Source organism: Methylomonas sp. EFPC3, assembly GCF_029643245.1.
Classification (GTDB): domain Bacteria; phylum Pseudomonadota; class Gammaproteobacteria; order Methylococcales; family Methylomonadaceae; genus Methylomonas; species Methylomonas koyamae_B.
This window is the reverse complement of record NZ_CP116398.1, coordinates 4,372,893-4,430,563: the sequence shown is the minus strand read 5'-3', so window position 1 is coordinate 4,430,563 and position 57,671 is coordinate 4,372,893. Positions and strand designations below refer to the sequence as shown.

At 50.4% G+C, this 57,671-nt stretch carries 50 protein-coding genes (2 of these 50 cut by a window edge); 28 read left to right on the top strand and 22 right to left on the bottom strand.

All coding sequences use genetic code 11. The features are described from left to right. Together PL263_RS20295 and traF are read right to left on the bottom strand one after the other, a co-directional pair. On the bottom strand, nucleotides 1-1,052 hold the 5' portion of the coding sequence (locus tag PL263_RS20295; protein WP_278211076.1) for a conjugal transfer protein TraH. 388 nt of this gene lie to the left of the window's left edge; the window shows 1,052 of its 1,440 coding nt (coding positions 1-1,052); the start codon lies at nucleotides 1,050-1,052; its stop codon lies beyond the left edge, outside the window. Further along, entirely contained in the window at nucleotides 1,049-2,041 is a 993-nt protein-coding gene (traF, locus tag PL263_RS20290; RefSeq protein WP_278211075.1) for a conjugal transfer protein TraF, read from the bottom strand. Before traF ends, PL263_RS20295 begins: the two co-directional genes overlap by 4 nt. 491 nt (nucleotides 2,042-2,532) lie before the next feature. On the opposite strand from traF, the gene mobI reads away from it, so the two are divergent. After that, a complete protein-coding gene (gene mobI / locus PL263_RS20285) occupies nucleotides 2,533-3,003 on the top strand; it encodes a conjugative transfer protein MobI(A/C) (RefSeq protein WP_278211074.1) in 471 nt (156 codons plus the stop codon). Between the two features lie 408 nt (nucleotides 3,004-3,411). On the opposite strand, the gene trfA is transcribed toward mobI, so the two are convergent. Together trfA and PL263_RS20275 are read right to left on the bottom strand one after the other, a co-directional pair. Then, complete coding sequence (gene trfA / locus PL263_RS20280) at nucleotides 3,412-4,278, bottom strand: plasmid replication initiator TrfA (RefSeq protein ID WP_278211073.1); 867 nt, start codon at nucleotides 4,276-4,278, stop codon at nucleotides 3,412-3,414. 8 nt (nucleotides 4,279-4,286) lie between these two features. Beyond that, a complete protein-coding gene (locus PL263_RS20275; RefSeq protein WP_278211072.1) occupies nucleotides 4,287-4,745 on the bottom strand; it encodes a hypothetical protein in 459 nt (152 codons plus the stop codon). 130 nt (nucleotides 4,746-4,875) lie between these two features. Here PL263_RS20275 and mobH point away from each other — a divergent pair, with 130 nt between their 5' ends. From mobH to PL263_RS20260, 3 genes are read left to right on the top strand one after another with little or no spacing between them, the layout of a single operon-like run. Further along, nucleotides 4,876-7,134 (top strand): MobH family relaxase, encoded by a 2,259-nt coding sequence (mobH, locus tag PL263_RS20270; RefSeq protein WP_278211070.1) that lies wholly within the window; start codon nucleotides 4,876-4,878, stop codon nucleotides 7,132-7,134. Next, complete coding sequence (gene traD / locus PL263_RS20265) at nucleotides 7,131-8,957, top strand: conjugative transfer system coupling protein TraD (RefSeq protein WP_278211069.1); 1,827 nt, start codon at nucleotides 7,131-7,133, stop codon at nucleotides 8,955-8,957. Before mobH ends, traD begins: the two co-directional genes overlap by 4 nt. A 2-nt stretch (nucleotides 8,958-8,959) precedes the next feature. Next, complete coding sequence (locus tag PL263_RS20260; RefSeq protein WP_278211068.1) at nucleotides 8,960-9,592, top strand: DUF4400 domain-containing protein; 633 nt, start codon at nucleotides 8,960-8,962, stop codon at nucleotides 9,590-9,592. Between the two features lie 103 nt (nucleotides 9,593-9,695). Here the strand turns inward: PL263_RS20260 and PL263_RS20255 are convergent, their stop codons facing one another. From PL263_RS20255 to cadR, 4 genes are all read right to left on the bottom strand, one after another. Then, on the bottom strand, nucleotides 9,696-10,145 hold the full coding sequence (locus PL263_RS20255; RefSeq protein WP_278211067.1) for a hypothetical protein: 450 nt from the start codon (nucleotides 10,143-10,145) through the stop codon (nucleotides 9,696-9,698). A 17-nt stretch (nucleotides 10,146-10,162) separates the two neighbouring features. After that, nucleotides 10,163-10,870 (bottom strand): MerT/CopZ fusion-like heavy metal transport selenoprotein, encoded by a 708-nt coding sequence (locus PL263_RS20375; protein WP_331725264.1) that lies wholly within the window; start codon nucleotides 10,868-10,870, stop codon nucleotides 10,163-10,165. A gap of 97 nt (nucleotides 10,871-10,967) precedes the next feature. After that, nucleotides 10,968-11,516 (bottom strand): MerR family DNA-binding protein, encoded by a 549-nt coding sequence (locus PL263_RS20240; RefSeq protein WP_278211064.1) that lies wholly within the window; start codon nucleotides 11,514-11,516, stop codon nucleotides 10,968-10,970. Between the two features lie 39 nt (nucleotides 11,517-11,555). Then, the gene (gene cadR / locus PL263_RS20235; RefSeq protein WP_278211063.1) at nucleotides 11,556-11,981 is read right to left on the bottom strand and encodes a Cd(II)/Pb(II)-responsive transcriptional regulator; all 426 of its coding nucleotides are present in this window, start codon (nucleotides 11,979-11,981) and stop codon (nucleotides 11,556-11,558) included. Between the two features lie 158 nt (nucleotides 11,982-12,139). On the opposite strand from cadR, the gene PL263_RS20230 reads away from it, so the two are divergent. Beyond that, on the top strand, nucleotides 12,140-12,721 hold the full coding sequence (locus tag PL263_RS20230) for a cation diffusion facilitator family transporter (protein ID WP_278211062.1): 582 nt from the start codon (nucleotides 12,140-12,142) through the stop codon (nucleotides 12,719-12,721). Nucleotides 12,722-12,936: 215 nt separating this feature from the next. On the opposite strand, the gene PL263_RS20225 is transcribed toward PL263_RS20230, so the two are convergent. The 6 genes from PL263_RS20225 to mgtA form a co-directional block, all read right to left on the bottom strand. Continuing rightward, a complete protein-coding gene (locus PL263_RS20225; protein WP_278211061.1) occupies nucleotides 12,937-14,151 on the bottom strand; it encodes an MFS transporter in 1,215 nt (404 codons plus the stop codon). 23 nt (nucleotides 14,152-14,174) lie between these two features. After that, complete coding sequence (locus tag PL263_RS20220) at nucleotides 14,175-15,164, bottom strand: magnesium and cobalt transport protein CorA (RefSeq protein WP_278211060.1); 990 nt, start codon at nucleotides 15,162-15,164, stop codon at nucleotides 14,175-14,177. Between the two features lie 384 nt (nucleotides 15,165-15,548). Beyond that, nucleotides 15,549-18,665, bottom strand: a complete 3,117-nt coding sequence (locus PL263_RS20215) for a CusA/CzcA family heavy metal efflux RND transporter (protein WP_278211059.1) — start codon at nucleotides 18,663-18,665, stop codon at nucleotides 15,549-15,551. Next, entirely contained in the window at nucleotides 18,662-19,834 is a 1,173-nt protein-coding gene (locus PL263_RS20210; RefSeq protein WP_278211057.1) for an efflux RND transporter periplasmic adaptor subunit, read from the bottom strand. Before PL263_RS20210 ends, PL263_RS20215 begins: the two co-directional genes overlap by 4 nt. Continuing rightward, nucleotides 19,831-21,339 (bottom strand): TolC family protein, encoded by a 1,509-nt coding sequence (locus PL263_RS20205; protein WP_278211056.1) that lies wholly within the window; start codon nucleotides 21,337-21,339, stop codon nucleotides 19,831-19,833. The genes PL263_RS20210 and PL263_RS20205 overlap by 4 nt, the downstream gene beginning before the upstream one ends. Further along, nucleotides 21,339-24,107: a magnesium-translocating P-type ATPase gene (mgtA, locus tag PL263_RS20200; RefSeq protein ID WP_278211055.1), complete on the bottom strand. Its 2,769-nt coding sequence runs from the start codon at nucleotides 24,105-24,107 to the stop codon at nucleotides 21,339-21,341. The genes PL263_RS20205 and mgtA overlap by 1 nt, the downstream gene beginning before the upstream one ends. 195 nt (nucleotides 24,108-24,302) lie before the next feature. Between mgtA and PL263_RS20195 the strand changes: the two genes are divergently transcribed. The 5 genes from PL263_RS20195 to PL263_RS20175 are packed head-to-tail and all read left to right on the top strand — an operon-like array spanning nucleotide 24,303 to nucleotide 29,781. Then, on the top strand, nucleotides 24,303-24,989 hold the full coding sequence (locus PL263_RS20195; RefSeq protein ID WP_278211054.1) for a response regulator transcription factor: 687 nt from the start codon (nucleotides 24,303-24,305) through the stop codon (nucleotides 24,987-24,989). Beyond that, complete coding sequence (locus PL263_RS20190; protein WP_278211053.1) at nucleotides 24,973-26,400, top strand: ATP-binding protein; 1,428 nt, start codon at nucleotides 24,973-24,975, stop codon at nucleotides 26,398-26,400. The genes PL263_RS20195 and PL263_RS20190 overlap by 17 nt, the downstream gene beginning before the upstream one ends. A 6-nt stretch (nucleotides 26,401-26,406) precedes the next feature. Next, complete coding sequence (locus PL263_RS20185) at nucleotides 26,407-27,492, top strand: sodium:calcium antiporter (protein ID WP_278211052.1); 1,086 nt, start codon at nucleotides 26,407-26,409, stop codon at nucleotides 27,490-27,492. A 2-nt stretch (nucleotides 27,493-27,494) separates the two neighbouring features. Next, entirely contained in the window at nucleotides 27,495-28,535 is a 1,041-nt protein-coding gene (locus PL263_RS20180) for a DMT family transporter (protein ID WP_278211051.1), read from the top strand. Further along, on the top strand, nucleotides 28,456-29,781 hold the full coding sequence (locus PL263_RS20175; RefSeq protein ID WP_278211050.1) for a hypothetical protein: 1,326 nt from the start codon (nucleotides 28,456-28,458) through the stop codon (nucleotides 29,779-29,781). The genes PL263_RS20180 and PL263_RS20175 overlap by 80 nt, the downstream gene beginning before the upstream one ends. 329 nt (nucleotides 29,782-30,110) lie before the next feature. On the opposite strand, the gene PL263_RS20170 is transcribed toward PL263_RS20175, so the two are convergent. Continuing rightward, a complete protein-coding gene (locus PL263_RS20170; protein ID WP_278211049.1) occupies nucleotides 30,111-30,458 on the bottom strand; it encodes a hypothetical protein in 348 nt (115 codons plus the stop codon). Nucleotides 30,459-30,547: 89 nt separating this feature from the next. Between PL263_RS20170 and traL the strand changes: the two genes are divergently transcribed. The 14 genes from traL (at nucleotide 30,548) to traN (ending at nucleotide 44,091) form a co-directional block, all read left to right on the top strand. Next, the gene (gene traL, locus PL263_RS20165; RefSeq protein WP_278211048.1) at nucleotides 30,548-30,829 is read left to right on the top strand and encodes a type IV conjugative transfer system protein TraL; all 282 of its coding nucleotides are present in this window, start codon (nucleotides 30,548-30,550) and stop codon (nucleotides 30,827-30,829) included. Next, a complete protein-coding gene (locus tag PL263_RS20160; RefSeq protein ID WP_278211047.1) occupies nucleotides 30,826-31,437 on the top strand; it encodes a TraE/TraK family type IV conjugative transfer system protein in 612 nt (203 codons plus the stop codon). The genes traL and PL263_RS20160 overlap by 4 nt, the downstream gene beginning before the upstream one ends. A 259-nt stretch (nucleotides 31,438-31,696) precedes the next feature. Next, nucleotides 31,697-32,386: a type-F conjugative transfer system secretin TraK gene (locus PL263_RS20155; RefSeq protein ID WP_278211046.1), complete on the top strand. Its 690-nt coding sequence runs from the start codon at nucleotides 31,697-31,699 to the stop codon at nucleotides 32,384-32,386. Beyond that, the gene (locus tag PL263_RS20150) at nucleotides 32,386-33,741 is read left to right on the top strand and encodes a TrbI/VirB10 family protein (RefSeq protein WP_278211045.1); all 1,356 of its coding nucleotides are present in this window, start codon (nucleotides 32,386-32,388) and stop codon (nucleotides 33,739-33,741) included. Before PL263_RS20155 ends, PL263_RS20150 begins: the two co-directional genes overlap by 1 nt. Nucleotides 33,742-33,769: 28 nt before the next feature. Beyond that, nucleotides 33,770-34,576, top strand: a complete 807-nt coding sequence (locus tag PL263_RS20145; RefSeq protein WP_278211044.1) for a DsbC family protein — start codon at nucleotides 33,770-33,772, stop codon at nucleotides 34,574-34,576. Then, a complete protein-coding gene (locus PL263_RS20140) occupies nucleotides 34,573-35,100 on the top strand; it encodes a TraV family lipoprotein (RefSeq protein WP_278211043.1) in 528 nt (175 codons plus the stop codon). Before PL263_RS20145 ends, PL263_RS20140 begins: the two co-directional genes overlap by 4 nt. A 126-nt stretch (nucleotides 35,101-35,226) precedes the next feature. After that, nucleotides 35,227-35,526 (top strand): TraA family conjugative transfer protein, encoded by a 300-nt coding sequence (gene traA, locus PL263_RS20135; RefSeq protein WP_278211042.1) that lies wholly within the window; start codon nucleotides 35,227-35,229, stop codon nucleotides 35,524-35,526. Nucleotides 35,527-35,533: 7 nt separating this feature from the next. Continuing rightward, nucleotides 35,534-35,797 (top strand): RRXRR domain-containing protein, encoded by a 264-nt coding sequence (locus PL263_RS20130; RefSeq protein WP_278211041.1) that lies wholly within the window; start codon nucleotides 35,534-35,536, stop codon nucleotides 35,795-35,797. Then, nucleotides 35,794-38,208: a type IV secretion system protein TraC gene (gene traC / locus PL263_RS20125; RefSeq protein WP_278211040.1), complete on the top strand. Its 2,415-nt coding sequence runs from the start codon at nucleotides 35,794-35,796 to the stop codon at nucleotides 38,206-38,208. The genes PL263_RS20130 and traC overlap by 4 nt, the downstream gene beginning before the upstream one ends. Then, nucleotides 38,198-38,515 (top strand): hypothetical protein, encoded by a 318-nt coding sequence (locus tag PL263_RS20120; protein ID WP_278211039.1) that lies wholly within the window; start codon nucleotides 38,198-38,200, stop codon nucleotides 38,513-38,515. Before traC ends, PL263_RS20120 begins: the two co-directional genes overlap by 11 nt. A gap of 87 nt (nucleotides 38,516-38,602) precedes the next feature. Further along, nucleotides 38,603-39,082: a signal peptidase I gene (gene lepB, locus PL263_RS20115; RefSeq protein WP_278211038.1), complete on the top strand. Its 480-nt coding sequence runs from the start codon at nucleotides 38,603-38,605 to the stop codon at nucleotides 39,080-39,082. A gap of 52 nt (nucleotides 39,083-39,134) precedes the next feature. Next, nucleotides 39,135-40,280, top strand: coding sequence for a TrbC family F-type conjugative pilus assembly protein (locus PL263_RS20110; protein WP_278211037.1), 1,146 nt, complete (start codon nucleotides 39,135-39,137; stop codon nucleotides 40,278-40,280). Beyond that, on the top strand, nucleotides 40,277-41,308 hold the full coding sequence (locus PL263_RS20105; RefSeq protein WP_278211036.1) for a TraU family protein: 1,032 nt from the start codon (nucleotides 40,277-40,279) through the stop codon (nucleotides 41,306-41,308). Before PL263_RS20110 ends, PL263_RS20105 begins: the two co-directional genes overlap by 4 nt. 65 nt (nucleotides 41,309-41,373) lie before the next feature. Then, entirely contained in the window at nucleotides 41,374-44,091 is a 2,718-nt protein-coding gene (gene traN / locus PL263_RS20100; RefSeq protein WP_278211035.1) for a conjugal transfer mating pair stabilization protein TraN, read from the top strand. A 13-nt stretch (nucleotides 44,092-44,104) separates the two neighbouring features. On the opposite strand, the gene PL263_RS20095 is transcribed toward traN, so the two are convergent. The 7 genes from PL263_RS20095 to PL263_RS20065 all read right to left on the bottom strand — a co-directional run bounded on the left by PL263_RS20095 (nucleotide 44,105) and on the right by PL263_RS20065 (nucleotide 53,987). Then, nucleotides 44,105-44,377, bottom strand: coding sequence for an HU family DNA-binding protein (locus PL263_RS20095; RefSeq protein WP_278211034.1), 273 nt, complete (start codon nucleotides 44,375-44,377; stop codon nucleotides 44,105-44,107). 67 nt (nucleotides 44,378-44,444) lie between these two features. Continuing rightward, the gene (locus PL263_RS20090; RefSeq protein ID WP_278211033.1) at nucleotides 44,445-47,471 is read right to left on the bottom strand and encodes a type I restriction endonuclease subunit R; all 3,027 of its coding nucleotides are present in this window, start codon (nucleotides 47,469-47,471) and stop codon (nucleotides 44,445-44,447) included. Between the two features lie 6 nt (nucleotides 47,472-47,477). Further along, complete coding sequence (locus tag PL263_RS20085) at nucleotides 47,478-48,233, bottom strand: Fic family protein (protein WP_278211032.1); 756 nt, start codon at nucleotides 48,231-48,233, stop codon at nucleotides 47,478-47,480. Next, nucleotides 48,230-49,519, bottom strand: coding sequence for a restriction endonuclease subunit S (locus PL263_RS20080; RefSeq protein WP_278211031.1), 1,290 nt, complete (start codon nucleotides 49,517-49,519; stop codon nucleotides 48,230-48,232). The genes PL263_RS20085 and PL263_RS20080 overlap by 4 nt, the downstream gene beginning before the upstream one ends. After that, on the bottom strand, nucleotides 49,512-50,477 hold the full coding sequence (locus PL263_RS20075; protein WP_278212900.1) for a PDDEXK nuclease domain-containing protein: 966 nt from the start codon (nucleotides 50,475-50,477) through the stop codon (nucleotides 49,512-49,514). The genes PL263_RS20080 and PL263_RS20075 overlap by 8 nt, the downstream gene beginning before the upstream one ends. 144 nt (nucleotides 50,478-50,621) lie before the next feature. Next, nucleotides 50,622-53,003, bottom strand: coding sequence for a class I SAM-dependent DNA methyltransferase (locus PL263_RS20070; protein ID WP_278211030.1), 2,382 nt, complete (start codon nucleotides 53,001-53,003; stop codon nucleotides 50,622-50,624). A gap of 78 nt (nucleotides 53,004-53,081) precedes the next feature. Next, the gene (locus PL263_RS20065; protein WP_278211029.1) at nucleotides 53,082-53,987 is read right to left on the bottom strand and encodes a WYL domain-containing protein; all 906 of its coding nucleotides are present in this window, start codon (nucleotides 53,985-53,987) and stop codon (nucleotides 53,082-53,084) included. A gap of 116 nt (nucleotides 53,988-54,103) precedes the next feature. Between PL263_RS20065 and PL263_RS20060 the strand changes: the two genes are divergently transcribed. The 4 genes from PL263_RS20060 to PL263_RS20045 form a co-directional block, all read left to right on the top strand. Next, nucleotides 54,104-54,274, top strand: a complete 171-nt coding sequence (locus tag PL263_RS20060; protein WP_197484904.1) for a hypothetical protein — start codon at nucleotides 54,104-54,106, stop codon at nucleotides 54,272-54,274. A gap of 71 nt (nucleotides 54,275-54,345) precedes the next feature. After that, nucleotides 54,346-54,642 carry a hypothetical protein gene (locus tag PL263_RS20055; RefSeq protein WP_278211028.1) on the top strand — a complete coding sequence of 99 codons (297 nt, stop codon included), beginning with the start codon at nucleotides 54,346-54,348 and terminating at the stop codon, nucleotides 54,640-54,642. Between the two features lie 161 nt (nucleotides 54,643-54,803). Continuing rightward, a complete protein-coding gene (locus PL263_RS20050; RefSeq protein WP_064025901.1) occupies nucleotides 54,804-55,964 on the top strand; it encodes a hypothetical protein in 1,161 nt (386 codons plus the stop codon). Then, on the top strand, nucleotides 55,964-57,671 hold the 5' portion of the coding sequence (locus PL263_RS20045; RefSeq protein ID WP_278211027.1) for a ThiF family adenylyltransferase. It continues 545 nt past the right edge of the window; only the first 1,708 of its 2,253 coding nucleotides appear in the window; the start codon lies at nucleotides 55,964-55,966; its stop codon lies off the right edge, out of view. Before PL263_RS20050 ends, PL263_RS20045 begins: the two co-directional genes overlap by 1 nt.

Here is a 57,671-nt window from a genome sequence, read left to right as displayed (position 1 = left end):
TCAGCGGCGGTAATTTGGCCGCTGTTGGTAGCGAATTTGTAAATCAGGCCATTTCCGTTATTGGCCGAGCCAAGCAGCATTTCCATCACCCGCTGTTTGAGTCCCACCAGATTGACGTTGCGGACGATAGGCTTTAAACACTGATCAGCGCCGGTGCCGTCTGAGCAAACATACAAATTCACCGTTTGATAGCTGTTACCGGCATCATTGCCGTACATCAAATCTTTGATGCGTAAAATCGGTGGTGGTGCGCTGATGGCGTTGTTTTCGCCTTTGCCGTCGGCGGCGACTTGCGGCGCGTCAACGATCACCGTGCCGGAAATACTCATCGCTGCCTGCAACAAGTCATTACCGCCAAAGCGAAACCAGGCACCGGCGTTTTGATTGACCAAGGCCCGCCACACCAAGTTGCCCTGGATTTTCTGCGTCATATCATTGGGGGCGTTTTGCTTCACTTGCTGCATGGGATCGCCCAAGGTGCTGGTGTTGGTCCAGCTGGAGAAGACATCGCTGATGCCTTGGGTAAACGAGGCGTTGGATAAATTGACCTTGCTCTGTAAATCGAAGGCTTTGACGGTATCGTTAACCAGGCCTTGCGATAACCGACAGGAGTTGCTGAACATCTGGTTCATTTCCTGGATCTTCTTCTGCAGGTCGGTCATAACTGAAGCACACCAGGGACACATCGCGCCAACAGCCAGTTGAAACGCATAGCCTGCGGCATTACCGGCGACATTACGCAGTAACTGCACGAACTGGTTAAAGTTGATAAAGCTGAAACTGCCGCCGAACAAATCGATGCCACCGCAACCGGCACTGAACGAGGGTGGCACAAACGACACCAGATTGGTGTTGGTAATGCCATTGCGGGCGACCAGACTGCCGCCAGTAATCACGCCACGGCGTTGGCCTAAATGGGCGGTCGGCGCGGTAAAGTTGGTCATGGTGCCAAACATGCCGTCCATCTCCTGCTGCAAGTCGGCATAGGCCGGCACGCTGGTCTCGATCAGTAACAGCAACACGACGAATCGCCGCAAGGGTAACGAAGTCATGGAGCACTCCCAATTTGCGCACCGGTTTGCAGTGCTTGAATCAGCGATAGCGGATTTTGAGCGGTTGATGGACTAATACTGCCCGCTGCCGGTAACAACATCGGCGTTGAGCGTATGCCCTGGGTGGTTTGATATTGCGAGGATTCCAGCCAACCGGCTTCCTTGGCCGCCAACAAGATGCGGCTGGACGCTTCTTCCAACGACAACACCCCTTGGGACAACGGCATAATTTGTTTCGGTGGTTTCATCAAAAACAGCGCTGGGGTTTGCTCAACCCCCAACAATGCGGCTTGACCCTGATCGATTTTGAACGGACTGAACAAGCCATTGGGCATCGGTAAACCATCCAGTGACACCGAATAAATTTTGAAACCATAACTGCGTTCCAACATCGCCAAGATCGGTGCCTGTACATGGCAATAGCGGCAATCGGAGCGAAAGAAAAACAAAATACCGGCTTTGGCGGCGATGGTTTTCAGGGCGTGATCGGCGGCGACACTGGCTTGGTGATTGGCTTCGTTGACCGCAAAGGTTGAAATCGGACGGCGGACGGATTCATCGAGTTGTGGATCTGACATCACCACATAACGGGCGGCATTGGTAAAGCGCTCGGCTTTATCCATCATCACCCGTTGCAGGTAGTAAAACGCCGCCACATTCTCCTGACTGGGCTCGTCGATGGCCTTGTTGAGATACTTTTCCAGGTTTTGTTTGAGCCACGCTGACGACAGCGGTTCAGGCTGATCAGGAACAGGTACAACCACCGACGCTTCTACCTTGGCCGTATCGGGCTGAGGATCGGGTTTGGGTGGTTCGATTTTGGGCTCGGGCTTAATCGGCTCCGGCAACACTTCATACCAAAACCAGCCGCGTTGCTTGTCTTCGAAATACGACGCCGCAGGTAACTCGCCCGTGTTCTCTGCCTTGACAGCAAAGACCGGCCAATAAAAACTCAACAGTATCAGGGATAGACGGACGATTCGGTTCATAACCGCATTGTCTATCTAACCCCATCCTCATCATCGTGCAGCAAATGTCGAATTTGGCATTTGCTGCAAGATCGACCTGTTTTTCATTTTCGAAATCATCCTACAGCTAGTGCCGTTTTCGGCATTTGCTGCAATCAACGCGTTGCGATCTGCTGCCTACAATGTTTTGCGCCGTGGCGTGGCTCGCTTGATTGTCTGGACAGGGTGAAGAGGGTCAGTATCCCTGACTATTCAGGGAAATTGGCGTGCTCGTTTTTGAAAATCTGGTCACTAAAAACGCTGAACAGGTAAACGAACAATGAGATTGCTCAGGGATTTTCAATCGACATCACACCAAAAATTCAACTTAAAATCCCTGATAGTACAGGGATAAGGCAAACAGCATTCCTGTTCAGACATAGGCTTCACGCCATGGCACACACCCCATTTTTAGCCCCTTTCCCATCAGGGATTTACACCCAAAATCCCTGAAGATAAGTAACAGGAATTTTATGCACACTGAACCATCAGACAATCAGCCTACTTCCACATTGGAAAACGTCATACCAATTTGGCTAGAAACACAATTCGAGCAACTCCATGACCAGGCCCGCATGCTGGTCGATGATTACTGGCGACAATTGCAAAACCGGCATAAACAAGGGGCAAGAAACGAACGCGGCCGAATTGGGGTTCGTATCCGGCGCCGGGACAGCAGTTTGTCATTCAGCATCGAATGGTACCGCATGGCTTCATTGCGTCAAAACGGCGCAACCAAACCGATTTGCCAATACCTCAAAAAAGGCCTGGGCTATCGCTATCCCTTACAGAAGATTTTGAAAGGTGAGCCGGATTGGGAACAAACCTTGGTGGAAGAACTGGAAAATGAATTTGTCGATATTCGTAAGCAACTGGCGTTACTGGGCAAGATCCGCGATGGCTACCACCAATTTCAACAGGCTACGCAAGAAGGCAATCGTTGATCATTGGCTCTTAGCAACGATCACTGAGAAATGAATTTGGAGTTTTGCATTGCGAAAAGGCTTAAAAGTTATCCACAGCTAGGCCTTGCCTATATTTAGATTAAATAAAGATTATAAATAGATTAGCAGCCTGTTTTTGGGTGGTTGAAGAATCGCTGCAGGTCATATCCTGCAGCGCCTGCAGCGATTTCTCCCATTCGGCCTAGCGTCGGTCGAATGCCGTGTCAAACGTCGGCCTAATGCCGTGCTTTTCGTCGGTCGAATGCCGTACCTGTCGGTCGAATGCCGTTACCCCGTCGGTCGAATGCCGTGCCACTGTCGGTCGAATGCCGTATCCGCGTCGGCCTAATGCCGTATCGAGAACAACAATCAGGCCAAAAACAGCGTCGGTCGAATGCCGTGCTTTTTTCAATGCGATTGCCCCGCCAAATAGCGCTGCTGACTGGGTGTCGGGCACTTTTTGATCTTGACAGCATCATTGCCAAGTTCATAATTTTCCAAGGCTCCAATGTCTATCAAGGCATTGAGGGCTTTACGCAAACGGTATTTAAAATCGCGTAAGGTGTGGGCGCCACTACCGCTCAAGCGATGAATGGTAGTGATTTTCAAGGGATACGGTGCCGCGTGCGAGGCCAAAAAGCCATGTAGCCACAGTGCCAAGGGTTGCTTACGCAATTTTTGCCGTTGTTCAAATTCGATGTAGGTGTAGCCTTCTTCAAACAGCCTTAACATCGATTCTGTCAGTTCCACCACATACCGCTGAGTCACTTCATCACGGTAATAACGCAAAAAGCCTTTCTCACCGAAGGTATCGCGGCCTTGAAAAGTGATCTCGACAAAAGCCCCGCCCAGCCGGGCCATCGACTCTTTGAGCCATTCGTGCTGACTTTTGCCACTGCTGCGGCCCAAGGCCGTCAACAGCCCATAGGCGGAAAAAGTGACGCTAAAACCCGGTAATTGCTGCCTGGACAAGTGAATGATTTGCATCCAGACATCAAGATCCGATTGATTGAGCTGCACGCCCAAGTAGCGGACTTCAATACCGTCTACCGACGCTAACAATGTCCGTTTTTTGTAAGCAATGCGTTCGTTGCCTTGCACACCGGCAAACAAGGCACTGCGTAAACAGGCATTGGGGGTGCCGCGAATGGTCGATGGCCACGTTGGAAGGGATTTCAGCGGTGCAACGATTTTCAGCTTTTCGGATTTATGGTCGATCAGTTTTTGGAAACGATCGCTGAGATTGTTCAGACTGTCATGATTATTCTTGCTCATAGCCTGGCCTACTTCTTAAGGCTATACGGCGTGCAGCCATGACTCAGTATTTGGCGTGGAATTTTAGTCACCAGAATTAAGGCGCGCTCTTCCGGCGTCATATCCAGCTGATGATGACAATATTTGCGCCAAGCTCGCTCGAGGAGTTCGGGATCTTCAATGTTTGTTTGGCTACTGACTTCGCCAACGGTCTGAACCACACTTTCCGTGTTCGGTTCAGTCGGTGTTAACGCGTGATCAACCTGCCTGACGACATGCTCCAGCGATGAGGCACGATAAACGGCACCACCAAGCGCACTAGCTTGCCAGGCACTATCAAGTCGCCAAGGTTGGTCTGGTTGAGACAACGGCAAAAGAGATTCGATGATCGTTTGACTAGTTGACGGGTCTGGCTGTACCAACGATTGACATGCGGTGCTGATCAGCAACGTCAGCAGGCAATATGCGGTTAGTGGATTGCGTTTCATGGAAGCTCCATAAGGTTTTGGGGAGCTCGTTACACTAAGCACTCTTTTTTCAAGCCTTCTTGCAGCAAATGCCGAATTTGAAATTAGCTGCAAGGTGGACCCCTGCGGTTTTCTGTCAGCATGGTTTGCTATGGAAAATCTGTATACCCACCTCATTCAACGCATCGGCAAACGGCTTTTCGGCGAAACGCCGGCTGTAACGATTGAGGTGCCAAAACACACTGAAGAAGAGATACCCCGTTATCCGCCGTTCATGAAGGGGCTGCCTGCCGCACCGGTGGAACGGATTTTGGTTAGCCAAGCGGAATTGATCCAAGCCATCGAACAGGCTTTAGCGTTACCCGATGAGTTATACCAATCGGTCGTACTTCCCGTGATTGCACGCTATGCGGCATTCAGCCATTTATTGCCGGCGTCCGAATCGCATCACCATCGCGGGGCGGGTGGCTTGTTCCGTCATGGCTTGGAAGTCGCCCATTGGGCTACCTTATCCTCACAAGGCTGCTTGTTTGCCACCCACGCCACGCCACGCGAGCGTAAAACCCTTGAGTTACGTTGGCGACTGGCCGTGTGTTTTGCGGGCCTATTACATGACATTGGCAAACCAGTATCGGATATTGCGGTCATCGACAGACAAGGCCAATACACCTGGAATCCCTGCGATGAAAACCTGACTGACTGGGCCGAGCGCTATCAAATCGACCGCTATTTTTTACGTTGGCGGGAGAATCGTCACAAGCGCCACGAACAGTTTTCGGCGCTGGTGATTGAACGAGTGCTGACCAAAGCGTCCCGTTCCTACATACTGGAACCGGGTCCCGATATTATGCAGGTCATGCTGGAAACCATTCATGGTTTGAATCGCGGCGCCAAATTATCCGAGTTGGTCATCGCCGCTGACTGCCAAAGCGTTGAGCGCGATCTCAAAGCCCATTACCACAGCCATGATTCGGCACTGGGCATGCCGGTGGAAAAATACTTGTTCGATGCCATGCGCCGTCTGGTTAAAAGTGGACAATGGCAGGTCAATGAAAAAGGTGCCCGGCTTTGGCGTTTTCAGGAAGGCATCCATATCGTTTGGCGAATGGGCGCACAGGATATCGTCGCCATCCTGACCAAAGACAAAGTACCGGGTATCCCCAGGGACGAAGATACCCTGGCGGATATTTTGATCGAACGTGGCTTTGCGATTGCCAAAGTGGCGAGCGATGGTCGCCAGTATCGCTATTGGCGCATGCAGCCAGACGGTTTTGATGTTGGCTTATACATGTTGCGCCTTGCTTCTCTGGAATTGATCTTCAGTAATGAACCACCCGTTGCTATCAATGCCATTGAACTGGCTGATTCCGCCGAAGCTGATACCACCATCGCGAGCGATGAGCTCCACCAAAATCCTACTGCAATTGACCATCCAAATGCTGAAGAATGGGATGTTAATCAGACTATAATCGATGACACTTTGACCGCTCAGTCATCCGTCATGACTATGGAGGAAACAGCCATCTCACCTAGCAATGCCGATGTGCAGGTAATCGCAGAAACTGATGAAACAAGTTCACAAAAACCATCTGGAAATAGCGAGACACTGATAGCCCATCATGAAACCATAAACATCGCCACCGATGACAGCAATAGTAGCCAAACCTTGACCATCGCCTGGTTGCGCGAACAAGGACAAGCCGGTGAATGGTTGATCCAGATCGCTGATAAGCTCAATCGCGGCGAATGGCAGATGGATGTGGAAGTCGTGGCCAGACAAACACAGTTTTTACTGGCATTCCCTGGCGTACCTGAAAACCTCCAGGTCGAACCGGCCGCATTCATTCAGGTCATTGAAGCCAAAGGTTGGCTGGTCATCGACGTGTTGTCGCCCATGCTTAAAGTACAACGGGTGGGCCAAATTCGCGGCCTGCTGTTGGCTGCAGAACCCAGCAATAGGCTGCAAATTCTGCTCACACCGATAAACACAACGAGTCAAGCAACTCAGGCTGCAAAGCCCAAGAAAACGAACAAAACCACACGGTCACAGACAAAACCAGAAAGTCCTAAACAGAAGCAGTCGAGCCAAGATAATTCGGCACCCCAGCAGCAATCAACCGATTCAATCTCTCCTGTCAATCATCCACCCAGCAAAGTCGATGCAAAACTCGCTTATCCAGAAGCCATATCGGCTTGGTTGCAACATGTACGGTCAGCAAATACCACAGTAAAACCGCAGCCAGGCCAGACAGACGAAACCTGGTATTTCGTTTCGGATGATGAACTATCGGCCTATTTAGAGCAGTATCCGCAATTAAAGCGCTATGACTTTCTGCGCGACATCGGTTCACTAAAAGAATGCCAAGTCATTGGTCGTGGCAAAGGCGTAAAAGTCAGAATCGAACCATGAAATCCGATTACGACTATCAGTTTCCCTGGCGACCGATTTACGAAGTCACAGCGATTGCCGGTTGGACAGGAGGTGCGGGTCTGGCGTATCTGACCAGTCGCTGGTCGGGATTACCTCGTGAGCCATTCGACTGGTTGATGATTGCCTGCGGTGTCATGGTCTGTTGGCGACTACCCATTACGGTCAGTCTCTGGTATCGAAAACGACGGCTACGCCAATTTCGTTTCCAATATCTGGATGCTGAAAAACTCAAAGCGTATGTCACAAGCCATCCCGACGACCTTTGGTTTGGTTGGGGATTCGACTGGGTGCAAAAACACGCGCAGTTGGCTTATGAAATTCTCAAGCGCGATGTCTCGACTCTAATTCCCACCGACCATCAACGCATGGGCTCGGCCTGGATCCATGGCCTGGAAATCTCGGAAAGCGATGTTCGCCAACCGATTCAGCATACCGCTGGTCACACCTTGCTGGTGGGCACTACCGGTGCAGGGAAAACCCGTGCCTTTGATGTCCTGGTCACGCAAGCCGTATTGCGCGGTGAAGCGGTGATCATTATCGATCCCAAAGGCGATAAGGATTTAATGGCGTCAGCCAAACGCGCCTGTCAGTTAGCCGGACGTCCAGAACGCTTTGTGTATTTCCATCCCGCCTTTCCGGAAGACAGTGTGCGATTGGATCCACTGCATAACTTCAATCGGCCCTCTGAAATTGCTAGCCGCATTACCGCCATTTCACCCGGTGAAACGACTTCCGATCCCTTCAAGGCCTTTGGCCAGAAGTCGCTAGATAACGTCATTCAAGGGCTGATGGTGATTGAGGAACGACCTACCTTGGCAAAGTTGCGTCGTTATCTGGAAGGTGGGCCATCCACGCTGGTGATTCAGGCGCTGGAACGGTATTATGATAATTGCTTGGGTAATTGGCATCAGGAAGCCAGGCCGTATTTAAGAGCCGCCAAAGACATCGATTCCAAAGCCGCAGGTTTAGTTCGCTTTTACCGGGAGTACGTGCAATACCAAGCGCCCAACCTGGATTTGGAAGGGCTTTTATCTTTGTTTGAACATGACCGCACCCACTTCAGCAAGATGGTCGCCTCGTTAATACCGATCATGAACATGCTGACTTCGGGACCACTGGGGCCGTTGCTATCACCCAACCCCCATGACGCCGATGATCTGCGGCCGATCACCAATACCGGTTTGATTATAGAAAAGGCTCAGGTGGCTTATATTGGCCTGGACTCGTTATCCGATGGTCTGGTCGGCAGTGCGATTGGATCTATTTTACTTGCCGATCTGGCTGCCGTTGCCGGTGACCGTTATAACTACGGTGTCTCCGACCGACCGGTGAATGTGTTTGTCGATGAAGCGGCCGAAGTCATCAACGATCCTTTTATCCAGGTATTGAACAAAGGCCGTGGTGCCAAAATTCGCTTGTTCATTGCCACCCAGACCTTTGCCGACTTTGCAGCCCGCACCGGTTCTCAGGACAAAGCCCGTCAGGTATTAGGCAACGTCAACAACCTGATTGCCCTGCGAATCATGGACAGCGAAACGCAGCAGTACATCACCGATAATCTACCCAAAACCCGCTTGAAATACATCATGCGAACCCAAGGCGTGGCCACCAGTGCGACCAATCCCTCCGTGTTTTCCGGAAATGTCGGTGAGCGCCTGATGGAGGAAGAAGGCGATTTGTTTGCACCGCAGTTACTCGGTCAGTTGCCTGATTTACATTACATCGCCAAGCTATCCGGCGGTCGCATCGTTAAGGGTCGCTTGCCGGTACTGCAATCAGCACTTGATATCCCACTAACCTGACCATGCAACGCAATTTACTATTCAGTCTGATGATCTGGTTGTTGGAAGTCATTTTAGTCGCCAGTTTTGTGTCGGATCGTTGGACGCGGGAAATCCAGGCAACCGAAGATCGGTTGCTGATTGCTTATTTCGGAGAAAAAAAGGAAGCGGAGATTCGGCATACGGCTCAGAATTGGTTTGATCAATTGTTTGTCCAAACAGGCATGAGAGAAAGCGTATACCGTTACTTCATTCCGACGGAGCGCGAACGACAAATGTCCAAAGGCTTTGAAGATGTCGGTCGCAATGATTTGTTTCCGTTCATTCAAAGCCGACTCGATGTGCTGTGGGATACCGTGTATCAGATGATCAAGCGCTTCGTCATGGCCTGCGCCTGGTTACCCTTTTTAGCAGTGGCCATACTGCCGTTTGTGGTTGATGGTTTGATTCGTCGCAAGGTCAGCCAGACCAATTTTGATTATCCCAGTCCCATGGCACATCGGTACAGCATCTATGTCATGCTGGGTGCTTTATACCTCTTGTTGATGGGACTGACGGTGCCATTTCCGGTACCACCGCAATCCATGCCGATTGGGATTTTTATCGTAGCCTGGGCAATGAACACGTTATTGGCTAATACTCAGAAGCGGGTTTGATGATTAATTTTGAGTGTAATTTGGTTTGAATGAGCAAGTTCGGGCAATAGCGGTCTGTGAAAAATATAAAAAATCAGTTCTCCGAACGGCTGGTTTATAGCGATCATTTGACATCCGGATTGTGTTCATTTTCTAAACGCTTGAAATTTGCTAAACAGCACTGGCCTGATGGGTTTCTAACTTCACAAGCACATTCCCCTGCTTGAGTACGTTGCATGACGAAAGCTTTGATCGGTTCTGCCCGGTGATCTTTTAACGCCGACAAATACTGCCTGGCGTCAATATCAAAACAGTAACAAAGTGCATTGTTTTGAATGGCTTGATAGCTTCGTAAATGCTGTTTTGGAATGGTGTTGCCCGCACTGGAAAAATACCCAACTGAGCATGTTTTGGCAGGGCAAAAATAATAGCTGTCGGTGATGATTGACTGATTCTCGGGAAACCTGACCTGATGATAAAGGGTAGACATACCGACACTTTTACAAGTGGAGCCGCATTCAGGACAATTCTGTTTGGTTTTGGTGGATGTACTTGGGCAGCAGCAATCAGACATAGACCGTATCCTCGGCTTTATCGGGTAATAGGTGTGACCAGGGAACCCGGATAACCAGCATCCGTCGTGGCTTTGATCAAGGCTGCACTATCGGTTTTCTTGCTATCAAAGGTTACTGTGGCTGTTTTTGAATCGTAATCGACAGTCACTTCTTGTACGCCTACGACTTTCTGTAAGGCTTTTTTAATGGTGACTGTACACAGAGCGCAGGTCATGTTTTCGATGTTCAGCGTCACCGTTTGCTGCCGGTTTGGCTGTTCAACAGTAGTTTCAGCATGTGCTGCCGGTATCCACAGAATGCTTGATAACAAGCTTATAACTAACAAACTGGATTTAATTGTCATATCGAAACCCTCTCAAGCCATGAAAAAAGGCGCTAACCAGGGAAAGGCCAGCAGTATCAAAATGAATGCGGAACCCAACCAAAACATCAGGCGTTGTCGGCGTTGGATGTCGGATATGGCACAGATTTCATCTACCTCACAGCGGTCAGGCGTTAGATAGAGTTTTCGATACCCAAGTCCTATAAAAAACAGAGTTAAGATGATGAAAAATGGACGAACCGGTTCCAGTCCTGTCAACGTGCTTATCCATGCGCCGCCAATACCTAAAGATAAAAGTAAAAAAGGCCCGACACAGCATGCCGAAGCGCCTATCGCGGCCAATATGGCACCGATACCTAGCCAAGACGGGGTGTTAATAGGTATTTCAGGGTCTGTTTTCATACGAATCTCCTAAACTCAACAATTTTCAATGTTGGCAAGAAGTCTAAACCCTGTTGTTTAGCACAGAGTCAAGTGGGCAGTGGGGTCTTACTTAAAATCAGGGTTGGGTTGCTGCATCATCGCTAAACGCATCGAGAATAGCGCAACGCGCGGATGAAGTTGTCTGCTGACAGTCGTTGACCAGCGTTCCCAATACCTGACGGAGGGTCGTTAAATCCTTGATTTGTTGATCGATCTGCTGGTATTTTTGCTCGGCAAATTGTCGAACATCAGCGCAGTGCGCCCCATCAAGGGCTAGTAAGGTGGCAATTTCTTTTAAGGTAAATCCGGCCTGTTGAGCGCGTTTGATGAACCGGATTCGAGTAATCGCATCATCTGAATAACATCGGTAGCCATCCTGGGGTTTCTCGGGTTCCGTCAGTAAACCAATACGTTGATAGTGGCGGATAGTCTCAATGGTGACTTCGGTTTGCCTGGCAAGTTTGCCGATGGTTAAAGGCGACATTTCATAGGGCCAAAAGTTGACGGGTGGTTTTATATTTTGCCCCCAATTTTCCCAATCATCAGCTGTTTGCAAATAACCCTGAAGATTATCTTGAATGACGGCTGGCTCAATCTGACACCAAAAATGGTTGTTCGGGCTCACTAGCATTCTGGGTGGAGCACTAAAAGCCAAGTCGTTACATCATCGTTGTGTTTGCCCGTCTGTTTCCGAAGACAGGCCCTGCAGAATCCTACAATCCTTGGCGGCTCGGGCACTACGGCATTGACCACGCAAGTTTCTCAACTGATTTTCCAGTGATTTGAGTTGCGCGATCCGGTCGACCACATCACAGATATGCTGATCAAGTAAAGCGTCAACTTCGCTGCAGTTTTCTTCTGGCGTGTCTCGGAATCTGAGTAACATCCGAATGTCCTCAAGCGTCATCTCCATCGATCGGCAATGGCGAATGAAATGAAGCTGCTCGAGGTGCTTGCTGGTGTACAGACGGTAGTTGCCGTCAGAGCGAGTCGGTTCCGGCAGCAAACCTTCCCGCTCATAGTAACGAATCGTTACCACCTGACAGCCTGCCATTTTAGCCAGCTCACCAATCTTAAATCTATTGAGCATTTGGATAGTGTCACCTCACCTATATTTAGCACTTGACCCTATAGTAACTATAGGGTCTCAAATTAGCAAGAATCAGGGCGGGTTGCTGCCTTACATGCTTATGCGAGGACGAAAAAATGACCAGTTGTTGTGAAAATAAAAGTTGCGAGTTAACCGCTATGCGCCAAAACCACAGTCGGGTACTGTGGATCGTGCTTGTCATCAATGCGGCCATGTTTTTTGTGGAAAGTGCAGCGGGACTCCAAGCGCACTCAACTTCGTTGCTTGCCGACGCGCTGGATATGCTGGGCGACTCACTGGTATACGGCTTCAGCCTTTTCGTGCTGGCCCGTTCGGAACGGTGGCAGGCGATGGCGGCCGTGTTGAAGGGCTCCTTCATGCTGGCCTTTGGTCTTGGCGTTCTCGGGGAAGCCGGTTACAAAGCATTGAACCCCATCATGCCAAGTACCGAAATGATGGGGATCGTTGGCACTTTAGCGTTGCTTGCCAATCTGGTCTGCTTTTTCCTACTCTACCGACACCGTAGCGATAACCTCAATATGAGATCGACCTGGCTGTGTTCACGCAATGACTTAATCGCCAATGTCGGGGTCCTGTTAGCTGCTGGTACAAGCTACCAGCTCTCTTCGCGTTGGCCAGACATCGTCGTTGGAACTCTAATCGCCGGATTGTTTCTTCATTCTGCGTTCGGCGTTTTACGACAATCAGCCCGAGAGCTGCGCAGCATTGACAAGTCTTAGCACGCGATTTTCCATTTTTTGCTTTCTCTAATAATCCCCCGACAGAGACCAGTTGGGGAGGATTTTTATTGCCAGGCGGCCCAGCAACGGATTTCCCGATTTTTCTTGAGCGCTCAAGCGGTCACATCCTTAAATTTCGTGCTCTTCAGGACTTTGGATAGTCATCTTCAAATGATATGCGAAAATATCGTAAACTCTATTTCACATCAATTCAGCTAATTTTTAGCCTCGAATTTTCTGAAAGCGCGCCACAACATCAGATCGTAGGCAATCTTCAAAACCCCGCACCCCACCAATGGAAGCGCAAAAAAACCAGTTGTAAATAAAGCCCCTCCTAGCGTTGGACTGAGCGAAGACGCCAAGCTCCGAGGTACCAATGTAAAACTAGCCGCCGCCGCTCTCTCTTCAGGGGTCACCGCCAGCATCACAAATGCGCTTCGAGCCGGCACATCCATCTGGGATAATAAGGATCGCAGCAACAACAAACCGAGTGCTGTTTCGATGTCAGGCGCAAATGCGGCCCCGATTAGACTGAGATTTGCAGGGATGTGCGTGAACACCATGGTATTGATCAGTCCAATCCGTTTTGCCAAGTGTGGTGCAACCAACTGGGATAAGGACGTCAGCAAACCGGCCCAAAAGAAAAACGAACCAGCTGCGGCTAATGACAAATCGAAACGCTTGAATAGCCAAAGCGCTAACAGCGAATTGACGACTAATCCGCCAGCGAAGGAATCCAGGGAAAACAAGGTCGCCAGTTTTATCACTACTGACTTGGATGGTCCTAATGGCTGCGCTGGCTTTCGCTGTTCAGTATGTGACTGTGGTAAGCGTCTATACAGTAGCCAAATAGTAAAGCCGATAAGACTATAAAGGACAAACATGAATCGAAAGCCATCAAGTCTGTTGATGTCAATAGTTTGGACAAGATAATCTGGCAGTCCCGCCGATAAAGCACCCAAAGCCGCGAACAATGCACCGATAAGGCTATAACGGGCAAACAGTGCTGTCCGAGCTTGATCGTGGGCCGCCTCTGCCAGTCGAGCATGTTCAAGTGGCAGAAACAAGCTGACGTCACCGGAGCTGGGATTGAGCGTACCAATGAAGGCAATCATCAACAATGGCCAGAATGACGTTTGACTGGCAAAGGCGAACCCAGTCGAGATCATCAATAGCGCAGCAACTAGCAGTAATTCGCGATCATGGACTTTATGCCCCCAAGTTCCCACCGCCAGTGTAGCCATGGCCGATCCTAACAGTGTCGATGTTGCTATCGCCCCCACTTGCCACGTGTCAAAACCCAAGGCCAATAAATATGCGGGCAATAACACCGCAACAAAGCCATCGGAAAAAGCCCGCAATGCCCGTCCAACAATGATGGGCAATATGGTCTTGTCTACGCTGGCGGGTAATAGCAGATGTTTAAGCAAAATTATTCTACGTAATCAGTTGGTCATAGCCAATGAGCTCTTCTCAAACGCCAATAAAGCAATGTGCTACCCAAAAACACGATGCCAATTACTATGGGGTAACTGAATTCCCAATCCAATTCAGGCATGTGCTTAAAATTCATTCCATACCAACTAAAGACCATGGTGGGTATTGCAAGTATTGCCCCCCAACCGGCCAGCTTTTTGACGACATCGTTCTGCCTGACAGTTTCAAAGGTCAAATGAACTTGCATGGCGGCAAGCAACATTTCCCGCATGCTGTGAATGCTTTGATGGATACGTTTGATATGGTCGGCAATATCACGGAAATACACCCGCACATCTTTAGGAATCATGTCATTATGAAAACGCATTAACTCGTTGCAGATGTCGATCACCGGTGTGATAGCGCCTTCTAATAAGAGTAATTCACGTTTTAGTTCGTATAGGCCTTCCATGGTTTGCCGGCTGGGTTTGTATTGAAAAATCGCCGATTCCAAAACATCGAAACGGGTCTGCAAGCCATCGATCACAGGCATGTGGTTATCGACGATGAAGTCCATGATCGAATACAGCGCAAATCCAGGTCCTTTGGCTAATTGCTGCGGCATAGCTTCACAACGCAATCTGACTTTGTTCAGGCTGTGCGAGGCACCATGTCTGACCGTGACTAAAAATCGAGGGCCGAGAAACACATGTGTTTCACCAAATTCCACACTATCGTCGCCAAGTTGAGCGGTATTTAGCACCATAAATACCGAGTTCTGATATTCCTCGATTTTAGGCCGCTGATGAGCGGAACAGGCATCCTCAATCGCCAGATCATGCAATCCGAATTCTTCCTGAATTTTTAACAGCAACTCTTTGTTCGCTTCCCGTAAACCCAACCATACAAACGTGTGTTCGCGTTTCAACACTTCGCTGATGTCTTCTAACGTAACATCACCGATGCTGATGCCATTTTCATAGGCCACGCACTTCATCACCATGCTGTGGTCGATATTATTTGTCACAAAATCCCTCCTAATTTGGAAATAGTTTGACGACTCAAACCTTGATTGTGCAGATTATCCGCGCCCCTAAAACTCCATTTTTTCAAAGCAGGCCGGCATTACTGATACTGCTGATCACTCTCGCCATTATGGCAGTTGCCCTCAATCTGCCATTCTCGCCTATCACCGTCGCTCTGGGTTTCGTCGCGCGACCAACTGAATACAAGGCTCGGATTGACTCTGTCGAGCTATTGCTCGCTGACTCAACTAGTTAAAACTTGGTTTGTAAGACGCTATGGGTATAACTACGAAATACGAATTTCCATTAATGCAAAAGCTTTTTGGAACATCCCGGCCTAAACAATCCACAAAATTTGCATGATCACCGCTATTCAAAGGCCTGTGCTAAACACCTGTCCACTCGTTTTTACCAACATCCGATACTGGTAACCGTGGGACAAAAAGCCGATAAAGAATAGGAACCAACAATAAGGTCATCACGGTTGCGCTAAACAAACCCCAAACAATGACCGTTGCTAATGGCCGTTGAACATCGGAACCCAGGCCGGTCGCTAAGGACGCAGGTACCAAACCAAGAATAGCCACCAGCGAGGCGATCAAAATTGGACGCAAACATCGGACTGAACCCTGCCGAATCGCCTCTTCGAGGGCTATTCCCTGCAGCCTTAAATCAGTGATGGTACGCACGATGAGTACACCGTTCATGATCGATACGCCAAATACGGCAGCGAAACCCACCCCCGATGAAACATTGATATTCATGCCCCGTAGGTACAAAGCGACCGCCCCACCAACAAAGGCAAACGGGATGGCCAACAGCAATATCAAAGCGGCTCGCTGGGATGCGAACATTGCTAACAACAAAAGATAAATCACCGCGATAGTGGCCGGTACCAGTAACTTGAAGTGCTCGCCCGCACGTTTGAGGTTTTCAAACATGCCTAACCAAGTCGCTCGGTAGCCTGGCGGCACCTGGATTTCTTGATCAAATAAGCGCTGAGCCTCGGCGACGAATCCACCTTGATCGCGACCCACAATATCGCTTCGTACGGTCAGTCGGCGACGACCATCGGCTCTGGCGATCATGGTTTGTCCATCAACGATGTTAATGCGAGCGACCTGAGCTAATGGAATCGGTACACCATCGGAATTGTAGACCGGCAAGCGACCCAAGGCTTGCGGCGAGTCCAGATGTTCAGGGGCAAAACGCGTGGCAATGTCAAAACGGCGTTCGCCTTCGTAAAGCGTACCAATTGGCGCACCGCCAATAGCGGTATCGATCAGCAAAGTGACATCTTCAATACTGACGTTATAACGGGCGCATAACGCTCGGTCGGGCTCGATCACTAACTGAGGCTGCGGCCCCTCTTGTTCTATGTTGACATCCATAGCGCCGGGTACCTTTTTGAGCAGGGTTTCAGCGCGACGGGCCAGACCTAGTAGCACATCGGAGTCCATCCCAGAAAATTCGATGGCCATATTGGCCGAGGTGCCATTGGCATCTTCGGTCACGCTATCAATAATCGGTTGGGTGAAGTTAAAACGGGTGGTCGGAAACTCGCTACGAAAACGTGTACCCAATGCGGCGACCAATTCCTGCTTGCGTGTAAATTGTGTCCATTGATCGCGGGATTTGGGGCCAACCATCATCTCAATCCGGCTAGGCGGATAAGGATCGGTACCGCTATCGTTACGTCCGGTTTGCACGGCGACGAATTCAATATCCGGGAATTCCAACGCGACTTGCCGGAGACGCTGACCAAACTGCGAGGTTTGCTGTAATGACGTGCCTTCCGGGAAATTGGCTCGCACCCAAACCACGCCTTCGTCCATGTAAGGCAAAAACTCGCTGCCCATGCGTGGTACGACTACTGCGAGTACAGCGAACAATGCCACCGTAGAACTAATGACCATGGGCCAGCGGTGATGCATCGCCCATGACAAAACCCTCGCATAGTGTTCCGATAACCAGATCAATACCGGGTTTTCCCATTCGCGATAGCCATTACGAAACAGCATGGTAGCCAAAACAGGCACAACCAACAAGGCAAACAGCGCGGCACCGAGCAGCGCGAACACGATGGTCATTGCCATGGGTCGAAACAGCAAACCTTCGATATGGGTCAAGGTTAACAGCGGTAAGAACGCACCAACGACCATCAAAATCGAGAAAAATACCGGACGTTCGACTTCCAATGCCGCAGCCAACACCGTTTGGCCAACACTACGGCGTTCGTCGGAAACCGCGTGTTCTCGCTCGTCCAAACGCCGAGCGATGTTTTCCGACATGATCACCGCACCATCAACAATAATCCCAAAGTCGATAGCACCAATCGATAACAAGCCTATTGGAATACCGGCACCGTACATCAGCACCAAAGCGAACAGCAATGAAAATGGAATGGTCAATGCGACCAGCATCGCCAAAGACGGACGCCCCAAGAAGGCCAGCAATACCAGTACCACCAAGCCTATGCCAAGTGTCACACTATGGCTAACGGTATGCAAGGTGCTATTGATCAGGTTGCTACGATCATAATAGGGTTCAACCCGTACACCTTCGGGCAAGCCTTCGTTATTGAGTTCGTCGACGGCGGCTTGGACGCGGCCCAAGACTTCGGACGGATTTTCGCCCTTGCGTAGCAGCACGATACCTTCGACCGCTTCATCGGTGGTGTTTTTACTGAAAATACCCGCTGGCACTTTGGAGTCCAGGCGCACATCGGCGACATCGCGAACATAGATAGGCGTTCCGCCAATTGACTTGATAAAGATTGAACCGATTTCCTGTTCACTTTGCAGCGCTCCACGGCCACGAATCACAAAGGACATGCTGCCGCGAGACAGCACGCTGCCGCCAGCACTAGCGTTATTGGTCTGAATGGCTTCCACCACATCATTGACCGACAGGCCGTAACGTAACAGTTGCGCAGGATTCAACAACACGCCGTGCTGTTTTTCGTAGCCACCGAAATTCGATACCTCGGCCACGCCCGCCGCTCTTAGAAAACGGGGAATTACCACCCAATCGTTGAGGGTGCGCAATTCCATCAAGTCATAACGGCCATCGGAAACCAGTTCATAGCGCAGCATCTCGCCATAGGCGGTGGCCAATGGTCCAAGTTCCGCTTCAGCACCATCCGGCAAGGCTAAACTAGACAGTTTTTCCTGAACCCGTTGTCTAGCCCAATAGCTCTCGGTGCCTTCCTCAAAGATCATTTGTACCACCGACAAGCCGAAGATGGTGCGGGAACGTATGGTCTCGACCTTGGGCACATTGCGCATGGCGATTTCGACCGGAATCGTCACTTGCCGTTCCACCTCTTCCGGCGCACGCCCAGGATAGGTAGTAATCACCTGCACCATCTGCGATGAAATGTCGGGATAAGCGTCAATCTTCATCTGGCTGAACGACCACAGCCCAAGTGTGACCAATGCCATCGCGCTAATCAGCACGATCCAGCGGTAGTGCAATGCGGTACGAATCAACGCGGCAATCATGGCTGACTGGCTCCGCTGGTTGCTGGACTTTGTTGTATTTTCAACAATGCCTGTACGACTAAAGGTTTCAACAGAATGGCACCATTGCCAATCATGCGTTCGCCGCCCGTCAAACCATCCAGAATTTCAACCCGGTCTCCAGCCCGCTCACCCACCTGAACTTCGGTGACTTTCCAGATGCCCGTTTGGGCTTCGGTCAACACATAATCGCCATCCGTGATATGCAGAATGCCATCTGCGGGTGCCAATATTGCTGTCCTAGGATCAGTGCCCAGGCCAATTTCAGCGTACATACCCGGCTTCAACTTGTTATCCGGGTCGTTCAACTCAAAGTACACCCTCAATGTGCGTCGTTCGGGCGACAGTGCGGGCGATAAGCTGCGTACCGTGCCTTTGAATACTTGGTTGTTTAAACCATAAAAGCGGGCTTCACAGCCTTGCCCGACAGCAACCAAGCCAATACGGACTTCGGGTACATCGGCCATGACCAGCGAAGCGCCGGTCGGGACTTTTTGCAACAACGCTGGATCAATCCCAGCTTGTAATAAATGCCGTTCGAAATCGGCATGGCTATGCGTGGCTTGGGTCAACGCGCTTTCGGCCTCGAAGACTGCTTTTTGTCCTTCTAACTGGGTTTGCAACAGGCTGGCTTCGGCGGCGCTTAAATCACGCGCAGCCTCGGTGCCGGTTGCCACCAATTTGCGCAAGCGATCCACGACCTTGGTTTGCGAAGTAAGTTGGGCTGCGGTCAATTCCCGCGTCTTGGTCAACTGCTTGGCCGCAAATTCCATTTCTGTCCCGGCTTTTTGCCAATCCGCATAGATGGCCGATAACTCGACGCTACTGAACTGCCAACGATCTTCAACCAGCCCGACACCTGAACGAAGACGTGCCATGACCGCCCCTGTCACCGACAACAAAGGCGAGCTGATGCGCTCCTGTTTCACCGTCGTCAGTTCCAGCTTTTTCTCCAGCGGGATACCCGGTTGCACAGCAATCAAACCTGGTCCGGCCAGTGACACCGCATCGACTTTTGGACTGGGTTTATCGGGCAGGTCTTGCCCTTGCCATCGCCACACGGCTACTGCGCCGATACCGACAGCCAATAGCCAAATGGCGGGTTTTAATTTTAAAAAAGTCAGTTTTTGATTTGAAAATGGGGTTGTCATTTTAGAACCTGTTTACCCAGAGCGGCGTTGAGTGCATAAAGTGAATGCCAGTAGTTGGAACGACCGGCGATATGAAGCCGATAGGTTTCACGATAGGTACGCTGTGCATCCAGGACTTCCATTAACGTCTTGCCACCCAATTCATAGGCGGTGCGAATTTTGTCGCGGACATTACGCGCCGCTTCGAGCTGACCCGGATCGTCACTGATGAGTACCTGGTAAGCGCTTTCATAGGCTTTAATCGCTTGGTCGATTTCAGCGCGAAGGTTAACGAGTTGGGCACTCAAATTGAGTTCTGATTGAACTTTGGCCGACCTTGCCTTGGCAATGTTGCCCTGATTGCGGTCAAACAACGGCACCGTCACGTCCACCCCAATACCCCAGGAGTTGGCATCGGGATAACCGATAGCCTTTTCCTGAAATTGGCGGGTATAACCGACTTTAGGCGTAATGGCCGGATAAGCGCTGACTTCCGCCAGCTCGATGTTGGCTTCGGCTTGGGTTATCTGGTGTTTCAGCGCCTGGATGTCTGGGCGATTGTCTTCGGCAATGGCAAAGATGGCTAAAGAATCGAGCGGAGTTATAGGTGACGGCACATCCAGGCTGCCGTCAATTTTTAAAGGAACCGCCTGTGTATAGCCCAAAAAGCTACGCAATCGGCTGAATGCACCTTCCAGCGCAACTTCACGCGCACGCACTTCACGACGACTGCTGAATATGGACAAACGCACACGATCCAGTTCAACGGTGCCGACACCCCCCAATTCAACGCGATTGGCGGTTATTTTCTCTACTTCGGATAAATTGCTGAAATCTTCGCGCGCCAATGCCAGCGCGGATTGGGCTTCCAATACGTCATAAAACGCGGCAATCGTACCGGCAATCCGCTGGCGAACCAGCTCGGAAAAATCAGCCGCTGCGACATCGACGCCTTTCTCGGCGGCCATCACCGCCGCTGCGCGTTTACCAAACAAAAACCAATCCACCGGAAACGACATGCCGATGTCGAACTGTGGCGGACCGCCTTGACGGTCCACGGTGAAGGGCCTATTCAATGGCATCAACGAGCCACTGGTCGACAGACTTGGATTGGGCGGCAAATCTGCTGTGACGACATCCGCTTCGGCTTGACGCACGGCTTCAACGCCTGCGCGAATCTGTGGGTCGGCTTCCAGCGCTAATTGGATGGCAGCATTCAGCGACAGTTCGTGTGCCTCGTCGGGTGTACTTTCGACCGGACTATTTTTTGACGCACGGCTGGCGACAGACTCACTGGTCGATTGGTCAGCGTCGTTTACGAATAACGGTAATGGAACCGCTTTAGTATCCTCGGCGATACATTCGAGTCCGCTCATCGTCAGTGCTGCAAAAAGCATCGTTCGCAAGGCAAAATGCTTTTGTGCCCGTTTTGAAGGCTGTCGAGAGCAGAAGTCGTTATGCCACGCCAACGTCGTAGTGTTTTTAGTTGTTTTCATATCTACTGTAAAAACCAAATAATGATCCATTACTGCCAACCATAGCGCCTAGCAAAAATGCCTTTCATGGATTGCGTCAGGATGGCGTAGCCCAGCAAGATCGCCAGAAGCCAAGGGAAATAATCCAAGGGCAAGGCTTGCAGTTTGACGTAATGTGCCAGGGACGACATGGGTAAAAGGACGCCCAAAACCATCACCAATGCTGTCATAGTTAACAACGGCCAACCTGGAAAACTCTGGATGAAAGGGATTTTCCGGGTGCGTATCATGTGGACGATCAGCGTCTGAGAAAGCAATCCTTCGATAAACCATCCCGATTGGAACAGAGCTTGCTGATCCAGGGTGTTATAGCCAAACACGAACCACAACAGACAATAGGTGCTGATATCGAATACCGAACTGATCGGCCCAAAGAAAATCATGAAATGGCTCAGTAGTTCAGGTTTCCAGCGCTGAGGTTTCTCCAGCAGTTCCTTGTCGGCATGGTCGAACGGAATGCCCACTTGCGAGATGTCATAGAACAGATTTTGTACCAAGAGATGCAAGGGCAGCATCGGTAGAAAAGGCAGAAAGGCGCTGGCCACCAGCACCGAAAAGACGTTGCCGAAATTGGAGCTAGCGGTCATTTTGATGTATTTCAGCATGTTGACGAAGGTTCTGCGTCCCTCTATCACGCCTTCTTCCAATACCAACAAGCTCTTTTCCAGCAAAATAATATCGGCGGCTTCCTTGGCGATATCGACAGCGGAATCCACGGAAATGCCAATATCGGCAGCGCGTAACGCCGGTGCGTCGTTGATGCCATCTCCCAGAAATCCGACCACATGGCCTTGATTTCGTAATATCCGCACGATACGTTCTTTATGGGCAGGGGTCAGGCGAGCGAAAATGGTGTTCGCCTCGACGACGCTGCCCAAGGTAGCATCATCCATGTCTTCGGTTTGTGGGCCTAGCACGGGCGTATTGATTGGCAAGCCAACTACTTTGCATACCTTGGCGGTCACCAATTCGTTGTCGCCAGTGAGAATTTTGACATCGATACCGTGGTCTTTGAGCGCTTGCAAGGCGGGTGCGGCGGTTTCCTTGGGGGGATCGAGGAAGGCAATGTAGCCAACCAATGTCAGCCCCGCTTCATCGGCGATGTTATAAATTTCGCGTAGTGGCTCGAATTCGCGAATGGCGACGGCAATGACCCGCATGCCATCGTCATTCAAATCGCTGGTGATGGCTCTTATAATGGCTAAACGGTCTTCGTCCAGCGCTTCGAACTGATCGCCATGCTTAATGTGGGAGCACACGGCCAGGATTTCCTCTACGGCGCCCTTGCAGATCAGCAAATGACGGTCCTGCTGTTCACTGACGACGACAGACATGCGGCGGCGATGAAAGTCGAATGGAATTTCATCGATCTTGCAAAAGTTTTTAGTGACTTCGAGTTCCCGATGAATCTCGCCATGCTCCAGTACCGCAACGTCCAACAGGTTTTTGAGGCCGGTTTGGTAATAGCTGTTCAGATAGGCATATTCCAGCACTTCATCCGATTCTTCGCCAAACAGGTCTGAATGTTGTTCCAGAAACACTCGGTCTTGGGTCAGGGTGCCGGTTTTATCGGTGCAGAGGATATTCATGGCTCCAAAGTTATGGATGGCATCCAGACTCTTCACCACCACTTTTTTATGCGACATGATCACAGCGCCTTTAGCCAAGGTAGCCGTAACGATCATGGGTAACATTTCCGGCGTTAAGCCGACCGCGACCGACAGTGTAAACAAGGCGGCTTCCAGCCAATCGCCCTTGGTAAAGCCGTTGATCAGCAACACAATGGGCGTCATCACTAACATGAAGCGGATCAATACCCAACTTACCTGATTGACACCGGTTTGGAAGGCGGTGGGAGCCCGATCCGTGCTGACCATGCGTTGAGCCAATGTGCCAAAATAGGTGCGCACTCCGGTCTCGACCACCACCGCATGCGCCGTGCCGCTGACGACATTGGTACCCATGAACAGAATGTTGTCGAGTTCAATGGCGGTATGGGCATTGGGGTTGCTGGGCTGCACGAATTTTTCCACCGGCATCGATTCGCCGGTGATGGCCGCTTGATTGATAAACAAGTCTTTGGCGGCCAGCAGACGCAGATCGGCGGGTATCATGTCACCCGCCGACAATACCACCACATCGCCAGGCACTAATTCGCGTATTGGAACTTCGATTGTCCGTGCTGGCTTGGGGTGCAAGGTGACACCGTAGAAGCGTTCCGTATCGACGGCAATACTCTCGGCGATATCTCGCCGCAGGACGGACGCGGTATTGCTGACCATAGTCTTGAGTTGCTCGGCGGCGCGATTCGAGCGGTTTTCCTGAACAAACCGCAGTACCGTTGACAACACGATCATCAAGGAAATGACGATGGCGGCTTTCATGTCCTCGGTAAAATAGGAAATCGCTGCCAAGACTGTTAGTAGTAGGCTGAAGGGATTGCTATAGCAATGCCAAAGATGTAACCACCAGGGGCGGGGTTTTTCGTGATCGACCTCATTGAAGCCCACTCGTTCACGTATTGCGGTCGCTGTCACCGAATCCAGTCCATGGGCGTGGCTATTTAATTCAATAAGCAATGCATCAGGCGTTTTGAGTGCTGCACTGGTTAACGACTGCGACAATGCAGCCGGTACCCCGCCTTTAGCCAATGGTGCGCCGTGAAACATTTCCAGTATCGCCAGACGCCGGAAATGCCGGGTAAAGTGTTTTTTGACCAGATGGCCGCTTAACATGGCTTTGAGCATTTCGAATTTCATGGTCTTCTCGCGGCAGCGTTAAAAATTAGACGATATAAATTGTCCTAGTAGGCGATGGTTATGATAGCGATTCAGGATCGGGCCATTCCTGAATTCCTCTTCAGGAACGGCATCGGCAATGCGGTGCAAGGTAAACTGGTAATTGATTTTTGAATTAAAGGCCAGCCAGTCAATCCGACTAAAACGACAGTTATCATGAGAATTTTATTGGTAGAAGACGATAGAAAAGCGTCTAGCCTGTTATTGCGAGGCTTGGTTGAAGAGGGTTTTGCCGTCGATGCCGCTTATTCGGCTGAAGAAGCAGCGAAATGCCTGAATGCGCAGGACTATCGATTGATCATTTTGGATTGGTTTTTGCCGGGCAAGCAAGGCGTCGCCTGGTGTGGAGAGCTTCGAGAAAATGGCGTTCGCGTGCCGATTTTGATGCTTACCGCTCGAGATGCATTGCAAGATCGCGTCGAAGGGCTCAACGCCGGTGCTGATGATTACCTGACCAAACCGTTTGCGTTCGCAGAACTGTTGGCTAGAACCCGCGCATTGCTGCGACGTTCAGAACTGATCCAACATCTCTCCCTCAAGGTAGATGACCTAACCTTAGATACACAAACGCATCGGGTGACGCGGGGAAAGCTAACCATTAACTTGACCCAAAAGGAATATGCCATTTTGGAGATATTGATGCGCCGCACGGGGGAAGTGGTGACCCGCCACGAGCTTGCAGAACAGCTATGGAAAAACGACCATATTGGCCTTGATAACCTGATCGATGCCCATGTCAGTAATCTGCGCAGGAAAATTGATTATCCAGGCATTCCACAACTCATTCACACCATACGCGGTCGGGGTTTCCGATTGGCAATCAGTGATGCCTACGATGCTTAAATTTCGAACACGACTTATTTTAAGTCACCTGACCGTTATCGTTGTTATCCTAACTTGCAGCGGTTTTGCCGCGTACTGGATGCTTTCCAGAGCGGTTCATCATCAGCTCGATGCCGCCTTGCTGGCTGTCGCCGAAACGGAAGCGGCGATGTTGAAATCCAACCAACAGCAACCCATCAAACTAAACGAAACAATGGCGGGGACCGATCAGCTGTCTTTTGCTCGTATCGACCGGCTGGTGCAGGTCATTAATTCCCATGGCGAAGTGCTGGCTCGTAGTGCCAACTTAGGTTCCTCACAATTACCTGCATCGTCAGCCATTTTGGCACGGCTTGCGGCTGGAGAAACCGTCTTCGAAACGCTCTCCACGTTTGGCGATGAACCCGTGCGTATGGTTTCAATGCCTATTAATCAACTGGATGCACCCATCATCATTCAGGTTGCAGGATCACTGGATGATGTGCGCAATGTACTGAATGCTGCCAGCCTGCTTTTCGTTGTTATGACGCTAGTTTTACTTGCCTCTGTTGGTGGCGTTGGGGCCTCGTTAACCCGTAAGGTATTTCAAGCCATAGACAATATTGTTCATCAAGCACACCGCATTAATGAAGCCAATTTGAGCGAACGCTTGCCACACCCCGGCACTCGCGACGAGATTGGCAAGCTGGTCGATACCTTGAATGAAATGCTTGACCGCATCGAGCGTAGTTTTGAAGTTCAACGTCGGTTCACCGCCGATGCATCTCATGAACTGCGTTCGCCGTTATCGCGATTACGAACGGAACTTGAAATCAGCTTACGCCGTCCCCGCGATACCACGGAATATCAGGAGACATTGCAATCCTGTCTGGACGAAGTTGCGCGATTGACCACGATTGTCGAGGAACTGCTTGTCCTAGCCCGCTTGGATGCTGGCCTGGAACGCAGTTCAGTAGAGGCGGTTCCGTTGAATTCGATCATCCAAACAGTGGTGGAACGTATCCAGCCGATGGCCGATAAACGGGATATTCTAATTATCGTTGAATCCCTGAAACCAATCATCGCAAAAATTGCCCGTGGTTCTTTAGACCTGATTCTGACCAATCTATTGGATAACGCTATAAAGTTTTCTCCGCCTGGCGGTCGCGTGACGATTCGATTGGATGTAGAAGAAACCGAAGCGGCGCTTAGCGTATCCGACACAGGGCCAGGGATTAAGCTCGATGAACAACAGCAACTATTTGAACGTTTTTACCGTGGATCGATTGCCAGAACAACTGATGTTGCAGGCGTCGGTCTCGGCTTAGCGCTTTCACAGGCTATTGCGCGTAGCCATGGTGGACATATTGATGTATCCAATATTGACGGTGGCGGAGCCATTTTTATCTTCAAATTTCCTTTGGCCCCATTCAGAGAACAACACTGCATCTAGCTGTTCATGAATGTTTTTTATTTGCAACAGAAATCAGTAACGCCACCAGCAACACAACAAAATGACAGGCTCAACTCAGTGACCATTTATCTCCTTACCCTCTTCATGATGCTCATTGTTATTTTAGTAGCATCGGAGCTGTTCACGAATGCGTTGGAACACCTTGGAGAGAAACTCAAAATTTCCGAAGGAGTGACAGGATCATTATTCGCAGCTGTCGGTACAGCTTTACCTGAAACTATGGTTCCCCTTCTAGCACTGTTGGCGGGCACATCCAATGTCAACATCAACGAGGAAATTGGTGTCGGCGCTATCCTTGGTGCGCCACTCATGTTGTCAACGTTATCGACCTGTTTGATGGCGCTCTCAGTTCTACGGCGAAGAGGGCTGTCAGGCCGCATTCATCCTGAACGGACTGGTTTCATTCGTGACCTTAACTTTTTTCTGCTCGCGTTCGTGCTGGCCGCAGCAGCGATGTATGTTCCCCAAGAGGAACGCTACATTCGAGGAGCATTAGGTATTACGCTGGTCTTAACCTACTTTATTTACATCATGCTGACCCTACGTGCTTCGGCACATTTGGTGCGAGATGGCCATGCTACTGAGACAGACACTAAAATGTACATAGCCCGATTGGGATTGCAAACCAATCTGTTGACGATTCTGCTGCAATTGTCGATAGGACTTGCGCTATTGGTTTATGGTGCGGAGGGCTTCATTTCTGGCGTTGAGGGGGCGGCGCATTTGCTTGGCATTTCCGCGCTCTTGTTATCACTACTGATTATTCCTATCGCCACTGAATTACCGGAGAAGGTCAACAGTATTCTCTGGATTCGACGCGGAAAGGATACCCTGGCTTTTGGCAATATTACCGGTGCTATGGTATTTCAGGGTACGCTGCTTCCGGCCATTGGTATCATGCTAACACCCTGGCAACCGCGTATCGAAGTATTGTCAGGAGTTTTAATCACAATGCTTGCCGCCATATGGCTGCGAATCAACTCTCGCACTCATGGAAAAGGACTACCGCTTTGGGCCCTACTCATTAATGGTGTCTTGTACATCGCCTTTCTACTGATTACGACGATGTAGCAATGAACCGTAATATCGTTTATGCACTGATGGCGGCCATCCTGTTTGGAGCCAGCACCCCTTTTGCCAAATTGCTAGTCGGCGAGGTTTCGCCGATTTTATTGGGGGGATTGCTCTATCTGGGTAGCGGCATTGGTCTTAGTATCATACGGCTGATTCGTGATTGGAGCTGGAAGCCCTCTGGGCTGATGCCTTCGGAATGGCCTTGGTTAGTCGGTGGCATCCTATTTGGCGGCGTGCTTGGTCCCGTTTTGTTGCTACTGGGTTTAACGGTTACCAGTGGGTCAATCGCATCACTGCTACTTAATCTTGAAGCCGTACTAACCGCCTTAATTGCCTGGATCGTTTTTCGAGAAAATGCTGATAGGCGCGTGGTGCTTGGTATGATAGCCATTGTTGCCGGTGGAATCGTACTGTCTTGGCCATTCGGCGAAGATTCCTCATCCAATTGGCTAGGGGCGGTGGCAATTTCTGCAGCCTGTTTCTGTTGGGCAATTGATAACAACTTAACCCGTAAAGTGTCTGCTACGGATGCCTTGTTTGTTGCCTCTAGCAAGGGGATGATTGCAGGAACGGTCAACACCCTGTTTGCATTAAGCCTTGGTGCAACTGCACCAAATATCGTAATGTTGATGAAGGCGCTGTCACTTGGGCTAGCTGGCTACGGCATGAGCTTGACCCTATTCGTATTGGCACTACGCGGTTTGGGTACGGCACGAACGGGAGCCTATTTCTCAACCGCACCATTTATTGGCGCCGCAGTTGCTCTGGTGGCGTTAAATGAAGCAACCAGCCCAGCGTTTTGGCTTGCATCGGGCTTAATGGGACTTGGCGTCTTGTTGCACCTGACAGAACACCATTTACATGAACATACCCATTTAGAGATAACGCATGCCCATCGTCATGTTCATGATGTGCATCATCAGCACGCGCATGACTTTGAATGGGATAGCAACAAACCCCATGTCCATTTTCATCGACATGCAGAAATCACGCATAAGCATCCACATTATCCTGATATTCACCATAGACATGATCATTGATAGGTTTTTTAGATTCACCACAGGAGGTAATTGGGCAATTAAAGGTCGTGGCTTTTTGGTTGCCCCCGTAACAAAGGCATTACGATGCGTAACTTTCGGTAGTCTTGTGGGGCTTCAAGCCTGTGTTTCACCGGCTGCGCTGGATCATGCGGTTATTGCCTACGACCAGTCGACCTCTGAGATTCTTTCCGAACTGTTGTTACTCAATATTGCTCGCGCTCATCAGCATCAACCCTTACATTTCACCGGTGTATCAAATATCGCCGCCACGTTTAACTTTCAATTTAATGCCGGGGCTACTCCAGCAATGACGGGGCCAACGGGTTCTTTAATAACGCCGATATTTGGCGGGACCGCTTCCGAAAATCCAACGATTAGTATCATTCCCATGGAAGGAGAGGAATTTACCAAACGTTTATTAACGCCTTTCCAAGAAAGCAAACTGACAATGTTATTGCGCCAAGGTACTGACGTTGACCTCATTCTTCGTTTACTGGCGGGTGAATTGCGTATCGAAAACGATCATCAAGATAAGGTTTACAACAACAAACCTTCCGATAAAGACGGTTACAAGTTGTTCCGGCAAGTCGTGTCTCACATATCCTCTATTCAAGATCGTAACGCTTTGTTCGTAGAACCATTGTTGTTTGATTCTAGCTGGGAATTAAACTCCGATTCTCTATCGCCGGAACGGTTGGTTGGGCTACTAAAGGAATTCAAAGTTGACTATAACACCGACAAGCATCAATTGAAGCTAAGTAAACGTGTTACCGGGCGTATTATCCTGACAAATTATGATCCACAGTTGTTGAGCAACGAGGAGCGTATCAAGCTCAACGAAGAAGCTGATAGTGGTGCGAGCAATGACGTAATGGTTGATATTCGTCCTGGCTATCCGGGTGGTGAAGTACCGTTACATGGTTTTTTCCGGTTGCGCAGTTTTTACAATATCGTCAATTTCATTGGCCGCGACATCAATGACGAACCTGAATTTAACGTAGATAAAGACCCGCGTTCCCCTTTCGTTAGTGAAAATCCGATTCATACCCTAGAAGTAATAGCATCAGAAAGTGTGCCAGACGATGTGGATATGAGCGTTAAGTACGGCGGATTACACTATGCCGTTAAACCCGAAGAGGGTTACCAGTGGAACCGTGAGAGTTTTCGCCTACTACATCAGATATTCCAGATGACCGTCACCGAGTTATCTCAAAAGGGGGCGCCAGAGATAACAATCTCAAAATAACCGCAATTGGGTAAAGCCAAAGCGGGCTTAGCCCATCCCAATTTGAAGTACCGTTGACTCAGAAAGGCAGATATCTACCCGAAACGGGGCAGTCGCTAATAGACAAAAAGTGGAGTGTTTGTCGCGTAGCTAAAAGCGAAGCCCCCCCCGTAATGGCTTCGCGCAATACGAATAACGCTGAGCGTAAAAAAAGAGCTGCGAGTGCCACACCGATCAGAATATCTGGCCAAGCTGAATTGGTGAACCAAACTCCAACAGCGGCAAACAACACCGAGACATACGCAATAATATCGTTTCGTGAACACAACCAAACTGAACTCATGTTTGTATCATCGAATCGATGCCGCCAGAGCAAAACAAAACACACGCTGTTTGCCACAAGTGCCAACAAACCTATGGGTGCCGATGGCCTCATATACTGGAATCTGCGGAAAAATCATCTTATCAATGACTTGACCAAGAACGAAAAGACCAAAAGCCGCCATGATGCCGCCTTTGAATAGCGCCGCCTTGGCTTTCATTCGCGCACCGCGGGCAACAACGTAAATACTGAAGCCATATACCAAGGCATCACCGATGCATATCCAGCTAGTCTCCACCAACGAGACAGAACCGCCGATTAGCTCGCTGAACTGATCATTACTCCATATTGCATCACAACTAAAAAATTGCCTCATCTTGCAGCAAATGCCAAATTCGGCATTAGCTGCAAGATGCCTTGCTGAATATCACTTCACAATGATGACCATCCTAAACCGAGGTCATTATGGAACCCGTTGCCATCCCCCAAACCATCGACGATCCGATCCACATTCTGTTGTGGAGTGCCGATGAGATTGTGCCGTTCATGGTCTGCATGCTGACCGGCATGTTGATTGATCACTTCATTCCTGCACTGGTCATTGGATTAATCGCGGTTAAATTCTACCGCCGTTTTCGTGATAACCGGCCCGACGGTTATACCTTACATGCCTTGTATTGGTTAGGGTTGCTGCCCAGCCAGGCAATGACCATTCCCAATCCCTATATCCGTCGATTTCTGCCATGAAGTTATCGGATTTTCTGCAGACCTGGGACGGCCACGAGACCGAGAATCGCTTTAGCCGCGTGATCATCATCGGCTTGTTGGTGGTGTGCGTGATTACCTCGCTGGCCGCCTGGCGGACCGAGCGCAGCATCATCCTGGTGCCACCGACCTTAAACAAGGAGGTCGAAGTCACCCGCACATCGGCCTCCAGTGAATTCAAGGAATCGTGGGGCTTGTTTCTGGCGGAACTGTTGGGTAATACCACGCCCGCCAATGCCGATTTCCTGAAAACCGCGATTGAGCCATTACTGGCACCGGACATCTATCGAAGTGTCCTGGATGCCATGACCGATCAAATCAAAGCCATCAAGATGGATCGAGTGGCGATCAGCTTTACCCCGCGTCATGTGGATTACGAAGCCGAGACCAACAAGGTCTTCGTCAGCGGCGAACTCAAAAGCCAAGGCCCCAGTTCTAAGCCGGACATTAAACCGCGTACCTATGAATTCATCATCGCCATCAAAAACTACCGGCCGCGTCTGGAGTTTATCGATGTCTATCCCGATGCCCCTAGAACAGTGGAACGCTTAAAAGCCCTGCCACCTCAGCCAGGAGAACTCAAACCATGAATAAAGCCTGCCGCCATTGGGCATTGTTATTGATCATCAGTAGCGCTGCGTCCGCCGAGGAATTACCGATCACCGTGTTACCGCCGGTGACCACAGTGGGTGATCGCATACCCGAATCGACTGTGCCATCGAGCGATTCACAATCGCTGGGTATCGAACTCCCCCCGTTGACGCCAGCGTCTTAAAAGCGGCCAATCAACAGGTCACGTCCTCGGTTGCACCACAAAATATTCAAGTCAAACCCGGTATCAACGAACTGATGCCAATTGCAGTGGGTCATCTCAATCGTTTGGTTACGCCGTTCGACAATCCGGTGGTCACAACCACCAGTCAGGCAACGACCAGCACCAAAGGCAAAATCGTTTATGTCGCAACCGCCGATGAGACGCCGGTGACCTTGTACATTACGCCGGGCGATAATCAGGACATCGCCTTGTCACTGACGCTGATTCCCAAACGTATCCCGGCCCGGGAGATTCATCTGAGCCTGGATAAAGACAGTTACAAGGTGCTGACCAAGCTGCAACAGCAGTCTGCCGCATCCGGTAGCAAGGCCAGCGATCAGGAACAGGCCTACATCACTCAGCTAAAAAAGTTATTCCGCGATCTTGGTTTGCAAAAGACACCAGCAGGCTATTCTCTGCGCGAGCCCAGTAAATCCGAACACATCCATTGCCTGCAAGATAAAGTGCAGATTCGGACCGGCCAAGTGTTGGAAGGTCAGGACATGCTGATTCTGGTCGGTCTGGCCCGCAATGCCGGCAGCGATCCGTTGGAATTTGATGAGCGCGCATGTGCGACCAACAAAGACGACGTGTTGGCGGTCGCCGCCTGGCCTAAAGTCGTGTTGGGACTGAATGAGTCCACCGAATTGTATGTCGCATTGAGACGGACACCTGAAACCGCCACCACGCTCAGACCCTCATTACTCACCGGAGGCCAACGCTAATGGTCGGTGTCGATTCATGGTGGTCGAGTTTAAGCCCCACGGCCAAACGTAATTTGGCGGTGGGTGGGATTGGCGGCGTCTTGCTGGCCACCATCATTGGTTTGGCTACCGTCACCCCGGAAGTCACCAAACCGCTTAGTAAACAGGCCACCATTCAACACATCCTCACCGATAGTGATCCGCGTTCGCTTGGCATTGATGGCATTTCGGCCCAGCTACGGGATTTACTGCAAAAAAACGAAGAGCAAAGCCGTCGACTGGCTGCGATTGAAGAACAGCAAAAACGCGAGCAGCAATCGGGTGAGCAACGCTTCAAACAATGGACTGAAGCCGAACGGGAAGCCTATGATCAAAAGTTAAAAGCCGTGTCCGGTGAAGTCGAGTCGCTTAAAAACAAACCGACGGCAGTCACTCAACTGTCGGGTGATGGCCCAACTACGCCGAGCACAGGATCCCCTACCCCCAGCCATCCCAATGACCGCCGACTTCCCGCACGCGCGTCACTAGATAACAACGACCTGAACAGCGCCTTCGAACAAGCTGCTATTCCGGCATCTAGCCACGGTAGTGCCGGAGTCTCGGGAGGACGATCCGCCAACGGTCAGCCAACCACCGCCTTGCAAATCCGGGTGATCAAAGACGAAAAGTCACCAACTGCAAATACCGAGGGTAAAACCGCAAGTGACCAACCCGCCAAGCACAGCGAAGTCTTTATCCCGGCCGGCAGCATTTTGACGGGTGTTTTGCTGAACGGCCTGGATGCACCGACCGGCAAGAAAGCCAAGAAAGAACCGATGCCGGTGCTATTTCGCATCAAAAAAGAAGCCATTCTGCCCAACCGTTTCCATGCTGATGTCCGTGAATGTTTCCTGTTAGCCGCAGGCTTTGGTGATTTGAGTGCCGAACGGGCTTACTTTCGCGGCGAGACCTTTTCCTGTGTTCGTCAGGACGGTGGCGTGATTGAAGTACCGATGAATGCCTATGCCACCGGCGAAGATGGCAAAAACGGTGTGCGCGGTCGCGTGGTGTCCAAACAAGGTGCGTTATTGGCACAATCGATGATGGCCGGCTTTTTACGCGGCTTTTCCGATGCCTTTGGGCGCAATCAAATCCCGGTGTTGATGACCGGCGGTTTGGGCAGTCTGGCCGGCAGCACGCCGTTCCAAAGCGCCTTTTCTTCACAGTCGATGGAAGGCGGTGCCTTGAAAGGTGCCGGTTATGCCATGGAGCGACTGTCGCATTTTTACATGGATATGGCCGAAGAGATTTACCCGGTCATCGAAGTCGATGCCACCCGCCAGGTCAATTTCATTGTGCAAAAAGGCACGGCGCTGAAGCTGAAGTCACCGAGCTAATTCATTCAATCCCAACTCAAAGGTCGTTATGACGCTACGCCACATTCTCTTATTACTGGCCACGCTATTCTGGGTATCGATTGCCCTGGCTGCCAACCCACAAAAACCTGCGATTTCCGAGATTGCCGCAGGCTTGCTATCGATCAAAATCGACGGCATGCAGGATTTACCGATCTCAGGTATGAAGATGGTCAAGTCCGGCGAGCAGACGGTGTTTATTTCCAGCAATGGCCGCTTTGCATTCTACGGCGGCAAATTGATGGACATCTGGACTCAACAGGAGATCAAGGATCTGCCGGACATCGACAAGATTGCTAACCGCATTGATCTGTCACGCATGAAACTCAATGTCGACGATTTAGGCCCGGTAACGATAGGTCACGGCAAGACTTCGGTTTTGGTGTTCATAGATCCGCGTTGTCCTTACTGCGGCAAGGTGATGAAAGAGCTGCAAGCCTTGCAGGACCAGTACACCTTCAAACTAGTAATGGTCCCTATCCTCGGCCCCGAGTCGCAAAACATCGTCGTGCAACTGGCCTGTCAGTTGGGATCCAGCGATACCAAACTCAAAGACAGTGTTCGCGACCGACTGTTGAAGCAAGACTACGTCGGAATACCGACCGAACCACCTGGCCAATGCAATAAAGAGCCGCTGCAAAAAGCCGTGGTCACCGCCAAGCTGTTTGGCTTGCAGGGTGTGCCGTTTTTGATTGCCCCGGATGGCCGTACCCACAGTGGCGCACCTGAAGTGTTAGCCGATTGGTTAGCCAATAAACCGCATGAGGTCGTCAAAGCAACCGCGTCTGAAACCCCTAAGCCTGAGAAAAAGCCATGAGCCGTAACCACCAATTTTCATTGTATGCCTTCAGCCTGATGGGGTTAGGCCTATTATCCGGCTGTGCCACCACCGAATATGGCTGTAAAGGCATGCCCGACGAACCGCAATGTTTGTCAACCACACAGGCGTATCAGGAAACCAATCGCGCCTTAGCGGATGTGACAGTCAATCCCGATCATCCAACGGAAACCGCACCTGCTAGTGACCTTAGTCCAGCAGTCCAGCAACCGGTGCCCAAGATCGATGACCCGACCCCTATTCGCACACCTTCGCAAGTGATGCGGATCTGGATTGCCCCTTGGGAAGATGCTGAAGGGGATTTGATGGTGTCGAACTACGTCTACACCGAACTGGAACCCCGGCGCTGGATGATTGGTAAGTCGGCACCGACGTTGAGTCCTTCGCTGATTCCATTGCAAGTCGAGCAACGCGCGCCGGAAAAGCGCCCCTTAGCGGATGCGGATGAGGGTGAACCGCGAAATATGCAGCCGACGCTGAACAACCCTGTCACCAAAAACTAAACCACACACCTTCACCGCCGAGCCTTCGGGTCTGGCGAGCCTTAGCGGGCGACCGCTTTATTGAGCCGGAAATTCCTTCCGAGACCAGACGGGCAACCGTCTTTACTTAAACAAGAGGTCGTTTCAATGAAGTCGTCTACTCGAAGCCAGGTGTTCGTGGCCCTGGCATCGCTTTTTTTCCTTTTGATGGCGTCCGACGCCATGGCCGGTACCGGCGGTACCGAGTTCAACAACGTCTGGACCTTGTTGACCGGCTGGGTTGAAGGCTTACTCGGTCGGATCATTGCCATCGTATTCGTGATCGTCGGTCTGGTCGCCGGTGTGGTGCGTGGCAGCATCATGGGCTTTGTCCTGGGTGTTGCCAGTGGCGTGGGTTTGTTCGCAGCGCCGACCATTATCACCAATATCGTCACGGCAACCCTGTAAGCACGTTATGACTCATCACACCGGACCACACACCCCTTCCGAGCTGGCGGCGGGTGACCGCCGTAACCCCGAACACACGACCGACCACACGGTTCGCGTTCAGGCCGCCGATGGCACACCGCTCAATCCCTGTCATCCGGCGCGCGCACGGGAACTGCTACGCCAAAAGCGGGCGATACGGGTCAGCCGCCATCCTTACACCATACGTTTGTTGCACGCGCATCAAGCAGTCGCCATGAGCGTGCTGTACAGCGAAGAGGTATCGAAGTGAAAGCCTCCCGAACCCATACGGCGGATAGCTTATTTTCAGCCTTAGCCTATGACAACGACCATCATTTATTTTTACTGGCCGACGCCAGCATCAGTTTTGGTTTTATCTGCCGACCACTAACTGGCGCCGATCAAAGCGTCGCGGCCCGCGTCAACGTGCTGCTGAACCAGGACTGGCCGACCGAGACCTTGCTGCAAGTGAGCTTATGGACCTCGCCAGACATCGAGGAATCGCTGGCGGTGATGCAAACTCGGCGGATTAAACAGCAAAAAAACACCTATAAAACCATGACCGGTGCCAGCATTGAGTTTTTGCGCCAAGGCACGACCAAACCGCCAGAAGCGATTTCAGGGGCCAGATTACGACGCAGTCATGTGATCGTCACGGTGAAATTACCCATCGCCAACCCCAGACCCAACGAAGCCGAAATTCGACGAGCGACTGAATTGCAACTCGCCACTCAGCAGTCCTTATCAACGATTGGTTTGTATCCCTCGATTTTGGATGCCGATCAGTATGTGCGGGTGTTAAATACTATCCTCAATTGGAATCCCGATGCCGGTTGGAAAGATCGTGTGGTACCGGAATGTGATCCGACCCAGCTGATTCGTGATCAGCTCTTGGATTACGACAATGCGGTTGAGACCGATGAAAAAGGTGTCTGGCTCGGCAATAAGCGCGTGAAGACCTTATCCGCCAAACGCACACCGGATCATTTTTACTTTGGCAGTGCCAAAAGCTATCTGGGCGATATTTTGTCCGGTACCCGCGGGATTCGCCAAAATGCCTTACTCAGTCTGACCCTGCATTACCCGGATGCCGAATCGACCCGTACCCGCCAAGAAGGTGTGCGGCAATTCATTACTAACCAGGTCAACACGCCGATTGCGCGGTTTTTGCCGGCATTGGTGCAGCGCAAACACAACTTCGACGTCTTGTTCGAGGCCTATGGCGACGGCGACCGGCCGATTCGTAGTTATTTTGGCGTACTGCTGTTTTGCGATGAGCACGAAGAATCGGCCGCCGTCTCCAATGCGCGGGTGTATTTTCGGGAGCTGGGTTTTCAGCTGTTGGAAGATAAGTATTTTTGCCTGCCGTTTTTCCTCAACTGTTTGCCATTTGGTCCCGAGCGGTCGGCGATTGCCGATCTCAAGCGTTACCGTACCCTGGCCACTCGCCATGCGATTCCGTTGTTACCGCTATTCGGTGACTGGGCGGGCACTGGCACACCGACCTTGAATTTCGTCTCGCGTAACGGCGAACACATGGCGGTGTCGCTGTTTGATACCACGGGCAATTACAACCTCTGCATTGCCGCCGAATCCGGTAAAGGTAAATCCTTCCTGACCAACGAGATCATCGTCAGCTACCTGACCGAAGGCGCGCAAATCTGGGCGATCGATGTCGGCCGCTCTTATGAAAATCTCTGCGAGGTGCTGGAAGGTGACTTTGTGAAATTCACCCACGGTTCGGGGATTTGCATGAACCCGTTTGAGATCGTGCAAAACTTCGAGGAAGAAGCCGATATGTTAGCCGGCTTGCTCAGCCAGATGGCGGCACCGACCGAGAAACTGACCGATTTTCAGACCGCAGGCCTCAAGCGGATATTGAAGCAACTCTGGACTGAAAAAGCCCAGTCCATGTCGGTCGATGACATTGCCAGTCAGCTCTGCGCCGAAACCGACCAACGCTTAAAAGATGTCGGCGAGCAGTTGTTTCCCTTCACCACTAAAGGCGAATACGGCCGTTACTTCAATGGCCGCAACAACGCCAAATTCGCTAGCGACTTCACCGTGCTGGAACTCGAAGAACTCAAGGGCCGCAAACACTTGCAACAGGTGGTGTTGTTGCAACTGATCTACCAAATCCAGCAGGAGATGTATCTGGGCGAACGTAACCGGCCCAAGATCGTCATCATCGACGAGGCTTGGGATTTGCTCACCGAAGGCGATGTCGCCAAGTTTATGGAACACGGCTACCGGCGCTTTCGGAAATACGGCGGTGCCGCCGTCACTATCACCCAGTCAGTGAACGATTTATACCGCAATGCAGCGGGCCGGGCCATTGTCGAGAACTCGGCGAATATGTATCTATTGGGCCAGAAAGCCGAAGTCATCGAAGGCATGAAGCAAGATCGTCGCTTGCCACTCTCCGATGGTGGCTACGAACTCTTAAAAACCGTCCATACCTTACCCGGCGCCTATTCGGAAATTTTCTTCATCACCGAGATGGGATCTGGCATTGGTCGCCTGATCGTCGATCCCTTCAAACGCATTCTGTTTTCCACCAAACCGGAAGATGTGCAGGCACTCAAGCAATTGCGTCGGCAAGGCTTGAGCTTAGGCGATGCCATTCAACAACTACTCGACAGTCGACAAACCAAACCTCGGGAGGTCAGCCATGGACGTTAAATCACAATGGCTGAGCATGGTATTGATCGCTAGCAGTTTAGGCTCCGTGGGCGGCTGGTTTGCTGCGCATCAGCAACTGCAGCAGCCGATAGCCCGACTCAATCTCGTGACACCGGTATTCATCTTAGACCGAGCGAGGCTGATTCAAGCGATACCGCCGAATTCTACGCAAGAGCAAATGGCCAAGATGGTTGACGACTGGCAAGGCCAAGCCAAAAAACTCAGTGATGCCGGTTATCTGGTGATCGATTCGACCGCCGTGGTCGCTGCGCCCAGTGATTTATACATTCAAGCGCAAGTTCGGTGAGTTATGAGCGGCACTCAATCTTCATCAATCTCTGCGCAATCTAAACCCGCCCGAGTAAGGCCTTACCAAACCAAAGCGGCTTTCGGAATGTTCTTGCTCAAAGCGCTGCCCATCCTGATATTGATGTTGGCGGTGGAACGCTACGTCGGTCAACGCTTTCTGATCGGCGGCGACGATCAAATGGATCGCTGTTTGCCGGACAAGTGGATCTATCTGATCGACACCTATAACAAAGACATCTGGCGAGGTGATCTGATGGCCTTTCGTGCTGAACGTATGGCGCCGTATTTCAAGGACGGTCAGATGATTGTCAAGATTGCCGCCGGTGTCACTGGCGATCGGATTCAAGTCGACAGCCATCAAACTACGGTCAACGGTTCATTGATCATCGAAGGCTTGCCGTTAGCGGAAAAACTCAAAAAGCCCGCGTCCAGTTTTAAGCGCAATGAAACCATTCCACCGGCAGCCTACTGGATGACCGGGCAAACCCCGAAGAGTTTTGACTCGCGCTATTGGGGCTATGTCTACGACCACCAAGTGATTGGGCGGGCTTATGCGTTGTTTTGATTATCTATCCACTCGGCCGCTTCTGCGAGTAATCAGTCCAATGGCGTGCTTGATGGGGTTATTGGTCACTGACTTGGTCTCTGCTGAAGAAGCCTGGCTGCAACGTTCTCAGGCCATATTGCACGCCTTGGAAGGCCAGCCTCGACCGGAATGGCTGAACGGTCAGGCAGAACCGTTGGACTTGAAACGTCAGGCGATGCAGGTCTTTGAAACCGCGCAATCGATTCAAAACTCTGCGTTATCGATAGGAACCGAAAGTAGCCTTGCGACAAACCAATCTAACAAACCACTCACCCTTTTATTTGTCTCTTTTTCACTCGGTGATGTGGCGCTAAAAGACATCTTCGAAGAAGCTTCAGGGCGGGATGATGTGTTACTGGTGTTTCGTGGCCCTAAGCCTGGTCAAAAACTACCGGCGTTGATGGCTGACCTCAAGCGTCTGCTAAAAGGCATTGATCCCGTCCCAAACATCGTCATTGATCCCATCCGTTTTCAGCGCTGGTCTGTGGCCTCCGTACCGGACATGATCGTCGAGCAAGACAGTAAATCCCGGCTACACGTTCGAGGTGTGAGCAGTTTGTCCTGGTTGGACGAGCAAATCAAAGTCGGCAAACAGGGCGATTTAGGCTCCTTGGGCGATGTCGGCGAGATTGCTGAAATCGACTTGCTGGAAGAACTTAAACGCCGAATGGCCGCTATCGACTGGAAACAAAAGCAGCAACAAGCCATCGCTCGGTTCTGGGCCCAGCAAAAATTCGAAATATTGCCGGCTGCCCATGAGGATCGTGATCGAACCATGGATCTGACCATCACCGCCACGCGCGATCTCGCAGCACCCAACGGTCAGTTGATTATCCGTGCCGGACAAACCGTTAATCCGTTGGACAAGATGCCGTTTGGCTTATGTCTGATGGTATTCGATGCCACGGTACCCGCTCAAATCGAACTGATTCGACGTCAATCCTGCCAGGACAAAAAAGCCCGTGTGCTGTATTTGGCCACGTCGCTGCCGCGCCAGTCCGGGTGGGACAGTTTAAAGCGTTTGGAAACTGCGTTACAGGCACCGGTGTACTTATTGACACCGGATGTGCGCAGTCGTTTTCAATTACAGCGGGTACCGGTCATGGTCGAACAAGCTGGCAACCACCTGGTGGTTCATGAACGCAAAGTACCGTCTTCACAGGGAGCGCCGTCATGAAGCGATGCGTTTTTTCTTGGGTTTTTGGCGCACTACTGACGCTGGCAAGCCCGCTTTATGCTGGGACCTCGACCACCGCCACTGATCCACTGTGTGCCGATGCCCAGCTGTGGTCGGGCAAGTTGATCACCGATATTTGCTGGAGCTGTTTGTTTCCGATTCGCGCCGCTGGTGCTTCATTAGGGGGTGGCAATGTACCGAGTATCGCCACCGACCAGAAGTTTTGCTTCTGCACCGATCCCATGGGCATACCGGAATTGGGGATGACCATGGGTTTATGGAATCCAGCCCGTTTGATTGAAATCGTCCGCAATCCCTGGTGCTCGCCGGCATTGGGCGAACATAAGTTCAGTGCTTCAAATGTGCGCTTGATCGCCACCACCGGTAAGGCCGACTTCGACGCCAGTGAGATGTCGTTCTTCAATTACCACTACTTTGCCTTTCCACTGACTATTATGCTGGATCTGTTCTGGGATGGCCGTTGCAACAGCGATGGCTATCGGGATTTTGATTTGCTGTATGTGTCGGAACTGGACCCCACCTGGAATAACGATTTACTGGCGTTCTTTACCAGTCCGGAAACAGCGCTGTTTGCCAATCCTGTGGCTATTTCAGCGTGTGTCGCCGATGCCGCGGCGGCGGCAACCGGCAATCCTTTGGATGCTTTGTTCTGGTGTGCCGGTGCTTGGGGGCATATGTATCCCTTATCGGGCATTTCGCCGACCAGTTACGGCACTGATCCCAGAATTACCAGCTTGTTGGCCACAAGGGCCACCGCTGCATTACATCGCCGGGGCTTGGCCTGGAAAACCTCCGGTAACGAGTCTCTGTGCGGCGGCTCAATCTACCCCTTTATCCCCAAATCTCAATACCGGCTGTCGATGTTCTATCCGGTCGCAGAAACCGAATCCAATCATGTCATTGGTGAGACGACGTTCAAATGGGGGGCAGGACATACCTTTCCGGGGCCGGGTGAAGATCATCTTTACCTGCTGTGGCGCTGGCAGGACTGCTGTGTGGGGTTGTGATGGGCTTCAGAGCGCTATTCGATCCGCAGAGCCGGTTTGTCCAGACACTGTCTGGAATATTGTGTGTGACTCTGGCCTGGACGCCGTTTGGTGTGTCCTGGGCGGATGCGATTCAAGCCGCTGGCCAACAAGGACAGCAGACGGGGCAACAAATTCTAGGTGGGTTTCAATTTCCGCTGGATAACGGCAGTGGTGTGATGACGTTGAATCCGGGTTCGACGCAGGAAAGTACGATCTCGATTAGCACGTTGTTTCCGGATGCCAATACCACCAACAGCACGACCGCCAATATCACCAGTCTGTATGGCAACAACCCCGGCACGATTGCTGCCGGCTTGGATGCGCAAACTACGTTGAACGCCGAAAGCAGTGCCACCGGCAATGCCTATCGCACCCTGGTCAACAATGCGCACCAATCGCATCCGGATTTACAAAACGATGCCGTCTGGAACGCCGGTGATCAAGTATTTGTCCATTTCACGCCTTGGGCGCAGTCGTTTTCGGACTGCACCACAGTGACGACGCAAACGGCGACCAGTCATGAGGTACAGGTGCCGGATTATCAACTGTGTCTGCGCCAACCCACGATACCCTCCAGTTGCACGGCGACGCATCAAGTCCAGGTCGAACCGCTACTGACCTACGTATCCGGTAACGGCGGCATCTCGAGCTGCGGTCCGGGCTGTATGGATTTGTATGTGGGTGTGGTCGGCGACAATTACTGGTCAGCCGGTTGTGGCGTGTTTATCTGGCAAGTCACTTATAACGTCATCCACCCGGAAGCGATTACCAGTGCCACGTTGGAAATGGTGGAGTTTGATGACCATGCGCGGGTGTATTACGGCGGCAATCTGATTTATACGGGTTCCTCGGGCTGGGGCGGATCCTGTGAGCTCAGCAAAAGCTGGGTGGATCATCCGAATACGGATGTGACCTATGCCTTCAACAACACCGGCAATAAAGTCTTCCGACAAGACACGATGGTTGGTGGCAATGGCGAAGGCTATTCACGAATTCGCCTTCATTACGATGTCTCGAAACTGATCAGCCAGGATCAGTGGAGCTGGAGCGGACCGAACTGCCAGAACCTGGCCAACGCGATTACCGATGGTATTTGCCAGGCTGGCAGTCAACTCAGTTGTACCAACGACCCTGCAAATACCACCGGCTGCTATGTCGATCCGACGTCGCAAATTTTGATTTGTGGGTCGGATTTAAGCCAGGCACCGATAGTCAACTCAACCGGGATTCGTAATACCTGCATGAGTATATCGGCAACCGGCCAATGCGATTTAAACGCCACAGGTCAATGCTGGACTGATACCGCCGGCACACATTGCCTGCAACCACCCAGTGATAATACACCGACCACCAGTTGTTCTACTTTAGAAAATCGCGGTTGTTCGTTTATCAAAAGCCAGTGCTTGGACGTATTGAGCTCCGGTACCTGTTGGGATAGCGTCGATACCTATGACTGTGGCCAGTCGGTGGCCATTCCCGGTATTCAAAGTAGCACCCAGCAACAATGTGCGGGGCCGATTCGCTGCATGGGTGAAGACTGCGTGACGCTGAACCGTACGCAAAGTCAGGATTTCAGCAAGGCGGTAGCGTTACTCAATACTGCCCAGCAAATGGCGATGGATTTGAGTTGTGATTATGCCAATGCTGATCTGCAGCAGAAAGATCCGACCTCCTGCCAGGTGTTCAAAGGCAAGGATGCCACTTGCAAAATGGTCGGCGGTGCCTTGAATCTGGTGGATTGCTGCGAAACGCCTTCGGGCAGCATGGGGCTTGGAAAATACATCGATTTACTGCTGACCACCAGTCAAATGGACAATGCGATTATGACCATGGACAGTACATCAGCGATTCGTGGTGCCTGGGAAACCCTGAGAACACCGTTCTCAATGGCAGGCGATGCCTGGAATGGCGTACAAAGTAGTTTTGCCTCCGGCGTCAATGACCTGGTTGGTTCCGATTTGCTCAGCGTATCCGATATTGCCGAACAGGGACTGTTGGATGCACTCAAAAGCGAACTGACCAATTCCGTAGCGGAATGGATCGGTAGTACCTTTGGCGAAGCGGCGGGTAATGCCTTGTTCAGTGCCGGTGGCCAGGCGGCCTTCGATTCGGCAGGCAATTTAACGCCTGCAGCGGAATCCGGCGGCGTTGAACTCGGCGGCGGTGCAGCCGTGGCCGGTGAAATGCTCAGCACCTTGATGGGGGCCTATACCGTGGTGATGATCATCATCATGATTATCCAGATGGTGTATTCCTGCGAGCAGTCTGAATACGAACTGGCGGCGAAAAAGCAGCTGAAAGTCTGCAAGGACTTAGGCACATTCTGCAAAAGCAAGGTGGCGGGTGTGTGCTGGGAGCGCGAGGAAAGTTATTGCTGCTATAACTCGCCATTGGCACGCATTCTCAACGAACAAATCAAGCCACAACTGGGAATGGATTTTGGTACACCGGAAAATCCCAGCTGTACCGGTATCAAAGTATCGGACCTGGATCGCGTGGACTGGGCTCAGGTCAATCTGGATGAATGGTTAGGCATTCTGGCGCAGACCGGGCATTTGCTGACAGACGCCAACGCCGCAGCAATGTTGAATATCGATCAATTAACCGGCAGTGGCAGCCGACTCAATCCGCAGAAATACGGTGCCGCCTCCAGTGGTCGGCAGGATACCTTAACCCGCACCCAAGGCCGGATGACCGATCTGGTTGTGCCTACGGTCAAACGGCAATCTGAACTGGAAGGCTGGGGCATGGGGCCGCAATAATGCGGCCTAAACCTTACTGAACCGCGTCTTTCAGACCTTTGCCGGCTTTAAACGATGGCAGTTTAGCGGCGGCAATCGTAATCGCTTCACCGGTTTGCGGATTACGTCCAGCGCGTTCGGCGCGTTCTTTCACTTCAAAAGTACCAAAACCCACCAGTGCCACGGAATCGCCAGCTTTTAAAGCAGCTTGGATGGATTGAGTGATGCCATCCAATGCACGGCCGGCGTCGGCTTTGGTCAAATTGGCGTAGCTAGCGATGACGTCGATAAGTTCAGATTTGTTCATAATTAGAGTTAATGGTTAGTGAAGTTAATAAATTTAGTTAATTAAAGTAATACATTTCTCAGTACGATCAAGCCACCATTTGCCGCAAACTCTGCTGCATAGCGGCTTTAAATGCTGGATCGTTGGCAAGCAGCTTATATAGCTCTAGTTCATTACGGCGATTCTTGAGTATCACGTCTTCAAAGATTTTTTCGAACGCCAAGATTCGGGTATGCACGTCGGGGTTGTTTTGATATTTTTCCTGGAAATCAGGATGCGCTTTGATACCGTCGGCGATGTTGATGAACTTGATGCGTTGCTCTTCCGGCGTTGCGCCCCAACCCTGAAACCAGCGTTCGTTAAAACTGCGGATGATTTCATCCAGAGGATCGTGTTCCTCACCACTGCCATGCGTTCCCCGCAGATTGGGGTTTTGCGGCTCCAGCTCGGTTTCGCTGGCATCCAGACCAATACTGTGATTGAGTTTGACCCGTTCCAAACCATAAGATGACAAATCCACTGACTCCAGCAATTCATCAATCTGATCCGCATTGGGGTCTTTCACGATCAGCTTGGGGATTAGAAACTTCAGGAACCAGAACAGTTTTTCCCAAACAACAATTTCATACGGGATGATAGACGCCATTTGCCCATAAATTTTGACAAACTGCTTAGCTTTGATCTTGAAGTCGGCTTTAGCCAGTTCATCAAGCGCCAATTCCTGATTGAATCGGTCTGCCGCCGTATCGATCAGAGGGCTTAGCTGCTGGGCATCGGCATTACTAAAATACAGTTCGACAAACTGCTCAACCTCAAACCACTCATACACCGCCACCTCGTCCAGCGCATCTTTTAACTCATGCAATACATTGACATCCGTGGCTTCCGACAAGCGCGTGGCTGTATAGAAAGGATCGAAGGCCGTTTTAATATCGTCTACCGAATTAAAGAAATCCAGGATGAACAAATCTTCGGTTTTCTTACCCCACTTGGGTGCTGCTCGGTTCAATCGCGACAAGGCTTGCACCGCCAGCACACCTTGCAGCTTCTTATCGACATACATCGCACTGAGCTTGGGCTGATCGAATCCGGTCAAGTATTTGTTAGCGACGATCAACAAGCGGTACTCGTCTTGATCGAAATAATCGCGGGTTTCATTTTCGGCAAAACCATTAATCTGCGCTTCGCTGTACTCGATGCCATCCACTTCTTTAGTGCCGGAAAAGGCAATGGCTACCTTGAACGGATTGCCGCGGTCCTTCAATAACTGGCTAATCGCCCGGTAATAACGAATGGCCGCTTCGATGTTCTGGGTAATCACCATGCCCTTGGCTTTGCCTTTGAGTTTTTTGCTGTTGACCACCTGCGGAATGAAATGGTCGAGCATGATTTCCGCTTTCACGGCAATGGTCTGCTGGTGGCGCTCGACATAGGCGCGCAGCTTTTTCTGTGCCTTGGCACTGTCGAACAGCGGATTATCCGTGATGGATTTCTGGATCTCGTAATAGCTTTTATACGTGGTGTAATTGGCCAGCACATCCAGGATAAAGCCTTCCTCGATCGCCTGTTTCATGGAATACAAATGAAACGGCTCGAAACTGCCATCCGCTTGTTTAACGCCGAACTTTTCCAAGGTGGTGTTTTTTGGCGTCGCGGTAAAGGCTAAATACGAGGCATTGCCACGCATTTTTCGCGATTGCATGGCTTGCAGAATTTTGTCCTGCACATCCAGCTCTTCATCAGCCTGCTCGCTTTTGCCCATCGCCCGGTTCATATTGTCATGCGCGGAACCACTCTGCGAGCTATGGGCCTCGTCGATGATCACCGCAAAGCGTTTGTCACTCAGATCGGCGATGCCGTCGATGATAAAAGGGAATTTCTGGATGGTGGTAATGATGATTTTCTTGCCTTGCTCCAAGGCGCTTTTCAGCTCGGAAGACTTGAACGCCGGGGCGACGATGTTTTTGACTTCGGAAAAATCCTTGATGTTTTCGCGCAGTTGCTTATCCAGTAAGCGGCGGTCGGTGACGACAATTACCGAATCGAACAATGGCTTTTCCAAGTCAACCGCACCCGGCGTATCCAGACTGGCCGGATAGGCTTCGATCAATTGATACGCCGCCCAGGTGATGGAATTGGATTTACCCGATCCCGCCGAGTGTTGTATCAAATAGGTTTGCCCCACGCCGTTTTGACTGGCATGCGCTACCAGTTTGCGCACCACATCCAGTTGGTGATAACGCGGAAAAAACAAGGTTCGCTTATCCAGCGGCTCCTTACTGCTGCCATCCAATCGCACGAAATGCTGAATGATATTGGCAACGCTCTCCTTGCTAAACACCTCCTGCCATAAATACGCACTTTTGTGGCCGTTTGGGTTGGGCGGATTGCCGGCGCCGTAGTTGTGGCCTTTGTTAAACGGCAAAAAGAAGGTGTGCGGTCCGGACAATTTGGTGGTCATGTAGATTTCATCGGTATCCACTGCCATATGCACCAGACAACGGCCGAATTGCAGCAATGGCTGATTGATGTCGCGATCTTCGCGATATTGTTTCTGGCCGTGATAACGCGCGGTTTGGCCAGTCCAGGGATTTTTCAGCTCCATCGTGGCAAACGGCAGACCGTTGATGAACAACACCAGATCAATTTCTTCCAGGGTATTGCTCAGTGAATAGCGCACTTGGCGAGTGCTGCTGAAAATGTTGTCGGCGAAGTTTTGCTTCACCTTGTCGGAACTGCTGGCCAGCGGCGCTGGATACATCAAGTGCAAGGTGGCATCGTCGACGCCCAAACCCTTTTTCAGCAAATGCAGCAGGCCGTATTTTTTGATCAGCTTATCGAAGCGCTCCAACACTTTAAGCTGCCAATCGCCGCCGTGTTTCTGCAACTTTTCCAGCTCTTCATGCTGGGTGTGCTCCAGAAAGGCCCAAAAGCGTTTGCTGTCGATGGCGTAACGGGCGTTGAAATCCTGTGGCAAGCCAAGTTGGTAGCCGTGGTTGGGGCTGAACGGCAGATCGCCCACTTCGGCAACACCCTTTTGCGCTTCCAGACAGGTGCCGGTCAGCTGTTTTTCGATGGCGATTTCCAGTTCTTTCTCGGAGGTTTTGCTGACCATCCCTGATTACTCCTTTTTTTGAAGTAGCGCTAATCGGCGCTGCACGGCTTCGATGACCTTCTCGGCAATCAAACCATGAAAAGGCTGTTTATCCTGCCCCAAGTTACATTGCTCCAAGGCATCGTAATAAGCCAGCCGGGATTCGGTGTCACCGTGAATAATGGCTATGGGGTAGCCGTGTTGCAGCAAAATCAGATTCATGACCAAGCGGGCGGTGCGGCCATTGCCATCCACAAACGGGTGAATCGTCACCAGTTGTTCATGCAGTTCGGCGGCCAGTACAATCGGATGCAGGCTTTGCCGGTTTTGCGCATAGAACTCAAAATACCCGGTCATTTGCTCTTCCAGTAGCCAGGGTTGCGGCGGGGTATGCCTGCTACCGCTGATCATCACCGGAATATCCCGAAACCGACCGGCATACTGTTTATCGATACCGCGCAAGACCAAGGCATGCAAGGTCAACAAGTCGTGCCGACTGAAGCAGGCATCGTGGCTGGCCATCTCGCGAATCAGTTCCACTGCCTCGTAATGGTTGATCGCCTCCAAATGCTCGACCAGCGGCTTGCCTCCTATCGTCAGTCCCTTGTTGATCACCAGATCGGTTTCGCGCAAGGTTAGCGTGTTGCCTTCGATACGGTTGCTGTCGTAGGTGTATTCGATGTCGGTGGCCTTGTCCACGCTGCGGCTATCCCAATCGCGGTATTGCTGCAATTGGCTCAGCAAGGCCTCGGCTTGTTCGAGCAAGGCGGCCAAAGCGCTCATGCGGCAACCTCAGGAATACGGATTTTGCCAGTGACGGCGCTGTTGATCAGCGTGGCTTTGTATTCCTTGAGTTTGTCAATTTGCTGTTGCTGGATGGCAATGGCCTGGTCGATTTTGGCGGATTGGGTTTCGATATAGGTGACGATATTTACCTGTTCTTCTTTGGACGGCAGAGATACCTTTATATCCCCAAAGTTTTCAGTATAGAGGCGCATAAATCCTGATGAACCAGTGCCCAACCCTTTTGAATTTAATCGAAATTGCTCGCCAATTAGCGGAGTTTTGAAGAGGCGTAAAAAATATTCTGGAAATGCATTCTGGCCTATATTAAACACAGCGTAATCTGGACTTACCAATCCAAATTTATCTGCCAACCCAAAAATACCAATTGCAGCTCTCATTCGATTCATGATCATTTGACCAGGACGAATTATTTTATAATCGATCAAATTATCGTCTGCTATATGTTTATCCGAAACATCGTTATGCGGAACAAGTCCTTGTTCCATTCTTAAAGAAAACAAAACCTCTTGGCCTGTCTTTGTACGCTCATTAGTTTCGCTAAAAATATATTTCAATCTAGTCACTTCCCAATGCGCCGGAACCTCGCCGATCCAATCCACACCGGAATCGCGCATTGGCACATTGGAGTCAAGGCCACGGGTGACGGCGTTTTGAATCAGGATTTGTTTGCGCTCTTTGAGTAGGTCGATTTGTTGTTCCTTGATCGCCACGGCCTGATCGATTTGCGCGGTTTTGCGGTCCAGAAAATCGGCGATGGCAGTTTGTTCAAGTAGAGGCGGAACTCCCAAAATAACCGCCTTCATCTCGTCATAGCGAGTAGTCCAAAGATCGGCAACAATTCCATGCCCCATGCGATAAAACTCTTCAATAAACGCGTAACTTTTCAAAAGAAAGTTACAGTATTGGGAGTCAATGCCATTCGGTGTCAAAACAATATTAATCAGAGAAACAGAACCATCTCTATCGGAAACCCCACTAGAGCCTTTTCGATCTGATCGACTATTGATAACAAAGTCGCCCTTTTTTACCAATTTTCTATTGTCACCATCATTAGATTTTGCGGCAGAATCTAATTGCGGCAATATTCCATTTTTCGTGACTGACAAGGGAAGAAAGTCTTTATCAGAAACTTTTTGCCTGCGTTCTTCGAAACGTGTGCTTAAGCGAGTTAAATTCCAATGCGCCGGAATCTCCCCCAACCATTCCACACCGGAATCCTTATAAGCCTCATAAGTCGGCAAAGCCGCCAGTTGCTCAATCATCGTCCGCCTCGTCCGTTTTATTCAGCAATTCCGCCTGTACTTTAATGCGCTCCCGTTCCAACTCGCGTTTCAGCTCGGCTTCGGTCGGTAAAAACGGCAGGTATTTGGCGGCGAACAACTGTTCGCTGTCGGTCAACACCGAATACTTCACGACCGCCTCACTTTTCTGGCTGCACAGGATCAGGCCGATGGTCGGGTTGTCGTCCGCCGAGCGTTGCTGTTGGTCGTAGATGCGCACATAGCTGTCCATCTGGCCGACATCTTGATGGCTGAGCTTGCCCAGTTTCAGGTCAATCAGTAAAAAGCACTTCAGCTTGAAATGGTAAAACACCAGATCGATGTAAAAGTCCTGGTCTTCGGTGCGGATGCGCTGTTGCCGGGCGACAAAGGCAAAGCCTTTACCCAATTCCAGCAGGAAGGCTTGCAGGTTATCCAGCAGGCCTTGTTCCAGATCGGATTCCAACAAATGCTGGCTGGGTAGGTTCAAAAAATCGAGAATATAGGGGTCACGCAATACATCATGGGGCCGCAGTTGCTGTTGCCGCTGGTTTTCATGGGCGATATGCTGCTGCGCCTCGGCTTGAACCAGTGCTTTATCCTGACTGGACAACAGGCGTTCGTAGTAGAGTTTGTCGATCTGCCGTTCCAGTGCCCGCACGCTCCAGCATTGCTGAATGGCTTCCTGCTGATACCATGCGCGAGCTTGGTCGCTTTCGATGCTGGCCAATAGCTTGTAATGCGACCAACTCAATTCGAGAGACACTGTCTCTCGAATTGGAAAGCTTAAATAAAATCGTCGCATTTTACGTAAATTCGTGATGTCTAAGCCTTTACCAAATTCCGCAGTGAGTCGTTCAGAAAGCATTTGCAATTGTTGCTTACCGTAGGCGGCGCGCACCTGTCCCTGTTGTTCATGTTCGACAATCAAACAGCCAATCTGCCAGTAGCATTGCACCATCGCACTATTCACGGCCTGCTGCACTTGCTGACGTGACTGTTGAATAACCAGAGCAATGTTGCTGAAAAGCGGCGCTAGTCCATCGGATAGCGACGGATGTTCGCTTGCTGATTTCAATGGTTCGGCATCGTGCATCATCGTCGCCTATAGCAGGTTTACGTCAATGCCCAGAATATCGGCAATCAAGCCTTCGGCCTGCTTTTCCAGGGCGATGATGTCCTGAGCCACGTCATTCATAGTACGCAGCGGTTTGTGCCGATAGAAATATTTGTTAAAGCTGATTTCGTAACCGATTTTGACCGAATCCAGGTTAATCCAAGCTTCTGCGACGTGCGGTTTCACTTCGGCTCGGAAGTAGCGGTGAATCTGGTCGTTCAATGGCACCGATTCGCTGTCGCGCAAATCGGCGTTGGCTTCGTAGCTGAGGTATTCGCCTTTTTTGCCGGCGGGGTAAACGCCAAAATCGGGTAGCTCATCTTCGCTGCAATCCAGGCGTTGCAAGATTTTTTCAAGCATATCGCCATTGAGTTTGAAGGTTTGCGCGATGACTTTCTCGGCGGTTTCGTCATACCAACTGACGGCGTTGAGGATAGCGTTTTTGTCGCTGGCGGTCAGCTTGATCGCTTGCGCCTTGAGTATGGCGTCGACGGAAACCTTGAATTGGTTAAAATCGCTCGATTGGTCGGTACCGATAGCCGCCATCAAGGCTTGCGCTGTCTGCATCAGGTTTTGTTGTTTCAGCCAGGTATCCAGGCTGAGCAATTTGCTGCGATTTTTGGCGTTGAGACCCAGTTCGTTATCTTCGCACCAGGCCAGAATGGTTTTTTCGTGTTGTTCCAGGCAGCCGGGTTGATAGACGGCATCGCCCCATTGCTGGTAAATCCATTGCATCGGCTGATTTAACGCCTTGTCGAAACGTAAGGTTTCAATCCGTTCCTGGCTAAATTGAGCCTTGCGGCGGTCCGGGCGTTCGATATTGACCTTGTAGTAGCCGAAATCGCTGTTGTCGAAGACCCGAGCGGCGATACCCGCTTCATCAGTTTGACGCTCTTGAGTGGCCAAGTTTAAATAGGTTTCGGCGATGGTCTGGATATGTTCCGGAGCGAATTCGCAGTTTTTATTGCCAAGATTTTTGCGCAGTTTGCGGTAAAGCTGGCTGGCGTCAATCAGTTGTACTTTGCCTTTACGTTCGGGCGCCTTGTGATTGGATAGCAACCAGATATAAGTGGTGATGCCGGTGTTGTAAAACAGGTTGTTGGGCAATTGAATAATGGCTTCCAGCAAATCGTTTTCGATGATGTGGCGGCGAATATTGCTTTCGCCGCTACCGGCATCGCCAGTGAATAAGCTGGAGCCGTTATGCACGGAAGCGATGCGCGAACCACCTTTATTTGAACCAGCGCTTTTATCCAGCGGCTTCATTTTGCTGACCATTTCCATCAGAAACAGCAACTGGCCGTCGCTGGAACGCGGCGTGGCATCTAGCGCTTCCGGCCTGCCCCAATAGTCGTTTAACGTCACCCGAAACCGGGCATCGATCACATCGCCACCGTCTTTGATGTATTTCTGCTCGCTGGCCCAGCTTTTGCCATAAGGCGGATTGGAGAGCATGAAATCAAAGCGGGTGCCGGCAAATTCATCCGTGGACAGCGTGGAGCCGACGCGGATGTTGGCCGGGTTGTTGCCCTTGATCATCATGTCGGATTTGCAGATGGCGTAGGTTTCGTCGTTGATCTCCTTGCCGTACAAATAGACATCGCCAGTCGCGCGAATAGCGCCCTCTTCGTCCTTGATGAAGTTTTGCGACTCAGTGAGCATGCCGCCGGAACCGCAGGCCGGATCATAGATGGTCATGACTGGAGGGAGTTGATCTTTTACCGGATCGAAGATTAGATGGGTCATCAACTCGATCACTTCGCGGGGCGTGAAGTGTTCACCGGCCTCTTCGTTATTTTCTTCGTTGAATTTTCGGATCAGCTCTTCAAAGACATAACCCATGCCCAGATTGCTAAGGACTGGCAGCCGGTTGCCATCAGGATCTTCCTTATCGTACGGTGTGAGGTTGATGTAGGGCGAGGTAAACTTTTCCAGGACGCCGAGCAAAACATCCTTGCCGGCCATGTGCCGAACTTGGGTTTTGAGATTGAATTTGTCGATGATTTCCTTGACGTTGCTGCTGTAGCCGTTCAAGTAGTCTTCGACATTCGCCAGCAGGATTTGCTGATTGTTGGTGGCGGTCTTTAATAATTGGGTGAGCGTCCATTTGCTGGTGTTGTAAAACACATAGCCGGAGGCTTCTTTCAGGCCGTTATCGTCGAGTTCGGTCAGGCCCATCTCGTTTTTCTGGAACGCCAACTCTTCCATGACTTTGTCTTTACTGGGCTCTAACAGCGCATCCAGGCGGCGCAATACTACCATCGGCAGGATGACATCGCGGTATTTGCCGCGGACGTAGACATCGCGCAGACAATCGTCGGCGATCGACCAGATAAATGAAACGAGTTTATTGTGTGCTGCGTGATTCATGCGTGGGTTTTACTTGTCCAATTCGTAAAAAACGTGTCCCTATTTGACTTGTGCCCCACGGGTATTGCGTTTGGGCTTTCAAACCTCGGGAAATTCATAGCCAGGGGCAAACTTGGCACTGGAAACACCGTAGAGCGCCAGGTGATTCCTTAACCATAACCGATATTCATTGCCTTGCTGGCTATGCCCGGATGAGCAATCGACGATCCATTGCCGCAAAACATAGCCGGCAGCGGCGGCTCTCATTTTCAAATGCAATACGCCATCGGTCATCCCATAGTCGTTTTCGATGATCTCGGGGTGCTCCTGATTGGGGTGTGGCACCAAATCCAATTCCACGATCCTGTTCCATTGAATGTCTGCACTAGGCAGTTCGTGAGGTAACACCTGTCCCTCTTCGATTAACTGGCTTCTCGGTATCCGAGTGATGACGAAATCCAGAAAATCGGGTCTTTTACGATCATAGGCGCGGACGTGCCAACGCAAGCCATCATTGACCAAAGCAAACGGCGCGATTTCGCGTGTCGAAAATCCGCTGCTATGTGAGGTGTAGTCGATGCTGACGATCTTTCGTTGGTGGATCGCTCGAGCAATTGGTGCCAGGATTTCCATCGAAGGCTGATTAAGCACTTTCGGTAATTCGCATGTCAGCAACGGCTCGCTACTGCCTCCGATGCCATCGCCGAATCCGCGTGATAGCGCGGTTAATACACGTTCCGCAGAGTGTTGGAATGCCGGAGAGAATGTTCGTGCAATTACGTAGGATTTGGACTTGTTATCAAAATCGATGTTGTTCGGGAACAGCTCGCGGTACAGGGCAAAATCTCTTGTAGCAACCGCGGGCGCTATACCGAACCGCTGCATTAAGTCTTGGCGCCCAATGTCTCCAAGAAAATACAAACGAAATTCAATAAAGATGAGCCGTTCTCGTTGAGCTTGGCTCTGTGCTTCTAAGGTTGATGTTGGTTGCGTTTCGCTATTCATAGAGATGCATTCTAAAGACTTTAACGCATAAATCAACTTTTTGAATAATTGACATGATCAATTTGATTATATATTATTTCCATATAGATCATTTTTTATAACCTATAGGAGGTGATATGGCTACAAATCCACCCGCAGGCGATGGTCATCGCAATGGCGCCGTGCGTGAACGCTCGCAAACCCAAACGCCTTCAGGCCATTGGGTCAAGCGTGACACAAATACCGGTCGATTCATGGATGTTAAGTCCGACGGCAAGCCGTTCAAGGGCGTAACGAAGGAAAAGTAATTAACCCGCGGCTTTTGACGGTTGAGATGACTCGATAAAGCCGCATTCATAACTCAATAGTTGGAGGCCCCATGGGTCGCAGAAGAAGAAAATCTACATCGGAAGGCTTGTTTGATGTTCTGTCCGATTTAACCGATATGTATTGGCCGGTCGGTGGGGTTGTCGGCGCTGTTTTGACGTTTGCGTCATTTTGGACAGCGGACTGGGCCGTTGACCAATATATAAGAGCATCAACTTCGCCATATCTAGGGCAATCCGTTCACATCTTTGGCTGGATATATTTTCTGCTGCCACTGATGATCGCTGCTCTAGCAGTGCTTTTTGGCGTGAAGTCATATCAAGCTTTCGCTAGAGATCATCGCTATTGAATTAGTCCTCCCCCTCAATCTACCGCCTTAATAACCCACTCAAAACACAATATATATGATATTGACTTAGATTTTATCACTGTATATAGTATTTAGCACTCACCACAATAGAGCGCTAACAACGCTCAGCTCCCACGACCTCTCAACAAAGGAATAAGCTAATGACTACAACCCATAAAGTTTTCTTTTATCCGGTAGGCAATGGCGATACGAGTCAGATAGTTTTATCGAGTGGTCGGCGAGTGCTATTTGATTTTTGCCATCGCCGCAACGGTGAAGACCAAGACAGTCCATTGATAGATCTCAAGTCGCAACTTAAACAAGAGTTAGCTGCAGAAAATCGTGATTATTTCGATGTGGTTGCGTTTACACATGCTGACCTGGATCACATTTGTGGCAGTACGGATTTCTTTGAACTGCAATATGCAGCTAAATATCAGGGTAATGATCGTATCAAAATTAAGAAGTTATGGGTTCCAGCGGCAATACTGCTCGAAGAAGCTACTAATGACCAGCAGAGCGACGAATTTGTCATTCTCAGGCAAGAAGCAAGATATAGATTACTTGAGGGTAAGGATATCTTGGTTTTTTCCAAACCACCTGCTTTGATGGATTGGTTAATACCAAAACTTAAGGAAAGAGGTGAACTACCCTCTGCACGAGATCACTTGTTCGTAGACGCAGGAAAGCTGGTTCCAGGATTTTCGCTATATAGCGACGGAGTTGAGTTCTTCTGCCATTCGCCATTTATTAAACACTGTGAAGATGGCTCAGATGTCATTAGAAATCGTGCAGCCTTGATTCTTAATGTCCGCTTCCTTGCCGATGGTTTGACTTATGACTTCCTGCAAGTTGGTGATGCCGAGTGGGAGGTGCTTGAAGAGATCGTGACGATAACCCGTGCTCATAACAATCATGATCGACTTAAATGGAATCTCTACAATCTTCCTCATCATTGTAGCTATCTGGCAATGAGTGATGACAAAGGGGAAAAAGAAACGACACCTAAACCTTTAGTTAAGGAGTTGTTGCTTCAAGGCAAAAAGGACGCATACTTAGTAAGCTCCAGCAAACCTATTCTTGATAACAAGGATGGGTATGAGCAAATTCAACCTCCTCATATTCAAACTCGAAAAGCCTATAACCGCTATCTTCGAGAAGTTGGCGGGCGAACACTTTTGGTAACCATGGAAGAACCAAACTCTAACAAGCCGAAACCCTTGGAATTTACTATCTCGTTTTCTGGGGTCATATTTAACCGAAGCACAGCAAGTGTTGGGGCTGCAGCTATTATCACATCCAGACCACCCCGAGCTGGCTAATGAATACCCAGTACTTTTCGCTGGAAAATGTTGTCGAACTGGAAAATAGCTCGCAGCTTAAAAGCCTGCGAGCTCAGGCAATCTATGCAGCTACTAATCAGAATAATGATTTTCACATTCAACAATTATTCAAAAGTATTAATGACGCGCTTCCTGCCATTGAATACATCGTTCTTGATGTAGAGTGTCATAGCATCCCTCCGAACAATGTTTTCGGGATCAATTTCCGTGAACGGCTGGCTATTTGCATTCCAGAGAATTCAACAAAAATTGTTGAAGTGTTGGCGCTACGTAAAGATTTTCCGCTTTTAATGCATCTGAATAGCGTCAGGGAGAACACGCCTGCCAATTTATGTTTATATTTCGAGCCTCCTATTGCAGTTTTAAGAACATGGACTGCGGAAAACTTTCTCCGCCGTGTGCAATGGTGGCTTGAGAAATCCGCTACCGGAGAACTTCATCCAGCCGATCAGCCTGTCGAACAATTATTTTTTAACTCGCCATACGAACTGATTTTGCCATGGGATTTCGATACGCTTATCGAAGACCAGAGTCAAAATTTCTTGATTGCAACAGGGCCCCAAAGAGCAAATGAAAGTGTTACGTTTTTTATCTTGCCAGCTTCTCAAGCCGAATCCAATAAATTTAGTATTAAACCCATCACGCTTCGATTACCGCCAATTGTTCATGGTCATGTTGAGCATAACCCATCAACTTTAGGGGAATTGGCAGATCTGCTAAATCAGCGAAATGTCGATTTAAACTCAGATCTCCAACGTCAAATTGAACAATTAGTCGATGAAAAAGGTGTTCCGGTCAATTCAGACGGAACCCTGACTGTAATACTGTTATTTATCCCCATCTGTAGGAGCGAAAATACGACACCCGAAAAAATAGCTGTACGTGCTTTTTTAATGCAAACAGGCGCCTTAAATTTGGGTAAGGAACTGGGAACATTGATTGTTCACAACCAGTTGTTTTACAAAGATGGCCTCGGCAAACTTTCTGTCAGCCAAAACGCTTCTTGGCGCGAAAATTTGCTTTTCCCATTGGAGATTTTGCGGACTTTGGATTCCGCAACCGCTCGCGCGCAGTCTGGATTGACGGATATAGGTGAGCAAAGTGTCCTTATTGGAGCTGGTTCCCTCGGTAGCGCAATGCTGAATTTATGGGCGCGAAGTGGATGGGGTCAATGGACCGTAGTGGATAAGGATCATTTAAAGCCACACAATCTGGCTCGTCACATTGCCTTTGGCACACAACTGGGCCTTAATAAGTCAGAAGCCGTAGCAGATTTGCATGATGCGATGACAATGGGGGCAAGCTCGATTGTTGCAATTTGCGACGATGTAACAATTCCAAGTTCAAATACTAAAGAAGCCCTGTCTACAAACAAACTGGTTGTCGACGCATCGACGACTTTAGATTACCCCCGTTTTGCTAGCTTGCAGGATAATTTTGCGAGACATATATCAGTCTTTATAACCCCCGATGGTAATGCAGCAGTGCTTCTTGCTGAAGATAAAGCACGTGCAATTCGCCTTAGAACAATTGAAGCTCAATACTACCGTGCTGTAATCAATAGCCCTTGGGGTGAAAACCATCTTAAAGCCAACCTTGGAACGTTTTGGAGCGGTGCTAGTTGTCGTGATATTTCTACGGTCTTACCTTATTCCAGAATAATTGCACACGCAGCAACACTAGCTG

What these genes read in the sequence shown, in the direction of transcription:
- traF (WP_278211075.1), bottom strand. Translation starts at nt 2,041, where the DNA reads ATGAACCGAATCGTCCGTCTATCCCTGATACTGTTGAGTTTTTATTGG.
- mobI (WP_278211074.1), top strand. Translation starts at nt 2,533, where the DNA reads ATGCACACTGAACCATCAGACAATCAGCCTACTTCCACATTGGAAAAC.
- trfA (WP_278211073.1), bottom strand. Translation starts at nt 4,278, where the DNA reads ATGAGCAAGAATAATCATGACAGTCTGAACAATCTCAGCGATCGTTTC.
- PL263_RS20275 (WP_278211072.1), bottom strand. Translation starts at nt 4,745, where the DNA reads ATGAAACGCAATCCACTAACCGCATATTGCCTGCTGACGTTGCTGATC.
- mobH (WP_278211070.1), top strand. Translation starts at nt 4,876, where the DNA reads ATGGAAAATCTGTATACCCACCTCATTCAACGCATCGGCAAACGGCTT.
- traD (WP_278211069.1), top strand. Translation starts at nt 7,131, where the DNA reads ATGAAATCCGATTACGACTATCAGTTTCCCTGGCGACCGATTTACGAA.
- PL263_RS20260 (WP_278211068.1), top strand. Translation starts at nt 8,960, where the DNA reads ATGCAACGCAATTTACTATTCAGTCTGATGATCTGGTTGTTGGAAGTC.
- PL263_RS20255 (WP_278211067.1), bottom strand. Translation starts at nt 10,145, where the DNA reads ATGTCTGATTGCTGCTGCCCAAGTACATCCACCAAAACCAAACAGAAT.
- cadR (WP_278211063.1), bottom strand. Translation starts at nt 11,981, where the DNA reads ATGCTCAATAGATTTAAGATTGGTGAGCTGGCTAAAATGGCAGGCTGT.
- PL263_RS20230 (WP_278211062.1), top strand. Translation starts at nt 12,140, where the DNA reads ATGCGCCAAAACCACAGTCGGGTACTGTGGATCGTGCTTGTCATCAAT.
- PL263_RS20215 (WP_278211059.1), bottom strand. Translation starts at nt 18,665, where the DNA reads ATGATTGCCGCGTTGATTCGTACCGCATTGCACTACCGCTGGATCGTG.
- PL263_RS20210 (WP_278211057.1), bottom strand. Translation starts at nt 19,834, where the DNA reads ATGACAACCCCATTTTCAAATCAAAAACTGACTTTTTTAAAATTAAAA.
- PL263_RS20205 (WP_278211056.1), bottom strand. Translation starts at nt 21,339, where the DNA reads ATGGATCATTATTTGGTTTTTACAGTAGATATGAAAACAACTAAAAAC.
- mgtA (WP_278211055.1), bottom strand. Translation starts at nt 24,107, where the DNA reads ATGAAATTCGAAATGCTCAAAGCCATGTTAAGCGGCCATCTGGTCAAA.
- PL263_RS20195 (WP_278211054.1), top strand. Translation starts at nt 24,303, where the DNA reads ATGAGAATTTTATTGGTAGAAGACGATAGAAAAGCGTCTAGCCTGTTA.
- PL263_RS20190 (WP_278211053.1), top strand. Translation starts at nt 24,973, where the DNA reads ATGCCTACGATGCTTAAATTTCGAACACGACTTATTTTAAGTCACCTG.
- PL263_RS20185 (WP_278211052.1), top strand. Translation starts at nt 26,407, where the DNA reads ATGAATGTTTTTTATTTGCAACAGAAATCAGTAACGCCACCAGCAACA.
- PL263_RS20180 (WP_278211051.1), top strand. Translation starts at nt 27,495, where the DNA reads ATGAACCGTAATATCGTTTATGCACTGATGGCGGCCATCCTGTTTGGA.
- PL263_RS20175 (WP_278211050.1), top strand. Translation starts at nt 28,456, where the DNA reads ATGTCCATTTTCATCGACATGCAGAAATCACGCATAAGCATCCACATT.
- PL263_RS20170 (WP_278211049.1), bottom strand. Translation starts at nt 30,458, where the DNA reads ATGAGGCAATTTTTTAGTTGTGATGCAATATGGAGTAATGATCAGTTC.
- traL (WP_278211048.1), top strand. Translation starts at nt 30,548, where the DNA reads ATGGAACCCGTTGCCATCCCCCAAACCATCGACGATCCGATCCACATT.
- PL263_RS20160 (WP_278211047.1), top strand. Translation starts at nt 30,826, where the DNA reads ATGAAGTTATCGGATTTTCTGCAGACCTGGGACGGCCACGAGACCGAG.
- PL263_RS20155 (WP_278211046.1), top strand. Translation starts at nt 31,697, where the DNA reads ATGCCAATTGCAGTGGGTCATCTCAATCGTTTGGTTACGCCGTTCGAC.
- PL263_RS20150 (WP_278211045.1), top strand. Translation starts at nt 32,386, where the DNA reads ATGGTCGGTGTCGATTCATGGTGGTCGAGTTTAAGCCCCACGGCCAAA.
- PL263_RS20145 (WP_278211044.1), top strand. Translation starts at nt 33,770, where the DNA reads ATGACGCTACGCCACATTCTCTTATTACTGGCCACGCTATTCTGGGTA.
- PL263_RS20140 (WP_278211043.1), top strand. Translation starts at nt 34,573, where the DNA reads ATGAGCCGTAACCACCAATTTTCATTGTATGCCTTCAGCCTGATGGGG.
- traA (WP_278211042.1), top strand. Translation starts at nt 35,227, where the DNA reads ATGAAGTCGTCTACTCGAAGCCAGGTGTTCGTGGCCCTGGCATCGCTT.
- PL263_RS20130 (WP_278211041.1), top strand. Translation starts at nt 35,534, where the DNA reads ATGACTCATCACACCGGACCACACACCCCTTCCGAGCTGGCGGCGGGT.
- PL263_RS20120 (WP_278211039.1), top strand. Translation starts at nt 38,198, where the DNA reads ATGGACGTTAAATCACAATGGCTGAGCATGGTATTGATCGCTAGCAGT.
- lepB (WP_278211038.1), top strand. Translation starts at nt 38,603, where the DNA reads ATGTTCTTGCTCAAAGCGCTGCCCATCCTGATATTGATGTTGGCGGTG.
- PL263_RS20110 (WP_278211037.1), top strand. Translation starts at nt 39,135, where the DNA reads ATGGGGTTATTGGTCACTGACTTGGTCTCTGCTGAAGAAGCCTGGCTG.
- PL263_RS20105 (WP_278211036.1), top strand. Translation starts at nt 40,277, where the DNA reads ATGAAGCGATGCGTTTTTTCTTGGGTTTTTGGCGCACTACTGACGCTG.
- PL263_RS20095 (WP_278211034.1), bottom strand. Translation starts at nt 44,377, where the DNA reads ATGAACAAATCTGAACTTATCGACGTCATCGCTAGCTACGCCAATTTG.
- PL263_RS20090 (WP_278211033.1), bottom strand. Translation starts at nt 47,471, where the DNA reads ATGGTCAGCAAAACCTCCGAGAAAGAACTGGAAATCGCCATCGAAAAA.
- PL263_RS20085 (WP_278211032.1), bottom strand. Translation starts at nt 48,233, where the DNA reads ATGAGCGCTTTGGCCGCCTTGCTCGAACAAGCCGAGGCCTTGCTGAGC.
- PL263_RS20080 (WP_278211031.1), bottom strand. Translation starts at nt 49,519, where the DNA reads ATGATTGAGCAACTGGCGGCTTTGCCGACTTATGAGGCTTATAAGGAT.
- PL263_RS20075 (WP_278212900.1), bottom strand. Translation starts at nt 50,477, where the DNA reads ATGGTGCAATGCTACTGGCAGATTGGCTGTTTGATTGTCGAACATGAA.
- PL263_RS20070 (WP_278211030.1), bottom strand. Translation starts at nt 53,003, where the DNA reads ATGAATCACGCAGCACACAATAAACTCGTTTCATTTATCTGGTCGATC.
- PL263_RS20065 (WP_278211029.1), bottom strand. Translation starts at nt 53,987, where the DNA reads ATGAATAGCGAAACGCAACCAACATCAACCTTAGAAGCACAGAGCCAA.
- PL263_RS20060 (WP_197484904.1), top strand. Translation starts at nt 54,104, where the DNA reads ATGGCTACAAATCCACCCGCAGGCGATGGTCATCGCAATGGCGCCGTG.
- PL263_RS20055 (WP_278211028.1), top strand. Translation starts at nt 54,346, where the DNA reads ATGGGTCGCAGAAGAAGAAAATCTACATCGGAAGGCTTGTTTGATGTT.
- PL263_RS20050 (WP_064025901.1), top strand. Translation starts at nt 54,804, where the DNA reads ATGACTACAACCCATAAAGTTTTCTTTTATCCGGTAGGCAATGGCGAT.